Annotated in this window: 43 protein-coding genes and 1 tRNA gene; 20 read left to right on the top strand and 24 right to left on the bottom strand. The window is 61.8% G+C overall.

Annotated elements, in window-relative coordinates; all coding sequences use genetic code 11:
- The 5 genes from dnaN to gyrB form a co-directional block, all read left to right on the top strand.
- A partial coding sequence (dnaN, locus tag RID11_RS00905; RefSeq protein ID WP_350135086.1) for a DNA polymerase III subunit beta occupies positions 1-815 on the top strand: 815 nt, incomplete at its 5' end.
- A gap of 53 nt (positions 816-868) precedes the next feature.
- Complete coding sequence (gene recF, locus RID11_RS00910; protein ID WP_350135089.1) at positions 869-1,978, top strand: DNA replication/repair protein RecF; 1,110 nt, start codon at positions 869-871, stop codon at positions 1,976-1,978.
- Complete coding sequence (locus RID11_RS00915) at positions 1,975-2,406, top strand: VOC family protein (RefSeq protein ID WP_350135092.1); 432 nt, start codon at positions 1,975-1,977, stop codon at positions 2,404-2,406. The genes recF and RID11_RS00915 overlap by 4 nt, the downstream gene beginning before the upstream one ends.
- Positions 2,403-3,023, top strand: a complete 621-nt coding sequence (locus RID11_RS00920; RefSeq protein ID WP_350135095.1) for a LysE family translocator — start codon at positions 2,403-2,405, stop codon at positions 3,021-3,023. The genes RID11_RS00915 and RID11_RS00920 overlap by 4 nt, the downstream gene beginning before the upstream one ends.
- Before the next feature lie 89 nt (positions 3,024-3,112).
- Positions 3,113-5,530: a DNA topoisomerase (ATP-hydrolyzing) subunit B gene (gyrB, locus tag RID11_RS00925; RefSeq protein ID WP_350135098.1), complete on the top strand. Its 2,418-nt coding sequence runs from the start codon at positions 3,113-3,115 to the stop codon at positions 5,528-5,530.
- Between the two features lie 264 nt (positions 5,531-5,794).
- Here the strand turns inward: gyrB and hemN are convergent, their stop codons facing one another.
- Entirely contained in the window at positions 5,795-7,150 is a 1,356-nt protein-coding gene (gene hemN, locus RID11_RS00930) for an oxygen-independent coproporphyrinogen III oxidase (RefSeq protein WP_350135101.1), read from the bottom strand.
- Positions 7,151-7,429: 279 nt separating this feature from the next.
- Here hemN and napE point away from each other — a divergent pair, with 279 nt between their 5' ends.
- The 7 genes from napE (at position 7,430) to RID11_RS00965 (ending at position 13,970) form a co-directional block, all read left to right on the top strand.
- Complete coding sequence (gene napE / locus RID11_RS00935) at positions 7,430-7,621, top strand: periplasmic nitrate reductase, NapE protein (RefSeq protein WP_350135104.1); 192 nt, start codon at positions 7,430-7,432, stop codon at positions 7,619-7,621.
- 90 nt (positions 7,622-7,711) lie between these two features.
- Entirely contained in the window at positions 7,712-8,119 is a 408-nt protein-coding gene (locus RID11_RS00940; protein WP_350135107.1) for a ferredoxin-type protein NapF, read from the top strand.
- A complete protein-coding gene (locus tag RID11_RS00945) occupies positions 8,112-8,381 on the top strand; it encodes a chaperone NapD (protein ID WP_350135110.1) in 270 nt (89 codons plus the stop codon). The genes RID11_RS00940 and RID11_RS00945 overlap by 8 nt, the downstream gene beginning before the upstream one ends.
- Entirely contained in the window at positions 8,366-10,873 is a 2,508-nt protein-coding gene (gene napA / locus RID11_RS00950) for a periplasmic nitrate reductase subunit alpha (protein WP_350135113.1), read from the top strand. The genes RID11_RS00945 and napA overlap by 16 nt, the downstream gene beginning before the upstream one ends.
- Positions 10,873-11,331, top strand: a complete 459-nt coding sequence (locus tag RID11_RS00955) for a nitrate reductase cytochrome c-type subunit (protein ID WP_350135116.1) — start codon at positions 10,873-10,875, stop codon at positions 11,329-11,331. The genes napA and RID11_RS00955 overlap by 1 nt, the downstream gene beginning before the upstream one ends.
- 1 nt (position 11,332) lies before the next feature.
- Positions 11,333-12,025, top strand: a complete 693-nt coding sequence (locus tag RID11_RS00960) for a NapC/NirT family cytochrome c (RefSeq protein ID WP_350135119.1) — start codon at positions 11,333-11,335, stop codon at positions 12,023-12,025.
- Positions 12,026-12,287: 262 nt separating this feature from the next.
- Entirely contained in the window at positions 12,288-13,970 is a 1,683-nt protein-coding gene (locus tag RID11_RS00965; RefSeq protein ID WP_350135122.1) for a glycoside hydrolase family 26 protein, read from the top strand.
- Here the strand turns inward: RID11_RS00965 and RID11_RS00970 are convergent.
- From RID11_RS00970 to RID11_RS00985, 4 genes are read right to left on the bottom strand one after another with little or no spacing between them, the layout of a single operon-like run.
- The gene (locus RID11_RS00970) at positions 13,967-15,274 is read right to left on the bottom strand and encodes a hypothetical protein (protein WP_350135125.1); all 1,308 of its coding nucleotides are present in this window, start codon (positions 15,272-15,274) and stop codon (positions 13,967-13,969) included. The genes RID11_RS00965 and RID11_RS00970 overlap by 4 nt on opposite strands.
- Before the next feature lie 4 nt (positions 15,275-15,278).
- Positions 15,279-19,829, bottom strand: coding sequence for a hypothetical protein (locus RID11_RS00975; RefSeq protein WP_350135128.1), 4,551 nt, complete (start codon positions 19,827-19,829; stop codon positions 15,279-15,281).
- A complete protein-coding gene (locus tag RID11_RS00980; RefSeq protein WP_350135131.1) occupies positions 19,829-22,576 on the bottom strand; it encodes a hypothetical protein in 2,748 nt (915 codons plus the stop codon). Before RID11_RS00980 ends, RID11_RS00975 begins: the two co-directional genes overlap by 1 nt.
- 15 nt (positions 22,577-22,591) lie before the next feature.
- Positions 22,592-26,128 (bottom strand): DUF6603 domain-containing protein, encoded by a 3,537-nt coding sequence (locus RID11_RS00985; RefSeq protein ID WP_350135134.1) that lies wholly within the window; start codon positions 26,126-26,128, stop codon positions 22,592-22,594.
- Positions 26,129-26,529: 401 nt separating this feature from the next.
- Between RID11_RS00985 and RID11_RS00990 the strand changes: the two genes are divergently transcribed.
- Entirely contained in the window at positions 26,530-27,018 is a 489-nt protein-coding gene (locus RID11_RS00990; RefSeq protein ID WP_350135137.1) for a twin-arginine translocation pathway signal, read from the top strand.
- Positions 27,019-27,036: 18 nt separating this feature from the next.
- Positions 27,037-27,648 carry a ferric reductase-like transmembrane domain-containing protein gene (locus tag RID11_RS00995; protein WP_350135140.1) on the top strand — a complete coding sequence of 204 codons (612 nt, stop codon included), beginning with the start codon at positions 27,037-27,039 and terminating at the stop codon, positions 27,646-27,648.
- Positions 27,649-27,657: 9 nt separating this feature from the next.
- Here the strand turns inward: RID11_RS00995 and RID11_RS01000 are convergent, their stop codons facing one another.
- The 7 genes from RID11_RS01000 to RID11_RS01030 form a co-directional block, all read right to left on the bottom strand.
- On the bottom strand, positions 27,658-29,658 hold the full coding sequence (locus tag RID11_RS01000) for a hydantoinase/oxoprolinase N-terminal domain-containing protein (RefSeq protein WP_350135143.1): 2,001 nt from the start codon (positions 29,656-29,658) through the stop codon (positions 27,658-27,660).
- Between the two features lie 50 nt (positions 29,659-29,708).
- Positions 29,709-30,761, bottom strand: coding sequence for a tRNA epoxyqueuosine(34) reductase QueG (gene queG, locus RID11_RS01005; protein ID WP_350135146.1), 1,053 nt, complete (start codon positions 30,759-30,761; stop codon positions 29,709-29,711).
- 66 nt (positions 30,762-30,827) lie between these two features.
- Positions 30,828-31,493, bottom strand: coding sequence for an FtsZ-binding protein FzlA (gene fzlA, locus RID11_RS01010; RefSeq protein ID WP_074784998.1), 666 nt, complete (start codon positions 31,491-31,493; stop codon positions 30,828-30,830).
- 59 nt (positions 31,494-31,552) lie between these two features.
- Positions 31,553-32,272: a monofunctional biosynthetic peptidoglycan transglycosylase gene (gene mtgA, locus RID11_RS01015; RefSeq protein WP_350135150.1), complete on the bottom strand. Its 720-nt coding sequence runs from the start codon at positions 32,270-32,272 to the stop codon at positions 31,553-31,555.
- A gap of 160 nt (positions 32,273-32,432) precedes the next feature.
- The gene (locus RID11_RS01020; RefSeq protein WP_350135153.1) at positions 32,433-32,933 is read right to left on the bottom strand and encodes a DUF1269 domain-containing protein; all 501 of its coding nucleotides are present in this window, start codon (positions 32,931-32,933) and stop codon (positions 32,433-32,435) included.
- Positions 32,934-33,072: 139 nt separating this feature from the next.
- On the bottom strand, positions 33,073-37,605 hold the full coding sequence (gene gltB / locus RID11_RS01025) for a glutamate synthase large subunit (RefSeq protein WP_350135156.1): 4,533 nt from the start codon (positions 37,603-37,605) through the stop codon (positions 33,073-33,075).
- Positions 37,606-37,713: 108 nt separating this feature from the next.
- Complete coding sequence (locus tag RID11_RS01030; RefSeq protein ID WP_350135159.1) at positions 37,714-39,147, bottom strand: NAD(P)-dependent oxidoreductase; 1,434 nt, start codon at positions 39,145-39,147, stop codon at positions 37,714-37,716.
- A 217-nt stretch (positions 39,148-39,364) separates the two neighbouring features.
- Between RID11_RS01030 and RID11_RS01035 the strand changes: the two genes are divergently transcribed.
- Positions 39,365-40,168 (top strand): undecaprenyl-diphosphate phosphatase, encoded by an 804-nt coding sequence (locus RID11_RS01035; RefSeq protein ID WP_350135162.1) that lies wholly within the window; start codon positions 39,365-39,367, stop codon positions 40,166-40,168.
- 3 nt (positions 40,169-40,171) lie between these two features.
- Here RID11_RS01035 and RID11_RS01040 read toward each other — a convergent pair whose 3' ends face one another.
- Entirely contained in the window at positions 40,172-41,155 is a 984-nt protein-coding gene (locus tag RID11_RS01040) for a complex I NDUFA9 subunit family protein (protein WP_350135165.1), read from the bottom strand.
- Between the two features lie 147 nt (positions 41,156-41,302).
- Here RID11_RS01040 and RID11_RS01045 point away from each other — a divergent pair.
- From RID11_RS01045 to RID11_RS01060, 4 genes are all read left to right on the top strand, one after another.
- Positions 41,303-41,388, top strand: a tRNA-Leu gene (locus RID11_RS01045).
- A gap of 102 nt (positions 41,389-41,490) precedes the next feature.
- Positions 41,491-41,820, top strand: a complete 330-nt coding sequence (locus RID11_RS01050; RefSeq protein ID WP_350135167.1) for a DUF6538 domain-containing protein — start codon at positions 41,491-41,493, stop codon at positions 41,818-41,820.
- Positions 41,821-42,718: 898 nt separating this feature from the next.
- Positions 42,719-43,015 carry a helix-turn-helix domain-containing protein gene (locus tag RID11_RS01055; RefSeq protein ID WP_350135170.1) on the top strand — a complete coding sequence of 99 codons (297 nt, stop codon included), beginning with the start codon at positions 42,719-42,721 and terminating at the stop codon, positions 43,013-43,015.
- The gene (locus tag RID11_RS01060) at positions 43,015-44,340 is read left to right on the top strand and encodes a type II toxin-antitoxin system HipA family toxin (protein ID WP_350135173.1); all 1,326 of its coding nucleotides are present in this window, start codon (positions 43,015-43,017) and stop codon (positions 44,338-44,340) included. The genes RID11_RS01055 and RID11_RS01060 overlap by 1 nt, the downstream gene beginning before the upstream one ends.
- Before the next feature lie 338 nt (positions 44,341-44,678).
- On the opposite strand, the gene RID11_RS01065 is transcribed toward RID11_RS01060, so the two are convergent.
- From RID11_RS01065 to RID11_RS01095, 7 genes are all read right to left on the bottom strand, one after another.
- Positions 44,679-45,821 carry a M20/M25/M40 family metallo-hydrolase gene (locus RID11_RS01065; protein WP_350135176.1) on the bottom strand — a complete coding sequence of 381 codons (1,143 nt, stop codon included), beginning with the start codon at positions 45,819-45,821 and terminating at the stop codon, positions 44,679-44,681.
- Positions 45,822-46,022: 201 nt separating this feature from the next.
- Positions 46,023-47,153, bottom strand: a complete 1,131-nt coding sequence (locus RID11_RS01070; protein WP_350135179.1) for a M20 family metallopeptidase — start codon at positions 47,151-47,153, stop codon at positions 46,023-46,025.
- A gap of 24 nt (positions 47,154-47,177) precedes the next feature.
- Positions 47,178-48,266 carry an ABC transporter ATP-binding protein gene (locus RID11_RS01075; RefSeq protein ID WP_502949327.1) on the bottom strand — a complete coding sequence of 363 codons (1,089 nt, stop codon included), beginning with the start codon at positions 48,264-48,266 and terminating at the stop codon, positions 47,178-47,180.
- On the bottom strand, positions 48,152-49,204 hold the full coding sequence (locus RID11_RS01080) for an ABC transporter ATP-binding protein (protein WP_350135182.1): 1,053 nt from the start codon (positions 49,202-49,204) through the stop codon (positions 48,152-48,154). Before RID11_RS01080 ends, RID11_RS01075 begins: the two co-directional genes overlap by 115 nt.
- A gap of 4 nt (positions 49,205-49,208) precedes the next feature.
- A complete protein-coding gene (locus tag RID11_RS01085; protein WP_350135185.1) occupies positions 49,209-50,093 on the bottom strand; it encodes an ABC transporter permease in 885 nt (294 codons plus the stop codon).
- 31 nt (positions 50,094-50,124) lie between these two features.
- Entirely contained in the window at positions 50,125-51,066 is a 942-nt protein-coding gene (locus RID11_RS01090; protein ID WP_350135188.1) for an ABC transporter permease, read from the bottom strand.
- 65 nt (positions 51,067-51,131) lie between these two features.
- On the bottom strand, positions 51,132-52,745 hold the full coding sequence (locus RID11_RS01095; protein ID WP_350135191.1) for an ABC transporter substrate-binding protein: 1,614 nt from the start codon (positions 52,743-52,745) through the stop codon (positions 51,132-51,134).
- A gap of 254 nt (positions 52,746-52,999) precedes the next feature.
- On the opposite strand from RID11_RS01095, the gene RID11_RS01100 reads away from it, so the two are divergent.
- The gene (locus RID11_RS01100; RefSeq protein WP_350135194.1) at positions 53,000-53,551 is read left to right on the top strand and encodes a cupin domain-containing protein; all 552 of its coding nucleotides are present in this window, start codon (positions 53,000-53,002) and stop codon (positions 53,549-53,551) included.
- Positions 53,552-53,665: 114 nt separating this feature from the next.
- On the opposite strand, the gene RID11_RS01105 is transcribed toward RID11_RS01100, so the two are convergent.
- The 4 genes from RID11_RS01105 to RID11_RS01120 all read right to left on the bottom strand — a co-directional run bounded on the left by RID11_RS01105 (position 53,666) and on the right by RID11_RS01120 (position 57,482).
- Entirely contained in the window at positions 53,666-54,916 is a 1,251-nt protein-coding gene (locus RID11_RS01105; protein WP_350135197.1) for a Zn-dependent hydrolase, read from the bottom strand.
- A 323-nt stretch (positions 54,917-55,239) separates the two neighbouring features.
- Positions 55,240-56,076, bottom strand: coding sequence for an ExeA family protein (locus RID11_RS01110; protein WP_350135200.1), 837 nt, complete (start codon positions 56,074-56,076; stop codon positions 55,240-55,242).
- A gap of 61 nt (positions 56,077-56,137) precedes the next feature.
- Positions 56,138-56,668, bottom strand: a complete 531-nt coding sequence (locus RID11_RS01115; RefSeq protein WP_350135203.1) for a hypothetical protein — start codon at positions 56,666-56,668, stop codon at positions 56,138-56,140.
- Between the two features lies 1 nt (position 56,669).
- Positions 56,670-57,482, bottom strand: coding sequence for a response regulator transcription factor (locus tag RID11_RS01120; protein ID WP_350135205.1), 813 nt, complete (start codon positions 57,480-57,482; stop codon positions 56,670-56,672).
- Between the last annotated feature and the right edge of the window lie 189 nt (positions 57,483-57,671).

Raw genomic sequence — 57,671 nt, forward strand, 5'->3', positions numbered from 1 at the left:
CGGGCCGGTCGAATTTCAACCTCGCGACCTTGCCCAAGGAAGATTTCCCGGTGATGGCCTCGTCGGAATATGCCAGCAATTTCTCGGCCCCCGCGCCGGTGCTGCGGCGCCTCTTCGACAAGTCGAAATTCGCCATTTCGACCGAGGAAACCCGCTACTACCTCAACGGCGTCTACATGCATGTCTCCGAGGTCGATGGCGGCAAGGTGCTGCGCTGCGTGGCCACCGACGGTCACCGCCTCGCCCGGATCGACGCCGACCTGCCCGAGGGTGCGTCGGACATGCCCGGCGTGATCGTGCCGCGCAAGACCGTGGGCGAATTGCGCAAGCTGCTGGAAGACGACGAGATGAAAATCGCGGTCTCGGTCTCCGAAACCAAGATCCGCTTCGCCACCCCCGACATCACCCTGACCTCCAAGGTGATCGACGGCACCTTTCCCGATTACACCCGCGTCATCCCGCAGGGCAACACCCGCCGGATGGAGGTGGACGCCGCCGAATTCGCGCAGGCCGTGGACCGCGTGGCGACCGTCAGTTCCGAACGCTCGCGCGCGGTGAAACTGGCACTCGACGAGGATCGGCTGATCCTTTCGGTCAACGCCCCCGACAGCGGCGCCGCCGAGGAAGAGCTTGCCGTGGCCTATGGCGACGAGCGGCTGGAAATCGGCTTCAACGCCAAGTACCTGCTGGAAATCGCCAGCCAGGTCGACCGCGAGAACGCCGTGTTCCTGTTCAACTCCTCGGGCGATCCGACGCTGATGCGCGAAGGCAATGACACGACGGCGGTCTATGTCGTCATGCCGATGCGGGTGTGACATCTGTCGAAGCCTCCGGCGGGGATATTTCTGGCAAGATGAAAGGGTCGTGAATGCCCGGCCTCTACCTGTCGGAACTGACCCTTTCGCATTTCCGCTCGCATAAGTCGGCGCGGCTCACGCTCGATGCGCGGCCCGTGGCGATTCACGGCCCCAATGGCGCGGGCAAGACCAACCTGATCGAGGCGGTCTCGCTCCTGTCTCCGGGGCGCGGGCTGCGGCGCGCGGCAGCGCAGGACATGGCGCGCCGGCCTGAAGCCCTGGGCTGGAAGATCACCGGCCTCCTGCACTCGCTGCAACGCGTCCACGAGGTCGAAATCCTGTCGGAAGAAAGCGCGGCGCGGCAGGTACGCATCGACGAGAAATCCGCCACCCAACTGGCGCTGGGCCGGATCGCCCGGGTGCTCTGGCTGATCCCGTCGATGGACCGGCTCTGGATCGAAGGAACCGAGGGGCGCAGGCGGTTTCTCGACCGCCTGACCATGAGCTTCCTGCCCGATCACGGCGACGCGGCGCTGGCCTATGAAAAGGCGATGCGCGAACGCAATCGCCTGCTCAAGGATCAGGTGCGCGACGCGCATTGGTATCTGGCACTGGAGCGGCAGATGGCCGAGGCGGGCACGCAGATTCACACCAATCGCAAACACGCGCTCGCCCTCATCGCGGGCGCGCAGATGCAGGCCGAAACCGCCTTTCCCACCGCCGAACTGGAGCTGACCCAGACCGAGGGCGAGATGCCCGAGACCGCCGATGATCTGCGCGAGGCATTGGCCGAGAGCCGGTTTCGCGATCTGATCGCCGGGCGCACCCTTGTTGGCCCGCACCGCGCCGATCTCTACGGGGTCTATGCCGCCAAGGGCGTGCCCGCCGCCGACTGTTCCACCGGCGAGCAAAAGGCGCTGCTTGTCTCGCTCATCCTTGCCAATGCCCGCGCGCTCGCCCGCGATTTCGGCGCGCCGCCGATTTTGTTGCTGGATGAGGTCGCGGCCCATCTTGACGCCACCCGCCGTGCGGCGCTCTATGACGAAATCTGCGGCCTCGGCGCTCAGGCATGGATGACCGGCACCGGGCCGGAACTCTTCGCCGAACTGGGCCCGCGCGCGCAACACGTCCACGTCACCGACACCGACGGCACCAGCCGCATCACACCGGAGGCCCCATGACCCCGCAACGCGTCACCCTCATCACCCTTGGCGTCGAGGATCTCGACCGCGCACGCGACTTTTACGCCGCCCTTGGCTGGACCCCGGCAGAATCCCTGGACAAGGTCGCCTTCTACCAGATGAACGGGCTGGTTCTGGGGCTGTTCGGCACATCCGACCTCGCCGCCGATCAGGGCCGCCCCGGTGCCACGCTCGGCACCGGGGCAATGACGCTGGCGCAGAACTTCATGACCGAGGCCGAGGTGAATGCTGCCTATGCCACCGCCCTCGCCGCAGGGGCGACCGCGCTCAAGGCCCCGGAAAAGGTGTTCTGGGGCGGCTATTCCGGCTATTTCGCCGATCCCGACGGCCATGTCTGGGAACTGGCGATGAACCCGTTCTGGCCGCTCTCGCCCGATGGCAGCCTCACCTTGCCCCAGGCCCCATGACCGTCAGCCTTTTCGACCTGATGCTCTACGCCGCCGCAATGGCGGGCCTCTGGGCGGTGCCCGGCCCGGTCTGGGTGGCGCTGACCGCGCGGTCGCTCTCGGGGGGCATGGCCGGGGCCTGGCCGCTGGCGGTGGGCGTCGCACTGGGCGATCTGATCTGGCCGCTCTGCGCGATCCTCGGCCTTGCCTGGGTGCTGTCGGTCTATGGCGACGCGCTGGAGATGCTGCGCTGGATCGCGGCGGGGGTGTTCATCGTGATGGGGCTCTTGCTGATCCGTGCGCCCTCCCGCCCACCAAGCGCCGACAGCCGCATGACCCGTCCCGGCATCTGGGCCGGGTTCTCGGTCGGCATGGCGGCGGTGATCGGCAATCCCAAGGCGATCCTCTTCTACATGGGTTTCCTGCCGGGCTTCTTCGATCTTTCCACCGTCACCGTGCCCGACATCGCCGCGATCCTCGCGGTTTCGGCCATCGTGCCAATGCTGGGCAACCTTGCACTCGCCTTCTTTCTCGACCGCGCGCGCCGCCTTTTGCAGAGCCCCAAGGCGATTGCCCGGCTCAATTTCGGCTCTGGCGTGCTGCTGATTCTGGTGGGTCTGGTGATCCCCTTCACCTGACTTCACGAGATACGCAAAATATAGCGGTTGGGCGTGACATTCCCCCCAATAAAACGTATAAAATCACAAAAATACGAAGGAACACACGCATGTCCGAACCCGCCGTCGCGCCCGAAGAATACGGGGCCGATTCCATCAAGGTTCTCAAAGGGTTGGAGGCTGTCCGCAAACGCCCCGGCATGTATATCGGGGATACCGACGACGGCTCCGGTCTGCATCACATGGTCTACGAGGTCGTGGATAACGGCATCGACGAGGCGCTGGCCGGTCACGCCGACGCCGTCAACGTCACGATCCACGCCGATTCGAGCGTCTCGGTCAGCGACAATGGCCGTGGCATCCCCGTCGACATGCATGAGGGCGAAGGCGTCTCGGCCGCCGAGGTGATCATGACCCAGCTGCATGCGGGCGGCAAATTCGACAGCAATTCCTACAAGGTGTCGGGCGGCCTGCATGGCGTCGGCGTCTCGGTGGTCAACGCGCTGTCCGAATGGCTCGAACTGCGCATCTGGCGCAACGGCAAGGAACATATCGCCCGCTTTGAGGGCGGCTTTACCACCGAGCCGCTGCGCGTCGTGGGCGATGCCGAGGGGCGCAAGGGCACCGAGGTGCGCTTTCTCGCCTCGCTGGAGACATTCTCCAACCTTGAATACAGCTTCGAGACGCTGGAAAAGCGCCTGCGAGAACTGGCCTTCCTCAATTCCGGCGTGCGGATCATCCTGCGAGATGAGCGCCCCGCCGAACACCTTGAATCAGAGCTGTTCTACGAAGGCGGGGTCAAGGAATTCGTCAAGTATCTCGACCGTCACAAGACCCCCGCCATGCCCGAGCCGATCTTTATCACCGGCGAGCGTGACGAGATCGGCATCGAGGTGGCGATGTGGTGGAACGACAGCTATCACGAGACGGTGCTGCCCTTTACCAACAACATCCCGCAGCGTGACGGCGGCACCCATATGGCGGGCTTTCGCGGTGCGCTGACCCGCACCATCAACGCCTATGCCCAGACCACCGGCATCGCCAAAAAGGAAAAGGTCAGCTTTACCGGCGACGACGCCCGCGAGGGGCTCACCTGCGTGCTCTCGGTCAAGGTGCCCGATCCGAAATTCTCGTCCCAGACCAAGGACAAGCTCGTCAGCTCCGAGGTGCGCCCCGCGGTCGAGGGTCTGATGAACGAGAAACTCGCCGAATGGTTCGAGGAAAACCCGCAGGTGGCCAAGGTCATCGTCTCCAAGATCATCGAGGCCGCCCATGCCCGAGAGGCCGCGCGCAAGGCCCGCGAACTCACCCGGCGCAAGAACCCGATGGATGTCAATTTCCTCGCCGGCAAGCTCAAGGATTGCTCAAGCAAGGACCCCTCCAAGACCGAACTGTTCCTCGTCGAGGGTGATAGCGCCGGCGGCTCTGCCCAGACCGGGCGCGACCGGGGCACGCAGGCGGTTCTGCCCCTGCGCGGCAAGATCCTCAATGTCGAGCGCGCCCGCTTTGACAGGATGCTCGGGTCACAGGAAATCGGCAATCTCGTGATGGCGCTGGGCACCGGCATCGGCCGGGACGAGTTCAACATCTCGAAACTGCGCTACCACAAGATCGTCATCATGACCGATGCCGATGTCGATGGCGCGCATATCCGCACGCTGCTGCTCACGTTCTTCTATCGGCAGATGCCGGAACTGATCGAGGGCGGATATCTCTATATCGCGCAGCCGCCGCTCTACAAGGTGATGCGCGGCAAATCCGAGGTCTATCTCAAGGATCACCCCTCGCTCGAGGATTACCTGATCGACCAGGGCACCACCGATGCCGCCCTGCGGCTTGGCTCGGGCGAGGAGATTGCCGGGCCCGATCTGGTGCGCGTGGTCGAAGAGGCGCGGCAGGCCAAGCGCAGCCTCGAAGCCTTCCCGACGCACTATCCCCGCCACATCCTCGAACAGGCGGCCATCGCCGAGGCGTTCCTGCCCGGCCGCGTCGACAGTGACCTGCAAGGCGTGGCCGATACCGTGGCCGCCCGGCTCGACATGATCTCGAATGAATACGAGCGCGGCTGGCAGGGCCGGCCGACGCAGGATCAGGGCCTCCGCCTGACCCGCGTGGTGCGCGGGGTCGAGGAAATGCGCACGCTTGACGGCCCGGTGCTGCGCGGCGGCGACGCCCGTCGCCTCGCCCAGCAGACCGAACAGCTTCGCGCCATCTACCGGGAGCGCGCGACATTGCTTCGCAAGGACCGCTCTCAGCCGATTTTCGGCCCGCTCGACCTGCTCGACGCGATCCTGAAAGAGGGTGAAAAGGGCCTGACGCTGCAACGCTACAAGGGTCTCGGAGAGATGAACCCCGATCAGCTTTGGGAAACCACGCTCGACCCGGACGCCCGCACGCTCTTGCAGGTCAAGATCGACGACGTGGCCGAGGCCGATGATCTCTTTACCAAGCTGATGGGCGACGTGGTCGAACCGCGCCGCGAGTTCATCCAGGCCAACGCGCTCAACGTCGAAAATCTCGACGCCTGACGCCGTGTAGGCGCGCGCATGGTTCTTCGCACGCTCGCGCTCGGCGGCGTGCGGCTTTCTTGTGTTTGGCATCACGGCCTCAGCTGCGAACGGCGCGCGGTCTTGGATCACACTCCAGAGGCCTTGACCGCAGCCGTGCTAAGAACACCGCGATTGCGGGGGCATCTCGTTTCCTGCGTCGCAACCCATAGCCCTCGGCGCTCCGTCGGTCTGACGGCCAGCAGCCTCAGCCCGAAAGACATGGCTTGGCTCTACGCCAAGCAGTCAGGATGCGCGCGAGTAGCGCACGCCTTCCGGGACATGCTGGTCAAAAACCGACGCGATGATGCGTGTCAAGGATCGTCCCTCCGGCGCGATCTCGATGCGCTTTCCAGTCAGCTTTGCGAACGGTGCAAATCGTGTTGCCACCTCCATCAGGCACGGCAGGAGCGTCTGTGCGCGTGCCCCGAACTCCTGGCTCAGGTCATCAAGATCCAGCGCGAAGGTACACATCAGATGCTCGATCGCACGTGCGCGCAACTGGTCTTCGCTGGTCATCCGATAGCCACGAGAACCGGGAAACACACCTTTTGCGATCCGCTGCTTATAGGCTGCCGTCGCGGGCGCATTCTGGACGTATCCCTCCGGAAAGTGAGAAATCGACGATGCGCCAAGTCCGATGAGGGTTCGACAGGAATCGGCCGTGTATCCCTGGAAATTGCGGCGCAGGTGCCCCGTCTCCAGCGCCGTCGCCAGATCATCCCCGGGGCGTGCGAAATGGTCAATGCCGATGGGCGTCAGGCCTTCCGCAACGAACAGTTCCCCGGCGCGCGTGGCGAGATTGTAGCGCGCCAGATCGCCCGGAAGCGCGTCTTCGTCAATCAGCTTTTGCCGCTTGGAGACCCACGGAACATGCGCGTATCCAAAGAGCGCCACGCGGTCCGGCGCGAAGGTCAGGACCTTGTCGATGGTATCTTCGATCCGCGCAAGGCACTGATGCGGCAGGCCATATACGAGATCGGTGTTGAGCGAGGTGATCCCGGCCGCACGCAGATCTTCGACACAGGCCCGTGTAACATCGAACGATTGCAGGCGGCCAATCGCCTCTTGCACCTGAGGATCAAAGTCCTGAATGCCGATCGAGGCGCGGGTCATGCCTTCAGCGGCCAGCGCCTCGATTTTCGCGCGATCAACCATGGTCGGGTCGATTTCCACCGAGAACTCGAACACGTCAGCAGGGGGAAACACCCGACGTATCGCCTCGGCCAGGCGATGGATCAATGCCGGAGGCAGAATTGTCGGTGTTCCACCTCCCCAGTGCAGGTTGCCCATTTTCAAGCCGTCAGGCAGCTTGGCACGCACCATCTCGAGCTCGGCCTCGAGCGTCTCGATATAGCTTTCCACAGGCCCAAGGGTCTTCGTGCCTTGGGTGTGACAGGCGCAGAACCAGCACAGCCGCTCGCAAAACGGGATGTGGATATAGACCGATACCGGCTCTTTCGGGTTCAGCGTTTCAAGCGCGCGGCCCTGAAAGGACGCGCCGGTGTCGGGCGTAAAGGCCGCGGCGGTCGGGTACGATGTGTATCGCGGCACGCGTGCATCGAAGAGGCCAAGCGCCTTGAGTGATTCTGTATGTTCCATGCCGTCTTATGAAACGGACAGGGACACGCCTCTTTGCCGCAGATCAAACTTCTCGGCTTGATCCATGATCCGGAACCAGAATTCATGTGGTCTGTTCGTTGCGGACACGCGCACCGGGCGTGGCTGTTCGAGACATTCTCGTTTCCCCGACGATCCGACAGAAAGGCTGCACGCCCTCATTGCTGGACCCGAGATGTTGAATTTTTGGTCACAATGCTGTTACGATACCCAAGGGTTGTGTGATTGAAGTGAAAAACACCCTCAGCCGGGGAGGAAGCGATGTCTGAAGGACATGCCACCGAACCAGAGTCCGAGTGTCGCGACAAACGGCGACGCAAAGAATTAACTCATTTCCTGATCCTGGCGTTCGGTATCTGGCCCGTCGTGGCCGTCGGTACGGTTGGCGGCTACGGTTTTCTGGTCTGGATGTATCAGCTTGTCGCCGGGCCGCCGGGCCCGTCAGGGCACTGACCGCTCGTGTCGGCGCAGACCGGCATATCCCGTCGCGACCTGCTTCGCGGAAATCCTCGCCCAGGGCCTTACCGGGCAAGACCACCGGGTGTGTCGCTGCAGTCTCTGACGGCATGCACCGCCTGCGGCGCCTGCACCGAGGCCTGCCCCGAGGACATACTTGAAATTGCCGTAGATGGTGTGGCGATCAAACCCGGAGCCGGGGAATGCACATTCTGCGGTGAATGCGCGGCGGCTTGTCCGGAGGATGTCTTTGCCAGTGACCGCCGGATGGCCCATGTGATGCAGATTTCCGGCGATTGTCTCGCGCAGGCCGGAATCGCCTGCATGACCTGCCGCGACGTCTGCCCCGAGACCGCCATTTCCATGCGTCCCCGGGTTGGCGGGCCCTTCCTGCCCGAGCTTGATGCCGCAAGCTGCACCGGCTGCGCCGCCTGCTCGTCCGCCTGCCCGGCAGATGCCATCCATGCAATCGAAAGGGGCCCCGAGAATGTCTGAACCTCGCTGGCATGTCTCCTCGGCCGTCGTGACCATCGCCGAAGGCGCATCGCACGAGGTGCACCGGCGTGTCGAGACGCTCGACGGGGTGGAAGTGCATGGCGGCGACGACACGCGTCTCATCGTGACAATAGAAGGAACGAGTACCGGACAGCTTGGTGACAGGCTGACCGAGATCAACCTGATGGAGGGCGTTCTGGCGGCCAACATGGTCTTCGAGCACGCCGAGGAACCGGAGGAGACCACATGCCACTCGACCTGACACGACGCCAGCTTCTCAAGGCACACGCGGCTGCGCTCGCCGCCTCCGCCGCCGGGCTTTCCCAAGAGGCCCTCGCCCAGCCCGTTCCAGGCGGGGTCGAGGCGCTCAAGATCAACTGGTCCAAGGCGCCCTGCCGGTTCTGCGGGACAGGCTGCGGCGTGATGGTCGGGGTCAAGGAAGGCAAGGTCGTGGCCACCCATGGCGACATGCAACACGAGGTCAATCGGGGTCTGAACTGCGTCAAAGGTTACTTCCTGTCAAAGATCATGTACGGCGAAGACCGCCTGACCACGCCGCTGATGCGCAAGCGGAACGGCCAGTTCGACAAGGAGGGCGAGTTCGAGCCGGTCAGCTGGGACGAGGCGTTCGACGTCATGGCGGCGCGGGTCAAGAAACAGCTTGCCGAGAAGGGGCCGGAGAGCATCGGCATGTTCGGCTCAGGCCAGTGGACGGTGATGGAAGGCTATGCCGCCTCCAAGCTGATGCGCGCCGGTTTCCGGTCGAACAACCTCGACCCGAACGCACGGCACTGCATGGCTTCGGCAGCGGCGGCCTTCATGCGCAGCTTTGGCATCGACGAGCCGATGGGGTGTTACGACGACTTTGAGCATGCCGACGCCTTCGTGCTCTGGGGCTCCAACATGGCCGAGATGCACCCGATCCTCTGGACACGGCTGGCCGACCGCAGGCTGGGTACGCCGGGCGTGAAATGCGCGGTGCTCTCGACCTTCACGCACCGGTCGATGGATCTCGCGGACATTCCAATGGTGTTCAAGCCCGGCACCGATCTCGCGATCCTCAACTATATCGCCAATTACATCATCCAGACCGGCCGCGTGAACGAGGAGTTCGTCTCAAAGCACACGACCTTCATGAAGGGCGAGACGGATATCGGTTATGGTCTGCGCGACGATCATCCGCTGCAACTCGCGGCCGAGGGCGCAGGCAATGCCGGGCTGATGGAGCCGTCGGACTTTGAGGCGTTCAAGGCACATGTCGCCGAGTATACGCTTGAATATGTCAGCGAGTTGTCAGGGGTCGAGCCGGGCTTCCTCGAGGAACTGGCCGAGCTTTACGCCGATCCCGACACCAAGGTAATGTCGCTCTGGACAATGGGCTTCAACCAGCATGTGCGCGGTGTCTGGGCCAACCAGATGGTCTACAATATCCATCTGCTCACCGGCAAGATATCCGAGCCCGGCAATTCGCCCTTCTCGCTGACCGGACAGCCTTCGGCCTGCGGCACGGCACGCGAAGTGGGCACGTTTGCGCATCGGCTTCCGGCGGATATGGTCGTGACCAACCCCGACCATGTGGAACATACCGAAGAGATCTGGAAGCTGCCGCATGGCCTGTTGAATACCAAGCCGGGCTTCCACGCGGTTCAGCAGGATCGCATGCTCAAGGATGGGGTGCTCAATTTCTACTGGGTTCAGGTCAACAACAACCTTCAGGCCGCCCCCAATACGCAGAACGAGACCTATCAGGGCTATCGCAACCCCGACAACATGATCGTCGTGTCCGATGCCTATCCGACCGTGACGGCGATGGCGGCCGATATCATCCTTCCCGCCGCCATGTGGGTCGAGAAAGAAGGCGTCTACGGCAATGCCGAGCGGCGCACCCACGCCTGGCATCAACTGGTCGATGCGCCGGGCGAGGCGCGGTCGGATCTGTGGCAACTCGCCGAGTTTTCCAAACGCTTCACCACGGATGAAGTCTGGCCCGAAGATATCCTGAATGACAATCCGGATTATCGCGGCAAGACAATCTTCGACGTGGTCTTCGCAAACGGTCAGGTCGACGCCTATCCGCTCGACGACATGCCCGAGGACTACGCCAACCACGAAGCCCAGGATTTCGGCTTCTACATCCAAAAGGGCCTGTTCGAGGAATACGCCGCCTTCGGGCGAGGGCACGGCCACGATCTGGCCCCGTATGACACCTATCAGAGCGACGAGGTGCGCGGCCTGCGCTGGCCCGTCGTCGACGGCGAGGAAACGAAATGGCGTTTCCGCGAGGGCTATGATCCTTACGTCAGCGAAGGGGCGGGCGTGGAATTCTACGGCAGGCCCGACGGCCGCGCGGTGATCCTGGCGGTGCCCTACGAGCCCCCCGCCGAAAGCCCGGATGACGAGTTCGACATGTGGCTGGTCACCGGTCGGGTGCTGGAGCACTGGCATTCGGGCTCGATGACCATGCGGGTGCCGGAGCTCTACAAGGCCTTTCCCGGCGCCAAGGTATTCATGAACGCCATCGACGCACGCGAACGCGGCCTCAATCAGGGCATGGAGGTGCGGGTGATCTCAAGACGCGGTGAAATCCGAAGTCGCGTCGAAACCCGGGGCCGCAACCGCATGCCCTCGGGCGTGATCTTCGTGCCGTGGTTCGACGCCAGCCAGCTCATCAACAAGGTGACACTGGATGCGACGGACCCGATTTCAAAACAGACTGATTTCAAGAAATGCGCCGTGCGCGTGGAGCCGGTATAATGACGCAGTTTCGCCTGATCGCCGTTTTCACCGCCTGCCTCGCCGGCAGTTTCGTCTTCGCACAAAGCGTGCCGGAACTGTCAGGGCCATCCCCCGATCCGATGGAATCGATCCCCGCCGGGCCGCTCGAACGCTTTGTCACCGACGATGTCCGCCAGATGCGCGCCTATCCCGAACAGCCGCCGGTGATCCCCCATTCGATCGAAGGATATCAGCTTTCGGTCAATGCCAACCGCTGCATGTCATGCCACAGGCGCGAACATACCGAAGGCTCCGGAGCGCCAATGATCTCGATCACCCACTACATGACCCGCGAGGGGCAGATGCTCGCCGATGTATCGCCCCGCCGGTACTTCTGTACCCAGTGCCACGTGTCGCAGGCTGACACCGCGCCTCTGATCGAAAACAGCTTTACCGACATGTCCGAGTTGGGCGCCACCGGCGCCGGGAGTGACTGACATGCGGTGGATCATGCAGCCTCTCCGCTGGTTCTGGCGGGTTTTGTGGACCCCGGCAGGAACGCTTGGTCTTGGCTTTCTGACCTTGGGTGGTTTCGTCGGCGGGGTGGTCTTCTGGGGTGCCTTCAACACGGCACTCGAACACACCAATACCGAGGAATTCTGCATCTCCTGCCATGAGATGGAGGCCAACGTCTACGAAGAGCTGTCGCGAACCGTGCATTTCTCCAATCGATCGGGCGTGCGTGCCGGATGCCCCGACTGCCACGTCCCGCATGATTGGACCGACAAGATCGCCCGCAAGATGCAGGCCTCGAAAGAGGTCTGGGGGCATATCTTCGGCGTGATCAGCACGCGCGAGAAGTTCCTCGACCACCGGCTCGTGATGGCAAAGCGGGAATGGTCCCGGCTGCAGGCCAATAACAGTCTCGAATGCCGCAATTGTCATAACGAAATGGCCATGGATCTCAGCCGCCAGTCCCCCCGAGCGTCAAGGATACACACGGAGTACCTGCTCTCCGGCGAGCGGACCTGCATCGACTGTCACAAGGGCATCGCCCATGAACTGCCCGACATGACCGGGATCGAGCCTGGCTGGACGGTCCCGGAGGAGCTTCAGGGCGAAACCCAGCCCGGCCTTGACGATGGTGAGGACATCCAGAGCTACCTCAAGGAGACACGACCCAAGGGGTGAGAATCGCAATCCGACGCGCTCGACATGAACTCAAACGGTCGATGTCGGCCGTGCCGAGACCGGAGCGCAGCGCCCAAAAGAATGAACAAGCAACGGGACCACCCTCTGCCGTGGCAATTCCGCCAGAGAATGCAAACGATGCGCGGATTGATGCCCGAAGTCGCAGCAACGGCGGCTCGACCTGCGATTTTCTTGATTTCCGACCCGCCGGGTGGCACCCTTTTGAAAATTCTCTGCAAGCGTATTTTTAAACGAGGTCGTCATGAAGCCCTGGCTCGGTGCGCAGGAAGTCTTGTATGAAAGCCTGCTCTGGCATCTGAAAGTTCCAAAGGGCTACGCGTCGCAGGTCGCCGCAAACAAACTGGTCTTTCCCGGCGAAAGCATGGTGAACATCACCAACCCGCCCAGCACCCACAGCGCCGTCAACCTCGAGGGCTATGTCGATGCCTGGATCACCGACATCGAATGCGCCACCAGCCTGCGGCCCAAGCTCTACGGGTTCGATTACGGGCGTGTTGCGGATATTTTCTATCAGGACGACACCAAGGTTCTGCTGACGACCAAACCCCAGAACCAGCGCAGCGGCACCGGCAGCATCCCGTCCGAAAAGGCGATGATGAAGGATCTGATGCTGTCATGCTACGCCAAGGGCGGCGAAATCTGCCTCAGCTATCATATGCTCAACCCCTTCATCTTCATCACGCCCGCCGATAGCGGGCTCGATCCACTGAAATACCACACTGGCCAATCCGACACACATCTGGGTTCCGCGAACTTCCAATCCGAATTTGCCGCTCAAAGCGACACTCCCACCCCAAGCGACACCGTCACCCGCGGCGGGCACGAAATGGGTGCCTTCCTCGACGATCTGCTGTCCCACAGTATGGCCGACGGCAAGGACATCTATGTCCGCCTCTTTCACGAACCCAATATCAGCCATTTCTGGTGGGGTGAGGCACGCGGAAACAATACCCACCCCTACATGGACAACTTCATTGCCCTGTGGAAACTCATGGTCGATGCCATCCGCGCCGAGGTCGACCCAAGCCGACACGCGCAGATCAAGTTCGTGTTCTGCATCAACGGCAAGGACACCCTGGCCGAGCTTGCCAGCGACCTCGACCGTTACTTTCCCACCGGCGGCGGGTTCACGGCCACACAAGCGTTTTCCGATTTCCTGAACAGCATCTCGGTCCTCGGGCTCGACTATTACGAGGATTGGAAAAAAGACCCGACACAGTCAAACCTGATCGCCGAATATCAGCTTGTCATCGACAAGGTGACCGCGGTGAATACCCAACTGGGCCAGAACTGGGACCACGCCCTGACCGAGGTGAGCATCAGAACCGCCAACACGGGCAAGCTCTACGGCGCCTACAATGCCGATGCAGCCTGGCCCGAGAGCAACCGCACATTCTTCAAGGATGCCGTTTTCGAGCTGGCCCGCACGAAATCACCGAAATGGGTGATGTTCTGGGTCAACCGGCTGGGAAATTCGGCGATTTCCAAGTTCACGCCACCCACGTCGAACGGTATCAGCCTGCATTACGGGCAGACCAATGTCTTTACCGACCAGTACGCCGAAATGTATTACCCGATGCTGCCCGCCGAACCGTTCTACGTCGAGACCTTCAAACACGGCCATGTCGATGGCAATGGCGTGCAGCAAAAGACCTTCATGAAAATCGCCGCCACCAATCCCGACCTTCTGAACCAGATACCCGGTGCCACGACGGACGGCGACAGAAACGACCACGGCAAGGCCTATCACAGCGCGGTCGAGGATTTCTTCACAATGGTGCCGGACCATATCAAGACGTGGAACGCCACAGGAATTCTCGCCGTCGAGGCGTTTCAGGCAGGCACCCTGTCGCGCCCGGATTTCGGGCAGGCACCCATGCCGTCAAACCCCAACGCCGCCGATATCATCTTCGAAACGCTTTAATCGTCGCCCTCTACATAATCAAAGCGCAATCCCGGCCCAGCATGGCCGCGCCCGGCATCCTTGTGGCGCCCCACCCAGAAATGATTGCTGTCCTCACCGGCACCGCTGGCAAACTTGGCGATACGCCGCACGCGCAACCCGGTGCGCGGCACCTCCTCTTCCATCAGGCGCACCGCCTCGGCAACCACGGTTGACCGGTATTGCGGAGTGTCGCGGCTCGCCTCGGGGTCGGTCCGCCCCCGGCGCAGGAAAACCTCGCCATCGGTCGGGGTCAGGTCGATCTGCACCGGCAGATACGGAATCCAGTTCCGGGGCACATCCGACATCAGGCGAAACCCGGCAGGCTCAGGCGCGTCGCCACTGCCCTGCGCCTCGGCCTCGCGCGCATCGCCGTTCATCACGGTCTCACCGGTCTCAGTCGTATAGACATGCTCCCACGCCCAGACCAGATTGGCCTGCTCGTCCCGCACAAAGCGGACATCCTCCAGAACGTCATTGTAAAGGACGTCGATCGCTATATTGGGGGCATAGAGTTGCCGGCCCGAAATGCCACGCTCTGCATCGGGCAGCGGATCGACGGCAAACACCCTCCAGCCCTCCTCCTCCACCGGCTCCAGCTCGGTCATCACGCCGAAACTGTCGGTCACGCGCAGCGACAGGATGTCCCGAACCGCGCCCGTAGGCATCGGCGCGGGGATCATGTACCAGTTGTTGATATCGGTATAAAAGAACTCCGGCAGCAGGGTGGACAGGATATTGGGCTCCGCCTCGCGCGGGGCATCGAAATAGGCCCCCGCCTCCTCCAGCCGCCACCAGCGTGGATCAGGCGCCCCGGGCAAGCTGATCTGCGTCGGCACATAGCTGCGCGGCGCGTCCTCCTCCGCGCCGTCGCCGCCGAATGACTTTTCAAGGTCGAACTGATACCAATCGAGCTGAAACCCGGTGTAATCGCTGGCTCGCAACCGGTGCCCTGAGGTCTCCAACCCGAACGCGTATTCCAGCGCCTCACTGCGCCAGGCGGCGGCCTCGTCACGGCCCGCGCTCTCGGCTTCGATGAACGGCTCCAGCGGCTCCTTGGGGTCAAGCGCCAGCATCTCTGCCCCGCGCTGCAACCGCGCCACCGGAAAATGGCGGCTCTCCAGATCGACGCTTGCCAGCGCGCCGCCGTTTTCCGCCTCGAACTCACCGGTCTGCCATTGCCGAGCCAGAAACCACAACGGGTCCTTGACGCGCGCCGATAGCGCCTCGGCGATATTGACCGAGCGGTTCGAGCCATGCAGCTGCTGCTTCTTGTCTCCTGCCATCGCTCTACTCCTTCACCACGCCAAAGCCGCGCCGCTCGGCCACCGCCAGCGCATTGGCCGAGGTGCCGAGGCGCTGCAGATCGTCAAGGCCGTCTACCAGCCGGAACGCCAGCCCCCCGGTGCCCAGCGCCAGCCCGGTATTGCGCAGCCGGAATTGCGGAATACGGGCGCGCTCCTGATCTCCGTCGGTCTTGTGGGCGATCACGTTGGCCCCCGGCAATGCCGCGCCCGGCAACGCCCGCTCATGGCTCGAAAGCGCACGGATTTTCATCCAGTTGATGGTCTCGAACACCAGCCGCGCGGCGCGCAGGCCGGTCCAGTTGCGCACACCGTCATGCGGGGCCACCCCCAGAAGGATCGCATGCGGTGCCTCGCTTTGCGGACTGTCATAGTTGATGGCGATCCCCGCAGGCTGGGTCTGGCTCGGGCGTTGCAGGCTCCATTCATCGCAGACAATGCCACAGACCGGCGTCTTTTTCTCCATCAGCCTGTCACCGCTCAGGAAAATGCCGTGGTGGCGCACTTGGGGGGCCTCCTCGACCGGGCGCGGATCGGCCTGCAGGTCATCCGGATCAATCGTCGCCTCACGGCGTGATCTGAACCCGCTGCGTCCGGCAAGGGACGCCAATTGTGCCGCCCGACCGCTATTCGGACGATGCGCGCCCCAGGGATCAAGCGCCTCGGAAACCCCGGCCGCCGCATCCACAACCGGCTGCAACGCAGGCAGATTGCGCGGCACCGGCGGCAGGATGATCATCGCCTCCCCATCCAGCGCCTGCTGCAAGGCCGCCACACAGCCCTGCAGATCACCCTTGGCTGCGGCCAGCGACGCGTGCCCCGTCGGCGCATGATCGCGCAAGGCCGCCGCCAGCCGCGCCTTCTGCGCCTCCATCCGCGCGATCATGTCGCGCTGCCGCCCGATCACGGCGTCCGGGTCCTCGACCGCCTCGGCACTGGTGAAATGGCGCAGGGCCCCGGGCATGCCGTAATCCGCCAGCGGTTCCAGAAACCGGCCCAGCAAGACCGCGCGATGCTGCTCGACGCGCTCCATCGCCCGGTCGATCTCGGGCTGACCGGCGCCGCTGTCGATCACCCGAAGGGCCTCCAGCACCTCGGTTTCAAACACCGAAATGGCGTTATTGGCGGCATCGAGCGCCGCCTGCATCCTCGCATGTAAAAGCTTGATACGCTCTCGCAGCGCCGAAATCCCGTACCCCACCGCCACGATCGCATCCGCCTCAGGCAATTCCCCGTTGCGGATGTCGGCACTGGCATTCAGGTCCGAATGATCCAGACTGCGGCCGTTCTTGGCCGTCTTGCGGATCAGGTCGGCCCGCTGCAGCAATTCTTCGAGGGACGGGTGCCCGGCACTCAGGTTCACGTCAAAGGCCAGCCCGTCGCCGGGTTGCACATCACCCAATTGGGCCAGCAGTGCCGGCTGTTGCATCAACTGCCGTGCAAGGGCCGCCTTGGCCCTGACCTGCACTTCGCTGGCACCGCCGATGACCAGATCGATCGGCGCCATCCCCAGATCCTCGGCCAGGTGCAGCGAGACCGTGGAGATGGGCCCCGGCCCGCCCGCCGCAGACGCGGACGCGCTCAACGACATCTCGAGCCGCGCCTCACCAAACCCGTCGAACACCTGCGCGGCAAAACCCGCCAGCCCCGGTTCGGCAATCTCGCGCGGGCGGGCCTTGGGTTTGGGCGCAACCTCGTCCAGCATCAGGCTCACCCGGTAGGACGACCCCTGCCCCAGCCGCTGCGTCTTCAGGAACAACGGCTGCCCCGGCGGCGGATGGCCTGACAAGACCTGCAACCAGGCATTGGCGGCATCCCCTTGCCCGAGGGCGCGGCGATGCACCGCCTCGGCCATCACGATATCCGCAAGCGCATCGAGATCATCCGCCAGCACCGCCTGCAACGCCCTGAGCGGGCCCTGATTTTGCGGATCGTCGACAAAGGCAAGCCCGTTGAACACGCGGCGCGCGGTGATCCCGTCCTCACGCTCCCCCTCCAGCGGATAGCGTGCGCGCAACTGCAGGATCAGCGCATCATGCTTCATGTCATGCAGCCAGCGTTCCCCACGCAGGCCCAGCCCTTCCTGCAGGTCGTGGCCCTTGCCGATCAGGTCCATCAGTCGCAGCGCCCGTCGGGTGCGCCCCGAACTCAGGTCGATGCTGAACGCCCCGCCGCCCCGGTGCCGCAGATAGGCCGAGCGCAACAGCGCCGCCGTTTGTGCCTGCGGCACCGACGGGGCCTGAATATATCCGTCGCTCCCACCGGTCACACTTTCGGGGCGCAGCTTGCCGATAAACCCGTAATACCCCCCGGCCAGCCCGGTCTGCCCGGCCTGCCGGTCGGCCTTCAACCGCGCATAGGCAAGCCCGGTGGCATAGGCATCCACCCGATGCTGGAACAGGTCGATCACCTCGCATAACAGCACCTCCAGATGCGCGCGCCCCTGCGGACGCCGGGCAATCGTCTCAAGCTGGCGCAGGGCCGCCGCGTAATCCTGATTGAGCCGCGACACCTTCTCGATCACACGATTTCCGATGGCCTCAACGCCGATGCTTCCCGGTCTCAGCCGCCCCGCCGACCCGGCACTGAACCCTGACATCGTCTTATCGATCGCCTGCAACTGCCGCCGCAGCCTGAGATCCGGGACGGTGTCCAGCTTCAGATCAAGGATATGCGGGCGTCCGCCACCCGGCTTTGCGCCGCTGTCGGACGTCTCGAGAACATCCTTCAGAACCCATGACTTGATATTGCGCTCCAGCGTCAGCCGGGCCAGCCGATAGAGCAGCGGCCAGCGACGGTTGCGCAGGTCCGGGTCCGGCAAATCCGCCAACGGCGTCTCACGCAGCGCCACCAGATAGCTGGACGCCCGGTATTTCGTCTGCCCGCCATCCACATAAGGGCAGCCAAGACCCTTGATGTCATCCGCGCTCGCGCCCACGCCCGACACGTCGATGCGCTTGGACACCCGTGTCGTTGACAGGATATCGAACAGCTTGTCGGCGCTTTCCGGGTCGCCAGGCTGGATCACCGGCACGCTGGCATCGGCCTGCGGTGGCAGAAAGGCCCGGTTGAATTGCGAATAGCGCGTCAGGAAGTCATGCACCTTTTTCGTCGCGTCATCCTGACCCGGCGCATCGGGCTTGAATGTGCCGATCTCGGTCATCGGCAGCACGCCCATGGCATTGCGCCCGACCCGGACGGCAGGCAGCGCCCCACGCGCGGCAATCGACGCCGCCATGATCTCGATAAACGCGTCCTCGGTGACACCGGGCACCTGACTGACCCCATCCAGCGCACTGTCCAGCAAGGCCGGGCCGATCACCCGCAACATCGCCCTCGCATCCTCGAATCCGGTATCGTCCCCGTCGACCGCCTTGCGCAACTCCGCCTGCGGCAGGTCGAACGCCTCGGCCAACAGGTCTGCGGCATGGGTCTTGCCACTGCCATAGCCGCCGCGCTCCAGCGCCGTTGCGCGCGGGGTGAACCCGGTCAGATCCGCCTCGGGCCGGTTCAGATAGGACAGGCCATCGGGCGAATTGTTGGTCGCGCTGTCCTGCGGCATGAACCCGAACGCGCCGGTTGCCACATGGCTGCGCAGCAACGCCTCGATGTCATCACGCGCGCCGCTGCCCGCAAGCCCGACGGCGATGATCCAGTCCGCTGACCGCGCCCGCCTGATCGTCTCGGGATCGTCTATCTTGACGCCCATGCCATGGCCAACGGCGGTTTCGAAATCCACCAGCCACCCACCGGGATCGGCCGCCTCGGGCGTATAAGAGACCACGCTTGCGGCAGCCTTGGTATTGGCCGGAATCTTGCCGCCCTCCGCCAGATACTCGACCGCGCCGTCGATCACCCCGTAAAGCGCCACCTTGCCCGGCAGCGCGGCGATGCGCCCGATCCGCGTCTGATGATCCGCGTCCCCCGCCGCATCACCCGCGCGCATGAGATGCACCGCGCGGCAAGCCCCCACACCGCTGACGAAATGCTGCCACTGCGCGCTGACCTCGGCATCGGACATGTCCCACCACGGCCTGCCGCCAATCGCCTCCTCGAAGGCGCGTTTCGCGGCGACCTCGTCCGCGCTCATCGGGGCGACACCCTCCTCGGCAAAGCTTTCATCGGGATACCACCGCACCCAAAGCTGCTCGGTCTGCGCGAATTTGCGCGTCTCGAATGTCGCGGACCGCTTTGAAAACCGGTCCAGCGTCGCGGCCTTTTTCGCCGCCGCCTCCTGCCGCTTGGCAAGCGATTTCAGGCCACGCGCCCTCTCGAACGGCTTTATCGCCTCGCGGATATCCCCCGTGTCCTTGATCTTGACCGGCACGTTGACCTTCATGAACCGGTATTCCAGCGCCAACGGCAACAGCGCCAGCGGCACCGCGCGCTGCTTCAGAAAATCGGCGAGCCGGTCCTGCAACTCCGGCGTCAGACCGATATCAGGCACCTCGATCCGGTCGGGCGCGCCTCTGATCCCGATACGCCGCCGGGTCGCGGCTCTGCGCCCGACACGGGGTGGCTTTGGCCGGCGACCCATTACAACACCCTCCTGAGCGGCAGCACGCCCGCAACCGGCTTTTGCCAGAACGCCCGCGCCAGCGACGCCGATGTGCGCGACCCGCCAAGGTGATTGGGCGAAAGCGGCACGCTCCGGCTCGCCGAGACGTCAATATAACCCGAGGGGCCGGGCGTCAGATGCGCCCATGACAGCTGATCCCAGCCGGTGATCTGCGACAGCGGCGGCGCATCGGCCTGCGCCAGCCGTGCCCGTCCTTCAAATGGCAGTTGCGGCCGGTACGGGCGCGCGGTCAGGCTCTCCATCTTGAAACCATAGGTCATGATCGTCTCATCCCGCCGCGCCTGCCGCACTGCGAGCGACCCCACATCGAGCCCGAAGCGCAATCGACCGGCGGGCTCGTAGATCACAAAGAAGACCCGGTCGCGCAACGCCGGGTCCAGCACCTCCTCGCGCGATATCTCGAACCCGTAATAACTGGTATCGCCGCCGATCTTACCGATGAACGCAGGCGCAAGATCGCGCCCCGCGCCCGCCGTAAACCCGGCATCATCCCCGGCGATGTTGATCGCAAGAATAGGATCGCCCAGCTTGCGCACGATATCGCCACGGATCACCACGATCAGGTTTTCCTTCGCATTGCTGGCCGCGTCCGGCACGTTGCGGCCCAGCCGCGCGTCCCATTCGTGGATCGGGCCGATATCGTCGCCTGCCGACTCGCCCTTGGGGTGGCCCCTGTCCCAGAACCGCCGAAAGATCGTGCCGCGCATATCCGTGGGAAACTCGCGCCAGCGCAGTTCACGGTTCATCTCGTGGTTCATGCCCAGCAGGAACGCCTCGACGAAGGGCCGGTTTTCCTCGACCACCGCGACGGTGTTGTCGGGCAGCTTTTCGGCCCCGGCGAACAGAGCGGTTTCGCTGACCTGCTTCAACATCGCGCTCATCGGATAGGCGATCTCGGGCGCACGCCAGACCGGCCTGACCCGGGCACGCTCGGTCTCTTTCAGGCCGCGCACGCTGACCAGCGATTTATAGACAGGCAGCCGCGCAAGGGTGCGCGCGAGCGGCGCAACCAGATCAACGCTGGAATAGGTGCGCACCGTGACCGTCGGCACCTTGGCCGGTCTGATCCCGTCGATCCGCTCAAGGTCAAAGATCGGGGCCAGACCCTTGACCATCTCCGGCGACACCTGCAAGGACGCGCGCCGATCCGTGATCCTCCGCTCCGCCGCACGCGAGGTGTCGCCCAGTGCCGCGGGCATCGGCACCACATCCCGCGCGATTTCGGCACGCCGTGACACCGGCACGCTGCGCTTGGCCGCGACATGGCGCAGGCTGCGCGCTGCGGTGCTCAGCGGGACACCGTTTTCCGACAGTTGCTGCGCCACGGTCATGCCTTTCGACACTTCGACCGCACCATGCAGCCCCTGCGACAGCGCCAGCGAAACATCGCTCGGCAAGGTCTCGAAATGCCGCGCCGTCAGTCTTTCGGCCATGCGCTTGGCCGCCTGCAACCGCGCCAGCCGTTCATTGGCCTCGACGATCTCTTCATACTGGGTCCAGGCCAGATGCGCGAACATCTCCTGATTGCGCTGCACCACCCGCGCGCCCAGCCCCGCCACCTGCCGGAACTTCAGATCAAGGTTGATCTGGTCGAACCACGCCCCCTGCCTGGCGCGCTGCTCGGAAATCTCCGTTTCCGGCTTGTAGCGAAAGCCATAGGGCGGGAACGCCACAAGCGGGTCCTCGTCCTCATCGCCCACATCGGTCGCGCCGGTCATCACCTCGGTCAGCGTGCCGGTCATCGGTCCGATCAGATCCGCCGGGGTATCGAGGTCAGGGTGACCGCTGCGCGGCACCTGCATCGCCGATTGCCGGGCAAAACCCGCCCCAGGAAACGTCTTGTCATAATATCCCGGTGTCTCGGCAGAGACGCCCACATCTCCGATCAGATCCTCCAGATCGTCCAGATCCAGCGCCCTGAGCCGCCGCAGCAGCAGTTCCACATCTTCCTGCGCATCGGTGGTAAAGCGCCAGTCGAAATAGACCGGCAGATCGACCGGCCCGGCACTCTGCGACCAAGCGAAGGCGTCATGCGGCGTGGCCGCGCCGCCTTGGCCCAGCCCGGCCAGCCGCCCGGCCTCATAGACAGGCACGAGAAACCCGTAATAGCTCGTCACCGGCTTGAGCTTTCGCAGACACATCAGCCGGGAAAAATTGGCGTCGGCATCGCTCTGCAAGACGGCTTCGGCGTTTTGCGCCGCCGTTCCCGTGGCGTCATCCGGGATATTGGCCTGCACATGGGCACTCGCCCATAGCTGCGCGGGGTCCGGCAGCGATTGCGCCGCATCACCCACCTGAATCCGCCGCAGCGTCGAACGCCCGCCCTGCACAAAGGAAAACTCGCCCGCCTCCAGCACGATCAGCGCCAGCCACGGCATCTTGCGCGCGCCACCCCCGGTATCGAGCGAGAACCGCCACGGAAAATCCGCATCGGCAAACTCCAGCAACGGAAAGTAATTCGGCTCGAACCCGCGCAGGCCGGGGCGCGGCTCGATCCGCGAAATGGCGGCGCGGTCGATCGACTTGATATCCCCCGGCCCCCGCAGCGCGGATCTGACCGGCACGCGCGCACCCTGTGTCGTACCATCCTTCTCGATCGCGAACTCATAGCTCAGCGACAGCCGCGCCTCGCCCGCAGCAGGGGGTCGGGCCAGCGCCGACATCCCCGATTGCGCATGCGGCAGAAGGGTGAATTTCTCTGGCATCGCGTCCTCCCCTCCTTACAGCCGCCCGACGGCAAAGATGTAATCGGTCATCACCGGGTTGACCTCGTGCAGCATATCCACCGGCGGTTGGCCCAGCGGCTGCACCTGATGCGCGGCCTGCGCGAATGAGCCATTGGCCAGCCCCGCCGTCAGCAACTCGTCACGAATGCCGGCCCCGGCCAGATCCGGCGCAGGCGGCAGCGTGTCAAAGAACCGGCCCGCCTCGTCGAACGCCCCTTCAGAGACAAAGATATCAGGCACCGGCGCAGGGGCCGGGGTATCGGGCTGCACCAGACGGTCCATGCGGGTCACCTGCGCCCGCAATTCCAGTTCCCGGGCGTTGAACCGGCGCAGCACATCGCCCAGAACATCGGGCCGCTGCGGTGTGACCCGCGCGGCCAGCGGCGGCGCATCCGTCTGCACGGGTATTTCCACATATTCATAGGCGTAATCACTCTCGATCGCCGCGTCCGTGGCCCCGCTCAGCCCCGGCCCGGCGATCTCGACACCGGCCTTGTGATCCTCGAACACCGTCGCGCGCAGCCGTTCGGCATCGGACAGGTTGAAGAAATGACCATGCACGAAACTCTGCTCGGCCGCCTGCGCCTGCACCGCTTGGCCGTTGGCGTCGAACACCGCCAGATCCATCTTGGCCGAACCGCCAGCGATCTGGCCCTCGCCAACCTTCTCTATGGTGATATCCAGCGGCACCGCCGTCTGCACCAGCCGCGCCCCGCCCAACGCGTCGATCAGGCTCTCGCCCTCGTCAGCCTGCACGAAACTGACCCCGCCGGTGCGGTTGACCGGCGCCACCGGCTCGAACCCGCGCGCCTTTTCCAGCGCCTGCCGCAACAGCGCCACCGGGTCCGCCGTCGGCACCGGCAGGCTCTGCTGCGATCCCCAGCGATGCGTAATGCCGAACTTGATATCCTTGCGCAGGATCGTCGCCCAGACATTGCCGGAGATGTAAAAGGTATTCGGCCCCTTCAGCCGCAAGTCGAACCCGAGGCTCAGCGCCACATTGCCATTGCGCAACAGGCTCAGCCCACCGCCCAGCGCCACATCGAACTGGAACGGATCGAAATAGACCAGCGCATCAAGATAGACATACCCCTCCGCCGCCAATTGCCCGATGATCCACAGGTCAGGGCCTCTGGCATAGAGATCAGCACGCGCCCCGAACTGCAGCGAATTCGAGGTGATCGCGGTATATCCCGAAATCGTCACGCGCGGGTTGTCGCTGCCAAAGGCGAGCGTGATCGCCCGCAGGTCCGGCAGGTTCGACGGTTTCGGGAAAGACGGGTGCAGCCCCCCGAAAGACGCCACATGCTCCAGCCGCGGCGCCCAGCCGGTGCGCACCGCCGCATCCCCCGAGATCGTAAAGGTCAGGATCCGCGAATTCAGCAGCGTCGCGTCAAAGCTGATCGTCCGCGCGCTGAAATCAATCTCGCCAAAGAAGGTGATGCTGATCTCGACAATCGCCGCCTCCTTGGTCGGCAGCGCCATGCCCAGCCCGCCAAGGATTATGATGCGCACCTCCGCGCCGACCTCCAGGATCAACCCCAGCTTGACCTCGACCAGCACCGGCTGCCCCCAGCCGATCCTGACCACCGGCCCGATAATGTGCTGCCCGCTTTGCGGCGGCATCACATTGGCCATGTCCTCCAGAATACGGGCCGCGTTCTCGATCGGGTCGGACGGAAAGATCAGGCTATCCAGCCGCCCTTCATACAGCACACTGCGCAGCTCATCGCTGTTGATGGTGCGGTTGACCCCGATGAATCCACCAACCCCGGTCAGGAAGAAGCCAAAGGCCAGCGGCACGTTGAATTCACCAAAGATCGACGCGGCAAAGCTGAACTTGCCCGGCTCGTCGGGCAACTCGGTGTTGAGGATCGCAAAGGCCGAAAACCCAAAGGTCTGAAACTTCAGCGCCAACGCGCCGCGATATTCGCTCTCATCGATCGACAGAAACCCGCCGCCGCTCACCACGTCGCTCTGCAGGGCGAGGGCATAGCCCGACGGCGGCACAAACCCGAACTCCAGATCGTGACGGCCAAAGATCCCGTCAGCCTCCGGTGCCTCGACCAGCGCCGCAGACACCCCGATATCCTCGGCATAGGCAAACAGCGGTCCGATGGTCAGATCGCCCGTGGTGGTCAGCTTCAGCGTCATCGGCTCGTCAAAGTCGAGTTCGACGCCAAACTCATAGATGTTCACCGGCCCAAGACTGAGCTGAACCGGGATCACGATCCCGAGGTTCGAGCCGCCTTCGAAATACACCCCCTTGCCCGGTCGCCAGCCCAGCGCCAGATCACCGGCATTGATCTCCAGCGGCCCGCTCAAAACCGCGTTGAGCAGCCCGTCATCGCCGGGGTCGATCACCATGGTCAACTGCGTGACCCCACCCGCGACATAGCCATCGAACGCCTGTGCCGATGACACCGAACCGCCCGCTTTCACGCTCACCCCGTCGATCTGCACCCGGGTGCCGTCGGCCTCCCCGATCAGCACGATCTTTTGCGCGCCCTGCGGCGGCGATAGCGTCATCTCGGCCCCGAACTCGCCGTTGAATGCCGCAGCACCAACCCCCAGATCGGCCCGCAGCCCCGAAGGCCGCATCGACAGCACCGCACCGCCCAGCGCACCGACATTGCCGTCAATCGACAACTCACCCTGTCCCCCGAACAGGCTTGTGGTCTGGTTCAAGCTGCCTTTTGAATAGGGCCCGAGCGCCATGCCCCGATCCGTCGGCGGATGCCCTGCGCCCGCGCCCGAAACCGGGAACAGCGCCGCGCCGAACTCGGCCACCGCGCCATTGTCAGCCGCCGCCGCAATCGGGGCCACGATCATGGTCCGGCCATCGCCGTCATCTGCCGCACTGGGCAGAAACTGCTGCACCTGAACGTCGCTCATCCGCTCCATCCGGGTCAGCGAGGTGATCGTCTCCAGCACCGCCGCCAGCCGGAGCAGCGCGGCATCGCTGTCGAAATCATCTCCCCAGCCATAGACCTCCCGGCCCCAACCTTGCGGATCACGAAACAACTGCCCCAGCCGGGCCCAATTCAGCAGGTAATAGTCATACGCCACACCACGCCAGCGCGGGTCGCTGTCCTCGCGCACGGAAACGGTCTGATGAATGCCCAGAAACTGCAGGATGCGCAGCGCCGTATCCGCCCGGCCGCGCAGATATTGCGTCAGCAGATCGGCCAGCACATCCCCCGGCAACCGGCCAAGGTTCTCGGTCTTGTTGGGCAAGCCCGCCAGATCCTGCAAATTTGAGAACGCATTGCCGAACTCATCCAGCCCGGTAAAGCTGTCGCGCGCCAGTGCAATCACTGCGTCGACGTCGATATTCTCGACACCGCCCTGAGCGATATCGCCATCGACCTGCGCAATCAGATCAGCGGTCGATCCGGCCAGCGGGGCGAGGCTCTGCACCGATCCGCTCAACGCCGAGACATCGACGTCATAGCCGAATTTCAGCAGATACTGCGCAAGCGCCTCTTCGTTCTCTACAGCAGCATTGAGCGGCGCAATGAAACGCGCCATTTCCGACAAGACTGATTTCACAAAATCAGACACGGGTTCCAACCAGTCAGCGGCAAAGCGGCTGTTTTCAAAGGGCTTCAAAATAGCTTTGAAGATCAGCCTAAGCGGCAGGCGCAAGACCTGTCCAGAGAAATCCCGACAGCCCATAGGTTGAGCAGATTTCCGGCGAAATGACGCCCATGCGCCAACCGCTGCGACACCCGGAACTCAATCGCCCGGCCCCGCGTTGCACCGCGTGCCGCAGGGCCGCACCAGCCTGACAGCACGCAAAAGCGGCGCATCACAAAATCATAAGCGCCACCTTGCCGGTTTTGCGCGGCGAACTCTCGGAATCAGTGCATGATGCACTATATTCAAAGCAGACATGCCACGTGAATCTCAAACCGAAGAAAGGACGCGACATGCCGACCAGTTTCTTCACCCGCCGCGCCTTTGTCGCCGCCGGATGTGCCATTGCCGGGGCCGGGGCGTCCGGCCTGATCGTGCCCGCCCGCGCGGCGGGGCTCGACCCCACCCGCACCATGCGCGGCGGTGCCAACAATTACCTCCCCGATGCGCCCATCGTCGACCGGATCGGCGGCGGCGGCTTCTGGATGCCCGCCCCGGTGCGCCGCGCCGGTGACGGCGCGCCGCTCTCCGGTCAGCGCATCCAGATCTGGGCCCATACCACCGAAGGCCACGAACGCGACCCGCACAGCCACGGCGCGACGCTCACCGATGAAAACGGCCAATTCCGGCTCGAAATGCCGCAGATCGTGCCCGCGTTCGGCCAGCCACATGGCCACCTCGCCTATGATAGCGGCGACTTCGAGACGGTGTTCCTCCGCCCCGTCATGCCAAGCGCGAACGACACCAGCCTCGAGGCGCATTTCGTCCTGCAGCCCGCCTGATCCGGCGGGTTGAAAGGCATGCCGCATATCCGGACCCTCCTGATCTGGGGCGCACTTCTGCTGGCCGCCGCAATTCCGCTCGTCGCCGCCGGTCAAAGCCCGCTTCTGGCCTGGCGCAGCCCGGTCTATATCGCGGCCGGGTTCGCCGGGGTGATCGGCCTTGTCCTCATCCTGCTGCAGCCGCTGCTGATCGGCGGCTACCTGCCCGGTCTCTCTCAAACCCGGCGACGCCGCCTGCACCGGCGGACCGGCACGCTTCTGGTGGTGATGGTGATCACCCATGTCGCGGGCCTCTGGATCACCAGCCCGCCCGATGTCGTCGATGCCCTGACCTTCACCTCGCCCACCCCGTTCTCGGCCTGGGGCGTAATCGCGATGTGGATGGTGTTTCTCGCCGCCCTCCTCGGCCTCGTCCGCCGCCGCTGGCCCTGGCGTCTGCACAGTTGGCGTCTCGCCCATACCGGCACCGTGCTGGTGATCGTGACCGGCACCGTCGTGCATGCGCTGCTGATCCAGGGCACGATGGGGACGCTCTCCAAGACCATGCTTTGCCTGCTCGCCCTGATCGCACTCGCCAAGGTCATCTTTGACCGGCGCGTCTGGCGCTCCGGCCTGCGCCGCAACGGCTAGGCCGTGCGCTCAGCTTGCAATACGCGGTCGCCCGCTCGCCTCCACCACGATCTCGGCCTCCAAAAACACCCACCGCGCCTCGGCCTGCGCCTCCTTTATCTCGCGCCGCGCGGTGACGTGGATATCCACCGCCCCCGCCGCCTCGGCCTCGGTCCGCGCCTCGGCGCTCAGCGCCGCCTCAAGCGCGTCCATCGCCGTATCAGAGCCTGTGTAATCCTCTGGCCCACTTTCCAGATGCACCCGGTATTTGCCCTCCGACGGTGACGTGACCGTGCCGCCCCGCCGGATCGTCACCCGCCCCACGACAGCCCCGATGGCATTGGCCACCCCGCCATGTTCCGGAAGGATCATCTGACAGCCCAGCCGCGCGCCCACCGCCGGGTAATAACATCCGGCAGACGCCCCCAGCCCGACCACCGGCACACCCAGCCCGCTGTCGAGACGCACCAGCCCGTGATGCCGATCAAGGCCCTTCTGCATCAGGACATGCGCGGCCAAGGCCTCGGGCGACAGGCCGAATTCTACGCCATCTTCCGCAAAAGCAGTCTCTAACAAGGCCAAACTCGTCTGATATGTCAATCGATCCACGATCATGCGCGCCAGTTGCTCCGCCCCCTGCGCCAGCCGGTTCCCCGATCCGGTCCGCTTGCGCGCCACGACCTCCAACGCCATTCGGGCAGCCTCGCTGTCCCAGCCTGCCTGCCGCCCCAGAACATGGCTTGCATCCGAGGGCGTGACCCCGGCCACCTGCACCAGCCCGCGCCGCACCAACCGCGCCAGCGCCGCATGATCCATCCGGGATCGCAGCACCTTGCCCACCGGCATGATATCGTCTCTAATTCGGCCCAAAAGCGCCATTTCCCGCTCGCCCAGCCCCCCGGCCTCGATCCCCGGCACCGCCCGCACAAACCGCGCGTCATGCTCTCCCGGCGCGCTCGCGCGCAGCTGATCCTCCAGCGCGGCATGCACCGCCGCCCCCGCCTCCATCGCCATCAGGCTCACCGGCACCACCCGGCGCGGGCCAAGGGTCACGCCGCCCTGCAGCCCGGCATCCTGCACATGCACCTCGCTGTCACCCCCAAGGCCGAAGGTGCGCATCGCCACCGCCTCGACCATGGTGCGCCACGGCCCCACCCGCGCGCCTTGCGGGTCAATCGCGGGCCGCCCGCCGGTCAGCACCGCCACATCAGTCGTCGTGCCGCCGATATCCGACACCAGCGCATGATCCGCCCCGGTCATCCAGCGCGCGCCCACGATGCTCGCCGCAGGCCCGCTCAGAATCGTCTCGATGGGCCGTTCCCGCGCCTGATCGGCACTGATCAGGGCCCCGTCGCCGCGCACCACCATCAACGGCGCAGCCACCCCCAGATCGCGCAGCTTGCCCTCCGCCCGGTCGATCAGCCGCGCGATCATCGCGATCAGCCGCGCATTGAGTAGCGCCGTCAGCGCCCGCTTCGGCCCATTGAGCTTGGCCGACAGGTGATGCGAAAGGCTCACCGGCTTGCCTGTAATCTCGCGGATCATCTCCGCCGCCGCCAGCTCATGCGCAGGGTTGCGCGTGGCAAAGAGCGACGCCACCGCATAGGCCGACGCGCCTGTATCAGTCTCTAACCATGCCAAAAGCGCGTCTCGATCCAGCGGCGCGGCCTCGCTCCCCGCATGGCTGTGCCCGCCCGCGATCACCAGCGCCGGATCACCGCCCAGCGCCTCGGCCAGCCCATGCGCCTGCAAATCCGCCGCGCGAAATCCGATATAGACCAGCCCCGCGCGCCCGCCCTGCCCTTCGACCAGCGCATTCGTCGCCAGCGTCGTCGACAGCGACGCCAGCCCGATCTCGGCCACATCCACGCCACTCGCAGCCAGCACCGCCTCCACCGCGGCACCAATCCCCACCGCCAGATCATGCCGCGTGGTCAGCGCCTTGGCGCTCGCCACCACCTCGCGCTCATCCCGAATGAGCACGGCATCCGTGTAGGTGCCGCCCGTATCCACGCCCAGAGCCAATGCCATGCGTCCGCACTCCCGTTCCGCCTTGCCAGCGGTGTACCGGGTTTCCCGCGCTATTCCAGCCCGTTTGCGTCACGATCCAGTCGCTTGACCGCCCAACGCGCCGCATCCGCCACCGTCGCGTCGGTATCCTCGCAATGCCCCTGCGCCACCGCCCGCAGCGACATATCTCCCGAATTGCCGATCGCATAAAGCACATTGCGCAGGAACCGGTCGCGCCCGATCCGCTTGATCGGACTGCCCGAAAACCGCGCCCGAAAACCGGCATCGTCCAGCGCCGCCAGTTCCGCCAGCGGCGGTGCCACCAGATCCTCGCGCGCGTGATACTTCACCTCTCGCGCCTCGACCGCGAACTTGTTCCACGGACAGACCGCCAGACAATCGTCACAGCCATAGATCCGATTGCCCAACAAGGGCCGCAACGCCTCGTCGACGGGCCCTTTATGCTCGATCGTCAGGTAGGAAATGCAACGCCGCGCATCCAACTGGTAGGGGGCCGGAAAGGCATCGGTCGGACAGATATCCAGACAGGCCCGGCACGACCCGCAATGATCGACTTCCGCCGGATCAGTCTCGATATCCAGCGTCGTGAACACCGACCCGATAAAGAACCAACTGCCCAGATCACGACTCACCAGGTTGGTATGTTTGCCCTGCCAGCCAAGCCCCGCCGCCTCGCCCAGCGGCTTCTCGGGCACGGGGGCGGTATCGACAAACACCTTCACCTCGCCGCCCGCCTCAGTGATCAGCCACCGCGCCAGCCGCTTCAGCCGCTTCTTGACCGTGTCGTGATAGTCTCTGTTGCGGGCATAAACCGAGACATTGCCCCGATCCCGCCGCGCCAGCCCCGCCAGCGGGTCCTCCTCCGGCGTATAGCTTTCGCCCAGCACGATCACCGTGCGCGCCTCGGGCCAGAGCACCTCCGGCGCACCCCGCCAATGGGCACGCTCCTCCAGCCAGCCCATCTGCCCGTGATAGCCCTGCTCCAGAAACGCCGCCAGCCGCTCCGGCACATGGCCCACATCCCACGGACGACACAGCCGACAGGCATCAAACCCCTCGGCCCGCGCCTGCTCGATCAGTCTCTGTTTCAGCCCGTTCTTCATCTTGCCAAGAAATATCCCGGGGTGAATTGGCCGAAGGCCAAGAGGGGCAGCGCCCCTGAACCTGAACTAGAAATCCAGATCGGCATAATGCGCCGGTGGCGGAAATCCCGAAACCTGATCCGCCAATATCCCCCGAAACGCCGGGCGCGACTTGATCTTGGCATACCAATCCTTGACCGCTTCAGAGCGGTGCCAATCCACATCCGAGATATAATCCAGCGCCGACAGATGCGCGGCCGCCGCGAAATCCGCCAGCGTCATCACATCGCCCGCCAGCCAGCGCCGGTGATCCAGCAGCCAGGCCATGTAGTCGAGGTGATACTTGATCGCCCGCGCGCCGTCCTTGACGTTGCGACTGTCGGGAAAGCCCTGTTTCATCACCTTCTTGTTGACCCGCTCATAGAGCAGCTTCGAGGTCACCTCGTGATGAAACTTGTCATCGAACCACGCCACCAGCCGTCGCACCTCGTAGCGCGATTCGGCGCTTTTCGGCATCAGCGCGGGTTCGGGGTATTTCTCTTCCAGATATTCGCAGATCGCCGCGCTTTCGGCCATTGTCTTGCCGTCGATCTTCAGCACCGGCACCTTGCCCGCCGGGTTGCGGCGCAGGAAATCCGGGTCCTGTTCCCAATAGCGTTCCTCGGCCAGTTCGCATTCGATCTTCTTCTCCGCAAGGCTAAGCCGCACCTTGCGGCAGAACGGGGAAAGCGGGACGTGATAGAGCTTGGCCATCGTCAGACTACCTTAGGGAAACGGGAACCGCCCCTCCATGCCCCCTTTGGGGGTGATTTTCAATCCTCGAAACAGGCCGCACGCCCATCCCGGTCAATCGTTGCCGCCCCGTCCATGATGCCAGCCGCCCGCTTGCGCAGCGCCACACTCGGCGATTTGGCCGAGCGACCCTTGGGGTCGGGCAACACGGCGGCCAGGCGTGCCGCCTGCACCGCGCTCAGATCGGCGGCGCTGACGCCGAAATAATGCCGCGCCGCGGCTTCCACGCCAAACACGCCCGCGTCGAACTCGGCCACGTTCAGATAGACCTCGACGATCCGCCGCTTCGGCCACAGCGTCTCGACCACCGGGGTCATCACCGCCTCCAGCGCCTTGCGCGCCCAGTTGCGCCCGTGCCAGAGATAGACATTCTTCACCACCTGCTGGCTCAGCGTCGAGGCCCCGCGCCCCGACCCTTCGGCAATCGCGGTGCGAATGGCCCCCATGTCAAAGCCCCAGTGCTGGCAGAAATTGGCATCCTCCGCCGCCACCAGCGAGCGCGCCATCACCGGCGCGATCCGCGCCATCGGCACCCACTCGTGACTGATCTGCCCCAGCCGCCGCTCTTCCTGGCCCATGAAATAGGTGCGCGGCGGCTCCAGTACCCGATGCGCCGCGATCACCCCTGTCACGATCAGCGCCGAGAGCAACACGTAATAGACCGCCCACCGCCGCAACCAGCGCAGCGGTCGGATGCGATCCTTTCGCGTTGATCGGGATGATGTGCGCGCCCGTGCCATGGCCTAGCTATACCCGCCCGATGCGCGCGGCAAAACAGCTTTGGCACGCTCAGGCCCGTTTTCTTGAAAAGAAAACGAACCGGATCCTTTGAAAGGATCCGGCCCTAATCAGACCCTATTCCGCCGGAACAGCCTCCGGCGCGCGCCCATTTGATCTTCATCACTCTGTTTTACCAGTCTGGATCAAGCCCCGAAGCCGGTCCTCCTCTTCCCCGTCAAGCGGTGACTGGATCAAATGGCCGTTCTCGGGAAAGGCGGCAATCTCCTCTAGCAGAGCATCGGTATCCATGTCGCGCACCAGCAGGCAAAGCGCCGAACCGCCCTTGGGCAATGACTCGGCAATCTCTTTCAGGAATGTGCTGTCCACGCCGGGATCACGGAACTGCCCCACAACCGCGCCCGTTGCGGCCCCGGCCACAGCGCCCGCGACCGGCACCAGAAAGGCCGCCCCCAGAACCAGACCCCAGATCGTGCCACCGACCACCTGCATCGTCGGCACATCGGCAGGCCCATGAAGCTCTACCGCGCCGGTCTCGTCACGGGTCGCCAACTTGATGTCCTGCGTTTCCAGCTTTTGCAGGCGGCGTATTCCACGCAGATGCGCGTCAAGCTCAAAGGCCCCGTCAGATGTCTCGAAGGTAATGATCAGAAGGTCAGACACGGGATCGTTCTCCTCTCGGCTGTGCGCGGCACGCAAAGACGGGGCGGCTCAGCCCCAACACGTGCCCGCCTCGCCAAGAGTAACGCGGCAGGCAAGGACGGAAAACCGGTCCTTGCCTGTCAGGCGCAACGCGTCCGCCTCATTCCGCCGGAACGGCCTCCGGGCGCGTGCCCAGCGGATGCTCCAGCTTGTCGAGCATTTCCTTGGGGCAGAACTGCACGAAGCGGTCCTTTTCGAGATCCCAGTATTGCAGGATATCCTGCCCGCGCTGCGATCCGGTCTCGGCCACGTGCCGTTCGATCAGACCCTTGAGCTCGGACTCCCAATGCGGCTCTGATACGGGGCAACTCACCAATGTTTCACCGTTGACCAGCGTTTCCGCGCGGTCGTCGGGATCATAGACATAGGCCATGCCGCCGGTCATGCCGGCGCCGAAATTGGCCCCGATCTCACCGAGGATCACCGCAGCACCCCCGGTCATGTATTCACACCCGTTGGAGCCGCAGCCCTCGATCACCACATGCGCGCCCGAGTTGCGCACCGCGAACCGCTCACCGGCACGGCCTGCGGCGAAGAGGTAGCCACCGGTCGCGCCATAAAGCACAGTATTGCCGATGATCGTGTTCTCGGCCGCCACCAGCGGGCTCGCCATCGGCGGGCGGACCACGATTGTGCCACCAGACAGGCCCTTGCCGACATAGTCATTGGCGTCGCCACTGACCTCGATCTTCAGCCCCGGTGCCGCGAATGCCCCAAGCGACTGCCCGGCACTGCCGGTCAGTTTCACCGTCAGGTGATCGGGTTGCAGCGAATTGCGCATCCCGAACTTGCGCACGATATGGCTCGAGACCCGCGTGCCCACCGTCCGGTCGGTGTTCTGCACCGCGTAATGCAGCTGCATCTTCTCACCGTCATTGAGGAACCGCTGCGCATCGCGCACGATTTCCGCATCCAGCGTGTCGGGCACCTCGTTGCGCGGGCGGTTGCGGTCATAGCGGATGTCCTTGGCCCCATCGATGGTAATCAGCATCGGGTTGAGGTCGAGATCATCGAGATGCGCCGAGCCACGGCTGACCTGCGTCAGCAGATCCGCCCGCCCGATCACCTCGTCAAGGCTGCGCGCCCCGATGCTGGCCAGCAGTTCCCGCACCTCCTGCGCGTAGAAGGTGATGAGGTTCACCACCTTCTCGGCATTGCCGGTGAACTTGGCGCGCAAATCCTCGTCCTGCGTGCAGACACCAACGGGGCAGGTATTTGACTGGCACTGCCGCACCATGATGCACCCCATGGAAATCAGCGCGGCGGTGCCGATGCCGTATTCCTCGGCGCCCATCATCGCCGCCATGACGATATCGCGCCCGGTGCGAAGCCCGCCATCGGTGCGCAGCGTGATCCGCTCGCGCAGATTGTTCATGCTCAGCACCTGATGCGCCTCGGTCAGGCCCATCTCCCACGGCAGTCCGGCATATTTGATCGAGGTGGCGGGCGATGCCCCGGTGCCGCCATTATGCCCCGAGATCAGGATCACATCCGCCTTGGCCTTGGCCACACCGGCGGCAATCGTGCCGACCCCCGACTGCGCCACCAGCTTGACGGTGACCTTGACGGTGGGGTTGATCTGCTTGAGGTCATAGATCAGCTGCGCCAGATCCTCGATACTGTAGATATCGTGATGCGGCGGCGGTGAAATCAGCGTGACGCCCTCCGTCGAATGCCGCAGCCGCGCGATCAGCTTGGTCACCTTCATCCCCGGCAACTGCCCGCCCTCACCGGGCTTGGCACCTTGCGCGACCTTGATCTCCAACTCCTCGCAATGGTTCAGATATTCCGCTGTCACGCCAAAGCGGCCAGAAGCCACTTGCTTGATCTTGGCACTCGGATTGTCGCCATTCGCCTCGGGCGTGAAATGCGCCGGGTCCTCGCCACCCTCACCACTATCACTGCGCGCGCCGATCCGGTTCATCGCCACGTTCAGCGTCTTGTGCGCCTCAGGCGAAAGCGCCCCGAGGCTCATGCCCGGCGTCACGAACCGCTTGCGGATCGCGGTCACGCTTTCCACCTCTTCCAGCGGTACCGCTTCGCCCATCGGCTTGATCGCCATCAGGTCGCGCAGATGCGTCGGCGGGTTGTTCTGCATCGCCGCAGAATAGCGCTTCCACAGCTCATAACTCGCCTTGTTGCAGGCCATCTGCATCATGTGCATGGTCTGCGCGCCCCAGGCATGGGTCTCACCCGATTTGCGCGCCTTGTAGAACCCGCCGATCGGCAGGATATCCTGTCCGCCCTTGAAGGCACGGCCATGCACCTCTTCCAGCTTGGCCTGAATGCCCGACACACCGATGCCCGAAATCCGGCTCGTCAGCCCCGGGAAATACTCGGCACACATCGCGCGAGACAGCCCCACCGCCTCGAAATTGAGACCGCCGCGATACGAGGAAACGACTGAGATCCCCATCTTCGACATGATCTTGAGCAATCCCTGATCAATCGCCGAGCGATAACGCGCCACGGCCTCGGTCAGGCTGCCGTCGATCAGGCCCCGGTCGATCCGGTCACTGATGCTGTCCTCGGCCAGATAGGCGTTGACCACGGTCGCCCCGGCACCGATCAGCACCGCGAAATAATGCGGGTCGATGCATTCAGCCGAGCGCACGTTCAGGCTACAGAACGTCCGCAGCCCCTTTTGCGTCAGATGACTGTGCACCGCCGATGTGGCCAGGATCATCGGCATGCCGACGCGGCTCTCGCCAAGGTTCTGATCGGTCAGGATCAGATGCCCGGTGCCCGAGCGCACGGCATCCTCCGCCTCGGCCCGGATCCGCTCCAGCCCCTTTTGCAGCGCGTTCTTGCCTGCACTAAACGTGCAGTCGATCACCGCCACATCGGCGTTGAACTGCCGGATCATCTCGTCCCATTGCGCATTGCCGACAAACGGGCTTTCCAGCACCAGGATCTCGGTCTGCGCGCTCGACTCATCCAGCACGTTCTTGAGGTTGCCGAACCGCGTCTTGAGGCTCATCACCCGGTATTCGCGCAGGGAATCAATCGGCGGGTTCGTCACCTGGCTGAAATTCTGCCGGAAATAATGGCTCAGCGGGCGGTACTGCTTGGAGAGCACGGCACTCGGCGTGTCGTCGCCCATGCTGGCAATCGCCTCCTTGCCGTCCTCAGCCATGGGTGCCAGGATCTGCTCCAGCTCCTCGATGGTATATCCGGCGGCGATCTGCCGCTTGCGCAACTCACCCGCCTTGTAGATCGGCACCTCGGTCACGGCGGCCAGCTTTTCATCCAGTTCGTTGATCTTGCCGACCCACTCGCCAAAGGGCTGCGCGTTGGCCAGTTTGTCCTTCATTTCAGCGTCGTGATAGAGCTTGCCTTCGACCATATCCACGGCCAGCAACTGACCGGGGCCAAGCGCGCCCTTTTCCTTCACCTTGGTCTCGTCAATCGGCACCATTCCGGCCTCTGACCCGGCAATCAGCAGCCCGTCGCCCGTTACCACGTAACGCATCGGGCGCAGTCCATTGCGGTCCAGCCCGGCGCAAACCCAGCGGCCATCGGTCATGGCAAGTGCTGCGGGGCCGTCCCACGGTTCCATCACAGAGTTGCAGTAGGAATACATGTCGCGCCACGCGACGGGCAGTTCCTCGCGCTGCTTCGACCACGATTCGGGCACCAGCATGGTTTTCGCCATCGGCGCATTGCGCCCGGCGCGCACCAGCACCTCGAACACCGCGTCGAGCGCGGCACTGTCCGAGGAGCCTTGCGGGATGATCGGCTTGATATCCTCGGCCCGCTCACCAAAGGCCGAAGACGCCATGCGGATCTCGTGGCTCTTCATCCAGTTGGTGTTGCCCTTCAGCGTGTTGATCTCGCCGTTATGCGCCAGCATCCGGAACGGCTGCGCCAGCCACCATTGCGGGAATGTGTTGGTCGAATAGCGCTGGTGATAGATTGCGAATGCGCTCTTGAACCGCTCGTCCATCAGGTCGGGATAGAACACCGCCACCTGCTCGGCCAGCATCATGCCCTTGTAGATGATGCTCCGGCAGGACAGGCTCGCGATATAGAGACCGTTGATCCCGGCGGCCATCACCGCCTTTTCGATACGGCGGCGGATCACGTAAAGCTCGCGCTCGAACTCTTCTTCCTCCAGCCCCTTGGCATCGGAAATCAGGATCTGCTCGATCTCGGGCCGGGTCGCATTGGCCTTTTCGCCCAGGCAGGTGATATCGACCGGCACGTGCCGCCAGCCATAGATCGTGTGCCCCATGCGCAGCACTTCGGTTTCCACGATGGTCCGGCACTGCTCCTGCGCGCCAAAATTGGTGCGCGGCAAGAACACCTGACCGACCGCGACAAGACGGCTTTCGTCCGGCTCGTGCCCGGTGCGGCGGATCTGATCATAGATGAACGACACCGGAATCTGCACATGGATGCCCGCACCATCGCCGGTCTTGCCGTCGGCATCGACCGCACCCCGGTGCCAGATCGCCTTGAGCGCATTGATCCCCGCCTCGACCACCTCGCGCGACGGCTTGCCATCAATCGACACCACAAGCCCGACACCGCAAGAGGAATGCTCCTCCTCGTGGGCATACATGCCATTCTCGGCCATCCAGTTGCGCTTGGCCTCTTCCTTGGCCATCCAGTCCTGATCGAATTTGGTCATCGGTCTTCACCCTTCCTTTACCCGGTGGGTCAGATTGTCTGTCTTATTGTCTCGTCACGCTCTGCCGGGGCACCGCCGCAATACCGACGTGATACCGACGCTATACCGCTATTCCGCCGCAACGGCCTGCGCATCACCGAGATAGTCGAGAATCGCTGCCGCCGAATCGCGCCCGTCACGGATCGCCCACACCACGAGGGACGCCCCCCGCACGATGTCGCCGACGGCGTAAACGCCCTCCATCGCGGTCTGCCCGGTGGTGAACTGCGCCTTCACGGTGCCCCAGCGGGTGACCTCCAATTCCTTTTGATCCCAAAGGGTTGGCAGGTCTTCGGCCTCAAAGCCGAGCGCCTTGATCACCAGATCGGCAGGCTCGTCATGCTCGGCACCCTCGATGGGTTCCGGGCTCTGACGACCCGTCGCATCCGGCGCGCCAAGGCGCATCTTCTGCACCTTCACGCTCGTCACCGGATCACCGGTAAAGCCAATCGGCGCGCTAAGCCATTCAAACTTAACGCCTTCTTCCTCGGCATTGGCCACCTCACGCTGGCTGCCCGGCATGTTCTCACGGTCGCGACGATAAAGGCAGGTCACCGATTTTGCGCCCTGCCTTACGGCGGTGCGCACACAATCCATTGCGGTATCGCCGCCACCAACCACAACAATTCGCTTGCCCGAGGCATTCAACTCGCCGCTGTCATATTCCGGCACAGTATCGCCAAAGCCGACGCGGTTGCTCGCCGTCAGGTAGTCAATCGCCCGCACGATGCCGCCCGCGCCCGATCCGGGCCCTTGCAGATCGCGGCTCTTGTAGACCCCGGTGGCGATCATTACCGCGTTGTGTTTGTTACGAATTTCCTCGAACGAGAGGTCCGTGCCGACATTGCAATTCAGCACGAATTCGACGCCGCCTTGCTCCAGCTGATCGACCCGGCGCATCACCACGTCCTTCTCCAGCTTGAAGCCGGGAATGCCATAGGTCATCAGCCCGCCGCCCCGGTCATAGCGGTCATAGACCGTCACCTGAACGCCCGCGCGCCGCAGCACGTCAGCAGCAGCAAGGCCCCCGGGGCCGGCACCGATTACACCAACGGATTCAACACGTTCCACCGCAGGCCTGATCGGCTCGACCCAGCCTTCTTCCCAGGCGGTATCGGTGATGTATTTCTCCACCGCGCCAATCGTGACCGTGCCATGCCCCGATTGCTCGATCACGCAATTGCCCTCGCACAGCCGGTCCTGCGGGCAGATACGCCCGCAAATCTCGGGGAAGGTATTGGTCAACTGACTGATTTCATAGGCTTCCTTCAACCGCCCTTCGGCAGTGAGGCGCAGCCAGTCGGGGATGTTATTGTGCAGCGGGCAATGCGTCTGACAATAGGGCACGCCACACTGACTACAGCGCCCGGCCTGTTCCTTGGCCTTGGCATCGGCATATTCGGCGTAGATTTCATGGAAATCCTGCCGACGCGCCTCTGCCGTCCGTTTCTCAGGCATGTCCCGCCCGACCGTCACGAATTTCAGCATGGGTTGCTTAGCCACTACGTGCCCTCCCAAAGTCTTTGCACCGCATGTCTCTACTCCAACACTTATTGGATTAAAAGTCAGAATATATGACCTATATGCAAAAATATGGCCTGGCAGTTTCGGTAAAAGTGAAAATTTCATGAATACTAGGTCCGATCCGGACCTGTATTGCCGATTGCGCCGCAAACACAAAGGTTTATAGCTGCACTGGTAGTGAACAGGGCCTTCAAGAATGACGTTATTTCATATCTTCCTCGTCGCCGTCATTCAGGGAATCACCGAGTTTCTGCCGATCTCCTCCTCCGGTCATCTCATCCTTTTGCCGAAACTCACCGGCATGGCCGATCAGGGTCTGGTCATCGACGTGGCCGTCCATGTCGGCACGCTCTTCGCCGTGATCCTCTATTTCTGGTCCGATGTACGCGGCGCTTTGCTCGGTCTGCCGCGGGCGCTTTCAGGTCGCGCCGACACCCCCGGCGCGCGTTTGGCTCTCCTCCTGCTGATCGCGACGATCCCGGTCGTGGTCTGCGGTTTATTGCTCAAGCTCTCGGGCTATGACGAGAACATGCGCTCCATCACGGTAATCGGCTGGACAACAATCATCTTCGGCCTGCTTCTTTATTGGTCCGACCAGATCGGCAGACGTCAGAAAACCACGCAGGAGTGGAATATCACCGATGCGATCATCATCGGCCTCTGGCAGGCCATCGCGCTCATCCCGGGCACATCGCGCTCTGGTATCACCATCACCGGCGCGCGCTTTCTGGGCTATCGACGGCAAGAGGCGGCGCGCATATCGATGCTGATGTCGATTCCCACTATTGCCGCAAGCGGTATTCTGCTTGGTGCCGAAGCAGCACTGGAGGCCGAGTCCACCGTCCTTATCAGTGCTGCGACTGCCGCGGCTTTCGCCTTTTTGGCGGCCCTCGCCGCACTCAGCCTGATGATGCGCCTGTTGCAAAGCGTCAGCTTCACACCCTATGTGATCTACCGGCTGGTGCTTGGCGTGATCCTGCTGGGAATCGCCTATAGCTGATGATCAGAGAACGCGCAGGTTCCGCGCAGATTCCTTGATCGCCTCGTATTGCCCCGCAGGCCGGAAACGCCAGAGATAATCGGGCAGCACCGCCTCGATCGCGGCAGGGCTGATGCCCAGATCAGCGAAACCCTTGGCCCCCTCGCTCACCACGTTATCCACCCGCAGGCTGCGCACCTGATCACGCGTGATCTGTGGCGGAACCAGGCCAAAGGTGACCGTCTGCACGAGCTCCATCGCCCAAGCCATCGCGGCGGCGACTCCAAAAGGAATATTCAGGATCAGGCGGCGCCGACGTATGATCTTGAGCATCACCTTCATCAGATCGCGGAACGTCGCCACCTCCGGCCCGCCAAGCTCGTAGATACCCGGCACGGCACGGCCTTCGGCGCCCAATGCCGCGGCATGGGCCACGTCATCGGCATAGACCGGCTGAAACTTGGTGTCGCCACCCACCACAGGTAACACAGGACCAAATCGTGTCATCCCGGCGAAGCGGTTGAAGAACTGATCCTCGGGGCCAAAGACGACCGACGGGCGCAGGATCACGGCCTGCGGGAAATGCTCGAGAATCCCGGCCTCCCCGGCGGCCTTGCTGCGCGCATATTCACTGTCCGACTGCGCGTCTGCCCCGATGGCCGACAGATGCACGAGGTGGCTCACCCCCTCTTCGGCGGCAAGACGCGCGATACGCGTGGCCCCCTCGGCCTGCACAGCCTGGAAATTGTTGCGCCCCTTGCGGTCAAAGGTGCCCACGCAGTTCACCACCGCATCGGCCCCGCGCATCACCGCGCGCACGCTATCATCATCACGGATGTTGCAGAACACGGGTTCGACCTGGCCGACATTGCCATAGGGCTTCACGTGCATCGCTTCATTCGGCCGACGCACCGCGACCCGCACCCGCCATCCCGCCTGCGCCATGCGGCGGGCAATGTAACGGCCGGCGAAACCTGATCCGCCATAGATGGTGACGAGCTTGGACATTTGGAGCCTCCGGAATGCGCGCGTTCACTCCCTTTCCTATCCCTCAACACCGCGCTGGACAAGATGATAAGGCAGTTGCGACAGATCGCCCAAAATCGCCGTTGACACCGGATCAGTCGGCGTCTAAACGCCTGCCTCACGACACCTGCCCAGGTGGCGGAATGGTAGACGCGCTGGCTTCAGGTGCCAGTGGCCGCAAGGCCGTGGAGGTTCGAGTCCTCTCCTGGGCACCAAATTCCCGAAGTAAATCAATGATTTCTGGGAGTTGCGCTTGAAATCACTACACAAACGCCACACAAATGCGGAGTGAAGTGATCGTGCAACTTGTCGTCCACATGGAATACTCGGCAAAAGGCTCGAAGTCAGGACGGTATCGCTACAGACGCCGTGTACCCGGTGAACTCACTAAGCTTATCGGTAAGCGAGAGTTCTCTGTCTCGCTGAAGACAAAAGACCAGCGTGTGGCTATGGATCGGTACAAAACCGTACACCGTGAGGTCGAAGCAGAGATCGAAGCGGCTAGATCAACTGATCTGGCAGATGTAGATCACAAAACTGCGCTTCAGGCTTTAAGGAGATATGGTCTGGTTTCGCCGGTTGAAAATTCTCTTGCTCCTGTGAGCTTCCATGATCGTTGGATTGATGAAGAAGCACATATGATTTGAAAAGGCAGAGCGATGGGATTGTTTGCCAAGTTGAAAGAGAAATCCTGCGAGAAAGAACTGTCTCAAAGGGTGTACGAACTTAACTCAATATTGCAGTCCGTTTCGGACATGAAGCATAGTGCTCGGCTCTTACTTGGAGACCGATTGGATAGAGCAGAACTAGAAATCTCGAAATCTCGAGGCGTTCCTGCAGTCGACGTGTACTCGGTGACCGGCCCATGCTGGACCCAAAGGGGTGGTATCATCGGTGACGCTCGTGCCACCTCAAAAAGAATGATGGATCGGCTTTCGTCACGCGATGAGGTAACAGCCCTTGATGCCTACCAAACGGTTATAGCGTGCGACCTTCTTATGATTCTATATCGCCTTGCGATACTGGAACACGGATCACAACAGAATAGAACATACTGCGAAAATGTTCGTGGGTTTGTCACGGAACTCATCACAGCCCTGCGATATTGCACAATACATGAAATGAGCGAGCAGTATGTTGAAGCCGTTGTGCAGGACTTTGTTTGGCGACTGAAAGGACTACCTTGGAACCTTAGGCCAGCTTCTCATCCCAAAATGGTTGTGGATTGAAAAACTGGCGGCGATTTGTGATGGCATATTCCCCCACGAGCTGAATCATATGCCCCCGTAGCCCCCCGTCAAACTTCCCCCTACGGCAAATCGCGGTTTACGAGGAACTTCTTCGCTGTCACCCCGCGCTTGGCACCGGCATCCCCCATACTCTGGAACGGCGGATACGAGCCGGGCGTTTTAAAAGGTCTTTTTATCCTGAAGGATAAATTTCACACATAATAGACGCAGGAGCAGCGTTTTTATCCTGCGCGATAAAATGTTCTTGATATCGCCCGAATGGCCTCCTATTTATCCCGCATGATAAGGAGGCGACATGAAGCAGTCGACTGAAACCCTGGCATGGGCAAAAAAAATCGGGGCACGTATCAGGTCACGGCGAAGAAGCCTCGGCCTGAGCCTGGAGGATTTGTCGCGCCTCTCTGGCTCCACCGTGCCAACGCTTTCGCACATCGAGCGCGGCACACGAGACCTTAAACTATCTACTCTGGTGTCTCTTTCGCTTGCGCTCAGGACCGAGCTTCCAACTCTCTTCCAAGCCGACACGCTCTCGCCCGCCAAGACCACTTCGCCTGATCCGGGGCAGGACGGCTATGACTTGGAGGATGACTGATGGCGGGGAGCGAAACGATCATCGTCTTCTACGAGAAATTTGCCATCGGGAGCATTAATCTCTCTGCAAGCGGAGAGCTCTCCTTCGAATATGATTCTCGATGGCTCGGAACTCGCGGCAACTTCCCACTGTCGTTAGCGCTTCCGCTTCAACCTGGCCTTTTTGCCCACAAGATCATCACCCCCTGGTTGGCGAACTTGCTGCCCGAGGAAGAGCAACTGGTCTCATTGTCACGTGTCTTAGGGCTTGCGACATCAGATGCGCTCGCCATCCTGCGCGAGATCGGCGGCGATACCGCAGGCGCAATCTCGATTGGTGAGCCGAGTATCCGGAAGGACTGGAGCTACGCGAGCTTGCAGGATCACTACGGTAGGACCACGGAAAGCGAAGCTCTGGCACGCCACTTCGAGGATCTCGAAAAGCGACCATTTTTGGCTGGTGAAGATGGGGTGCGCCTGTCACTCGCTGGCGGTCAGAAGAAAACCGCACTGGCCGCACTCGACGAGGAGGGGACGCCAAGGCTCGGCCTGCCGCAACCGAGAGATCTTCTCGCGATCCCGAAAAATGGAGCGCCCTCAACCATCATCATAAAGCCCGACAATCCCCGCTTGCCCGGCATCGTGGAAAACGAAGCATATTGCTTGACGCTGGCTGGCCTGATCGGCCTGCCAGTTGCTGAGTGCACCATAGTTGAAGCTGATGGCCGGACCGCGCTGGCCGTCGCCCGCTATGATCGCACCCTGCGCTCTGATGGCACCCTTCGCCGCCTGCACCAAGAGGACTTCGCTCAGGCTAACGGCATCTATCCGGGGCAAAAATACGAGCAGGGCACCGTTCCGGGCCTCGATATGGCGGGCCTCCTGCTGACAGGTAACCACCTGTCACCGACCGACGCTCTCGCGCTCCATGACCAGGTGATCTTCAACATCCTCATCGCCAATACCGACGCGCACGCCAAGAACTACTCCATTCTCAGTGGCAATGAGACCTCCATGGCTCCGCTTTATGACGTCTCCTCGGTACTCCACTGGGATCACGTTAATCAGTATCACGCCCAGAAGATCGCTGGTAAACGGCGCAAGCCAGCCGATGTCGCTCCGCGCCATTGGGACGAGATTGCCCGAAGCGCCGGACTGAACGCTTCCGCCCTTCGCCGTAGGGTAAGCGAGATCATCGATGGTATGGTGGCAAATCGCGTCGAAGCAACCAAACGCATCTCGTCTCTTCCCGGAGCGACGCCCGAGATGGTCGAGCATGTGGCAAATCTCGTGGAAGGCAACGCGTTGCGTGTCGGCGGACGCCTCAAATACAACTATTCCCTGTAGTTGAGATTCCTCAAATCAAGAGAGATCATTTGCGGTAAATAGGGTCATTCACAGTATGAAACTCATCTCGGGCCAGGATACTCACCTATCCGTCCTGAGCGGGTCATGGGACCGATAGATGCGTCGGACGGGTCGCACTGCGACGGATACTCCACATCGTGGCTGGAGATTGACGGCCAGCACATGCAATCTGTCACTGGGACGACGGTGTGGGCATCAGCGCCAATAATCACGCACGCTTCCGCCTGTTCATCAGCCAAAACGGTAGATGGGAAGGCCTGCAGATGCTGCTTAAAGAATAAGTCTCCTCCAAAACGCATCGCCGTTACCAGTATCTTTCACCCACCTAGACGACAAAAAAGCCCGGCGGCAAGTTTGGCCCGCTCCTCTAGACTTGCAATCTCGATGTGTTCGGACAGCGTGTGCAGCCCCTTGCCACGGACGCCGATTGAATCCAGCGTCGCAAGGCCAAGTGCACCTGTAAAGTTCCCGTCAGAGCCGCCACCGGCGGAACAGGCCGGCAAATCAAAGCCGATATCCGACGCGATCTCGCGTGCGACATCGAGCATGGCCATGGTGCCCGGCTGACCCTCCTGCCAAAGAGGGCGGGTCACACCACGCCGGACCTCAAGGCGAACGGCGTCGTCGCCACCGTTCAGGTCAAGCATCTTCTGCACACCTTCATCTAGCAACTCTTGTGTCTTGGCCATGCTCAGAACCTCGGCATCGCAGGTGGATGAGACACAATTCACCCATTGCCCGCCATGGATGACCCCCACAGAAAAAGAGCAGTCATCTGTAGTGAAGCCTTCGATCTTGGCGACTTTCCGTGCCATCTCGGCAATCGCCGAACGCCCCTCGGACAAAGCCCAACTGGCATGGCTGGGCGTGCCTCTGGCTGTAAGAGTGAAGCGCGCGATGGCATAGCGCCCGATCACCGCGCTGCCATCCGGGCAGGCAGGCTCCGGCACCAGAATATACTTGTGCCGCCTGGCCTCAGCCTCGATCAGGTCGCGGGTCGATGGGGTGCCTATTTCCTCGTCCGGTGTGAACAGAACCGTCACCGGCAACGGCGTTTCGATACCAGCCTGCAGTATCTTGCGCAGGGCATCCAGGTAGACGTAACTGCCGCCTTTCATGTCCATGGTCCCCGGCCCGTAGCAGATATCGACCTCGCGCCGGAACGGCAGGGTATCGAGCGTGCCGATGGGGTGGACGGTGTCCATGTGCCCCAGCAGAAGAATGCCCCCCTCACCCGCCCTCGGATGCGGCATAGTGGCCCTGACGCTGTCACCCAGTCCCATGCGGCCCGGAATCCGCTCGACCCGGGCGCCAAGCATCGCCATGTCGTGCTGGACGAGATCCATCATGCGATTGACTGCGGCGGCGTCGAAAGTCGGGCTTTCGGTCTCGATCCAGGGGCGCAGGCCGCGCAGCATCTCTTCGGCGTCAAAGGGCAGAGTAAGGGGATCTTGTGTCATCATCTCTTCCAATCCGGTGCTGGGGGTCAGTTTCGCAGTATCGCGACCAATGTCACGACGAGAAGGCCGCCCAACAATAGAACAAGCCCGACCAAGCCACCGATGGGTCGTGTTGGCTGGGCCACACGGCAATTCGGGCAATGGGTCGATTTTCGATCCAGTGCGAACCCGCAATTCAGGCAATGGGTCTTGTCGGCCATCTCACGCTACATGCTTTTGTCCGACGCGCGTGAATACGTCGATGCAAGGTGCCATGAGCGCAGTTTCACAGTATTCATCGGTTTGATGTGCCATGGCCATCGCGCCCGGCCCCATGATCAACGTCGCCGGATCGCCCATGGCGGGTTTGAGCACCGAGGCATCCGTAAAGTAGGTGGCCGTACCGACAGTGGGCTCAATACCGGTCACATCCTCGACCACGGAAAACACCTCCTGCATCCAGGGCGTCTGCGGATCGGTATAGACATGATCCATGTCGGTCAGAGTGTCGATCTCGACGTCTGCGGCCAGAAGCGCGGCAAGCTGTGCCCTGATCTGCGCATTGCTTTGCCCGACGGTCGAGCGGATATCGACGCCCACGCGGGCGAGGTCGGGCACCGAGTTGACATTCATGCCGGCATTCATGTTGCCGATGTTCAGCGACGGTCCGCCCATGACCGGATGCGCCGCCACTCCGAAGTCGAACCCGCGCAGCGCGTCGATCGAGCGGCAGGCGGCGAAGATCGCGTTCACCCCCTTCTCGGGCATCGAGCCATGCGCCGTCACGCCCTTGTGCACCAGAGACAGCCAGAGCGCGCCCTTATGCCCGACAAAGGGGCGGTTGTCGGTAGGCTCCGCGACGATCAAGGCCTCGCATGTTCCCAGAATATCGGGGCGCTCCGCAAGCGCCAGAACGCCCTCGCATCCGGTTTCCTCGCCTGCGCTGAAAATGAGCTTTACCTCTGCGCGCCGGACCGGCTCACGCGAGAGCCTCAGACCGGCTATGATCGCCGCCGCGACCCCGCTTTTCATATCTGACGTCCCACGCCCATATAGCCGTCCATTCCTGATTTCACCCGCGAAGGGATCGACACTCCACTCCGCCTGCCCCAGAGGCACGGTGTCCAGATGGCCGGAATAGACAATGGCCCCCCGCGAAACCGTTTCGGTCGCAGGCAGTGTCGCAATCAGGTTGGGACGTTGAGATTGCCAGTCATGCCAGGTGATCTCGAAACCGGCAGGCTCCAGCAGCGTGGCGATGAACTTGGCACAATCGGCCTCGTTGCCCGGTGGGCTGATGGTATTGAATGCGATCAGCTTGCGGGTCAGGTCCAGCCCTGTCATTTCAGTCATTACGGCCTCCGAATAGATAACGGGTCAGCGAAGATGGCACGCGGCCATATGCCCTGGTGCGACCTCTTTGAGTTCAGGTTCTTCATGAAAGCAGCGATCCACCGCAAACGGGCAACGGGTGTTGAAGTTGCAGCCCTTTGGTGGGTTCAGCGGGCTTGGCACGTCGCCCTTGAGGACGGTGCGGCTCTTGCGCTTGCGCGGATCGGGGACCGGCACCGACTCCAGCAGGGCCTCGGTATAGGGATGCTGTGGCGTGCGGAACAGGCTTTGCTTGTCCGTGATCTCGACCAGCTTGCCGAGATACATCACGCCAATGCGGTGACTGATATGCTGAACAATCGCAAGGTCATGGGCAATAAAGAGGTAGGACAGCCCAAGGTCCTCCTGCAGGTCCATCATCAGGTTGATCACCTGCGCCTGAACGGAAACATCAAGCGCCGATACCGGTTCATCCGCGATGATGATCTCGGGGTTGAGCGCGAGGGCGCGTGCGATCCCCAGCCTTTGGCGCTGACCGCCCGAGAACTCGTAGGGAAAGCGATGCATCGCATCCTGCCGCAAGCCGACACGCGCAAAAAGATCGGCCACCTTCTCACGCCGCTCGGTGGCCGAGAGGTTGCCATAGTTGCCTAATGGCTCGCCGACGATGTCCCCGGCGCGCAGTCTCTGGTTCAGCGAGGCATAGGGATCCTGGAAGATCACCTGCATCTGCTGCCGATAAGGATGCATCTCGCGGCGCGATACGGTGGTGATGTCGGTGCCTTTGAGAAGTATCTGGCCGCTGGTCGGGTCCTCCAGACGCAGAATGACCTTGCCGGTCGTTGACTTGCCGCAACCGGATTCGCCCACGATACCCAGAGTTTCACCCGCATTAACCTTGAAGGATACGCCGTCCACGGCATAGACCCGCGCGGTTTCGCGATTCCTAATCCCGCCATGGATTGGGAAATGCTTTGTCAGGTTCCTGACTTCGAGAAGAGGAGGGTCGGATTTCACGGTCATAAGGTCCAGTCCGGCAGGTTCTTGCTTTCCCAACAAGCGGCAACATGGTTGGGCTTTTTGGTCTCGAGCGGCGGGTATTCGGCGCGACAGTGATCCGTCGCAAAGCTGCATCGTTCCGCGAAGGTGCAGCCCTCCGGAAGGTTGGTCAGCGCAGGCACGATGCCCGGAATTTCCGACAGGCGCTCGGTTCGCGCCGCCGAGAAATCGCTGGTCAAACGCGGCACCGACCGCATCAACCCTCGCGTATAGGGATGCTGCGGGTTCTCGAATATCTCGGTCACATCCGCCTCTTCGACCTTGCGCCCGGCATACATCACCAGCACCCGGTCAGCCATTTCCGCGACGACGCCCAGATCATGGGTGATCAGGATGATCGCAGTTTTCATCTTGTCGCGGATTTCTTCCATCAGCCCGAGGATTTGCGCCTGAATGGTAACGTCGAGCGCCGTTGTCGGCTCATCCGCGATCAGCACCGACGGGTTGCATGACAAGGCCATGGCGATCATCACACGCTGCCGCATGCCCCCCGACAACTGGTGTGGATATTCACCAAGCCGCCGACGCGGTTCGGGAATATGCACGAGATCGAGCATCTCGACCGCATGGTCCATCGCCTGTCTCTGTGACAGTCCCTGATGCAGCATGATCGCCTCGGTCAATTGATCGCCGATGCTGAGTACAGGATTTAGGGACGACATCGGATCCTGAAAGATCATCGAGATTTCATTGCCCCTGATCTTGCGCATCTCGTCATCGCTGGTCTTGAGCAGGTCACGACCCTTGAACAGAATCTTGCCACTGGCGAACCGCGCCGGTGGTCGCGGCAAAAGCTGCATCACGGAGAGTGACGTGATCGACTTGCCGCAGCCGGATTCACCCACCACGCCAAGAATCTCGCCCGGCTTTACCGTGAAACTCAAACCGTCCACCGCCTTCACGACGCCGTCGCGCGTGTCGAAATAGGTCCGCAGGTCATCAACCTCCAGCATGGGTTCTGTCTGATCCTGAACAGACATTTCGCGCTCTTCGAGAGCAGTTTCTTCGGTCATGATCTCAGACCCTTCTCTGCATGCGGGGATCGAGGGAATCGCGCAGACCGTCGCCGAAGGTGTTTATCGCGAACACCGTCAGCGCGAGAAACGCACCCGGGTAGAGGATGATGCCGACAGTCTGGAAAAAGAACATGCGTCCCTCGGCCATGATGTTGCCCCAACTGGGAATTTCCGGCGGTGTACCCGCCCCGACAAAGCTCAGATACGCCTCAAAGATCACCGCCTGCGCGCAGATATAAGTGGCCTGCACGATCAGCGGCGGAATGGTGTTGGGCAGGATGTGACGGATCAGGATGCGTGGCGTAGACGTCCCGCAGGCAATCGCCGCTTGCACATAAAGCTGGTCACGCAGCATCAGAACCACGGATCTCACGAGGCGCACGACGCGCGGAATTTCCGGGATCGTCAGCGCAAGTATGACATTCGGAACGCTGCTCCCCCAAAGCGCGACAAGCGCTATCGCCAGAAGGATCGACGGGATCGACATGAGCGCGTCCATCAGGCGCATGATCACCGCATCGACCGACCGGATGAACCCGGAAACCAGCCCGATCGCCAGACCGAAGGACGTCGCCAAGGTCGCCACCGACAATCCGACGACCAAGGAAACCTGACCGCCGTGAAGCACCCGGCTGAACAGGTCGCGGCCATACATGTCGGTGCCGAAAAAGGCCCCGGAGGACGGCGGCTGCAGGCGGTTGCGCGGGGCCTGCTGCATCGGATCGGGCAGCCCCAGCCAGGGCGCGAAAAACGCGAGCCCTGCCATCAGCAACAGGACCGCCATGCCGAAGAGCATCGTGGGATTGCGCCGAAACGCCTCCGCAACAACTCCGATACGGTGCTTCAGGCGCGCGCCGAACGACAATTCCTGGACTTCCAAGCTCATGGGAACACCCTCTGGTTTCTGAAAAACCGGCTCAGTACCGGATGCGCGGATCGAACAGCACGTAGGTCAGGTCGATCAGCAGATTGAGCACCACGTAAGTGAATGAAAACACCAGAATGACCCCCTGAATGACCGGGTAGTCGGTGCGCAGGACCGCATCGACCGTAAGGCGGCCAAGGCCGGGAATGGCAAACACGCTTTCGGTCACCACCACTCCGCCGATCAACAGCGCGACGCCAAGGCCGATGGTCGTGCTGATGGGAACCATGGCATTCTTCAGCGCATGCTTGACCAACACCTTTCGGGTGGCCAGCCCCTTTGCATAGGCGGTGCGCACGTAATCCTCATTGAGAACTTCGAGCATGGTGGCGCGCGTCATCCGTGCGATCAGCGCCATGTAGACCGCCCCAAGGGTCAGCGCTGGCAGCGTGATATGCGACAGAAAACCGGGGACGCTCTCAAAGATGCTGGTGTAACCCTGAACCGGAAACCAACCGAGCGTGCGTGATCCGCCAAGGATCAGAAGATAACCGATTACGAAAACCGGCACGGAAAACCCGAAGACAGCAAGGGTCATGACCGCACGGTCGATCCATGTGCCGACCTTCCACGCCGCAATCACGCCAAGCGGGATTGCAAGGCTGATGGCGATGATCATCGTGCAGAGCGTCAGCATCAGCGTCGGCTCGACCCGTTGGCCGATCAACTTGGTGACCGGCAACCCGGAATAGATCGACTGGCCCATGTCGCCTTGCAGCAGATTGATCAACCAGCCTCCGAACTGGATATACAGTGGGTCGTTGAGACCAAGTTGCTCGCGGATCTTGTCGACCTGATCCTCGGTCGCGAAATCACCTGCGATGATGACCGCCGGGTCACCCGGGCTCAGGTGCAGCAACATGAACACGAACACCGCCACGATGGCCATGATCGGGATTGTCGCGAACAGTCTGCGAAGGATGTAGGCATACATTTGGAACCGGCCCTATTCATGAAAAGGCGGCGCGACTGTTTGCGCGCCGCCCCCAGTGGCTTTCATCACTCGACGGAGATGTTCCAGAAGAACGGAACCGGTGCCTCGAGCACGCCTTTGACGTTGTCGCGGAATGCCGTCGGCTGATAGTACTGGCCGGTCGGGATATAGGGCACAAAGTCGTAGAGTTCGGCCTGCAATTCCTCGACAATCGCCTTCTGCTTTGCCGGGTCGGTTTCTCTGGCAAATGCGTTGCGAAGGTCTTCGATCTTCTGATTCTCCGGCCAACCGAACCACGCCGTGTCACCCGATGCCGCGACCGAGATGTTGGTGATCGGGTTCAACTGATCCGCGGCCAGCCACCATGTCGGAAAGATGTTCCAGCCACCGTCTTCGGGGGCTTCGCGCACCGCGCGGCGCGACGTCATCGTGGCCCAGTCCATGGCGACCAGCCTCACGTTCATCCCGATCTCGCGCAGCGCCTGCGCCGTCACCAGCGATTGCCCATGCGCGACCGGAATATCCGTAGGATCAAGAATCAGGACCTCGCGACCGTCATAGCCCGACTCGGCCAGAAGCGCCTTGGCCTTCTCGATATCCTTGCCGCGCAAAGCCTCGCTGCCGACATCCGTCTCGTAGGGGCCGCCACACATGAAGTAAGCACCACAGAATTCTTCGAAATACTTCGGATCGCCCATGATCGAGTACATGTAGTCGGCCTGTTCAACCGCCCAGAGGGCCGCCTGCCGGGCCCGTTTGTCATCGAAGGGCGGATACTTGAAGTTGAAGCGGATAACGCCTTGTGTCCCAAGCGGATCGACCGTCTCGACATTGATCGATGGATCGGACTGGATCATCGGCAACAGGTCAACTGCGGGCTGTTCATAGTAGTCGACCTCACCGGCCAAGAGCGCCTGGCTCGCCGTTGCGGCGTCGGGAATATAGCGCCATTCCACCCGGTCCACATTGGCCACCTTGCCGCCAGCCGCATAGCTGGCGGGCTCATCGCGGGGAACGTAATCCTCGAATTTCTCGTAGACGACCTGATTGCCCGGCTGCCATTCGTCGGCCACGAAGCGGAACGGACCGGAGCCGATGATTTCCTCGACCTGCGCATTGGGATCGGTATCCGCCAGACGCTTGGGCATGATGAAGGGCACGTTCGAGGAAATCTTGCCAAGCGACTGAAGTACCAAGCCGTAAGGCTCAGACAATGTCAGAACGACGGTTTTCTCGTCCGCAGCTTCGAGGCTTTCGGTCACGCGCATCAGCTTCTGGCCCATGCCATCGCGGGCCCCCCAACGCGTGATGGATGCGACGACATCCTCTGCCGTCACCGGTGCGCCGTCGTGGAACTGCAGCCCGTCACGCAGCGTGATCGTGTAGGTCAGTCCATCTTCGCTCACCTCATGGCCAGCGGCCATCTGCGGTTGAACTTCGAGATTCTCGTCGAGTGCGAAAAGCGTGTCGAAGACGAGGTATCCATGGTTCCGGGTGATATAGGCCGTCGTCCAGATCGGATCGACATTGCGCAAGTCGGCATGCGGCACGATCTTGAGCACCGACTCGGCGTTCACGGGAACGGCGGCGGCCATCAGTCCGGCAACGGCGATCGGCGTTGATAGCGCCGCCGTTCGTGCGGATTTCTTGATTGCGTCTGCAAGTGCAGTCATGGGCATTTGTATCTCCCTGAATTTGCGTTGTCCGATGCCGGCCTCACCGTCACCGTCGTCAGCAGCTTTGTTGGCACGTCGACTTTCTTTGCGCCGACATGCCTTAGCGTAAGCTCAGAGAGGGACTTGATGCAAGTATCTTGCATTCAGCAGCTTCGCAGGCCTGCAAAAATGGGTATGTTTCAATGTAACTGATGCCTTATTCGGCAACGCGAGTCATAAACTGACCGCCAAATCGCAAAACAGGGAGACGGTGCCGCATGATTGGAGACAGGATCAAATCGCTTCGCAGAGTACGCAAGTTGACACTAAAGCAACTCGCGGATCAGGTCGGAATCTCGGAAGGTCACATGTCCAAGATCGAGAACGACAAGACCCAGCCCTCTGTCGGCGTCTTGCACAAGATCACCCAATCTCTGGATGTCACGATCGGTCTTTTGTTCAATGAAAAGAACGGCCACGAGCAACCCGTCTCACGCGCCGGAGAGCGACCCGTGATCGACCTAGACCCGGTCCGTCGCGGCACGGGCATCAGGCTGGAACGGATCATTCCCCATTCCCAGGATCACATTCTGCAATGCAACATCCATATCATCGAACCGGGCGGTTCAAGCGAGGATCACATCCAGCATGTCGGCGAGGAAGTGGGATATGTCCTCGATGGGGAACTCGATCTGTTTCTGGACGATGACGTCTACCATCTGAGCAAGAATGATTCGTTTCATTTTAATTCCAGCCGCAAGCATGCCTATCGGAACCCTGGCAAGGCGCAGACCCGCATTCTCTGGGCCAACACGCCGCCCACCTTCTAAAGACGGGTCATGTCCGCCGCCTGTTCTGACGCCTTGATGGACCATGGCCTGCCTTCGAAGCAGCAAGTCCAACGCAGGTTTTGAAACGCCCGGGCCGTGCCCCGAATCAACCCCCTAGCTCCGGACAAGCTCCGCCGTCTCGACCACCGCATGCATCAGGACATCGGTTGCCGCCTTGGCCCAGTCAGGCGTGATCTCTTCCGCTTCATTATGCGACAACCCATCCTTGCACGGGCACATGATCATGGCCGTCGGGTAGATACTATTGATACGGCATGCATCATGACCTGCCCCCGAGATGACATCCATATGTGCATGCCCGAGGCGGTCTGCGGCATCGCGAATGCGTTCTAATAGCTTTGTATCAAAGGCAGGGGGATCAAAGGCCCCGACAATCTCGGCGCTGAACTTGACGCCGATGTCGGCGCAAAGGCCCGGCGCAGTATCGTTCAACTCCATGACCATCGCCTCCAGCGTCTCGAGTACATGGCTTCGGAAATCGACGGTGAAGACCACCTTCTCGGGAATGATGTTGCGGCTGTTGGGATAGACATCGATATGGCCGATCGCACCGACCGCGTTCGGTTGATATTGAAGGGCTATTTCATGAACCAACTCGGTGATCCGCGCCAGAGCGCGCCCCGCATTTCGGCGCATATACATCGGCGTTGATCCGGTATGCTGTCCCTTGCCTGTGACAGTACATTCGATCCAGCGCAGCCCCTGCCCGTGCGTGACCACTCCGATCGGCTTGCCTTCTTCCTCAAGGATCGGGCCCTGCTCGATGTGCAATTCGAAAAACGCATGCATCTCGCGGGGACCTACGGGTTCGGACCCTTTCCAGCCAATCCTCTGCAACTCATCGCCAAACCGCTTGCCCGCAGCATCTGTGCGGTCATAGGCCCAATCCTTGTCGAGCACCCCGGCGAAAACACCGGAGGCCATCATCGCCGGCGCAAAACGCGATCCCTCCTCGTTGGTCCAATTGGTCACGACGATCGGATGCTTGGTTTGGATGTCCAGATCATTCAGGGTGCGGATGATTTCCAGCCCGGCCAGTACCCCCAGAACACCGTCATACTTGCCGCCTGTCGGCTGCGTATCGAGATGGGACCCGACATAGACCGGGCGCGCATCCGGATCACCGCCTGCCCGGTGCGCAAACATGTTGCCCATATCATCGACCCCGACGGTACAGCCCGCCTCTTCGCACCATTTTTGAAAAACAGCGCGGGCCTGGCCGTCCTCGTCGGTCAATGCCTGCCGGTTATTGCCCCCCGCGACACCAGGACCGATTTCGGCCATTTCCATCAGGCTTCGCCAAAGCCGTTCGCCATTGCTCGTCAGGTTTTCACCGTTTGCCATAGTCGCACTATCTCTTTCGGATTTTTGCATTTCCCGGTTAGCATGCGTAAAAAGGTAAGAAGAACAATGTCAAAATAACCTTGAGGATCCTGTCGGCTCACCGCTGCTGAAGGCGCATCGCGCCACCGTAAGCCGACCTATCGAATCCGTCATGTCATTCGGCAGCCAGACCACGGCCTTAGCGCCACTTCTCGTGCTGTGACTCCAGGGGCGCAGATCAGGCCAGACGTGCTATCTCACGCACCATTTCTGGCAAAGACAATTTGTTCCGATCCTTGGGCCCGTTCCAATTCATATGGCAGCACTGTATGCGACTAGGCCGCTCACTCCTTTGCCACTTGGCCCGCCACAAACGTGCTGGCCCGAATTCCTTCTTTCGCGCAGCAACGCTTGATCTGATCCGAGTCTATCATCGGCTGTCTCTCTCGTCGCGCCTCGTCGAGCGCGACCATACAGGCAACGTTAAGTATGAGTGGGTTGCCTTGGCTGACGAGATAAAGCTCTTTCAAGGCTTTTGGAGTAAACGGCATCGTTTTGAATCCAGCCACTGCGCAGCGATGATGCACGTAGTCCGATGTATCCTCTTCCGACATCGGCCCGAGCTTCACAACAGGACTGTAAAGTGACCTTATTTCCGGATTCAGTTTATGGTCAAAATCTTCCCGACCAACCAACACAAGCTTGACGAGCAACCCCTCTTGCGTTGTTGCGCAGATATCAAACAGGCGCTTTAGGGTAGATGCTTGAACGTTGTCCGCGTCGTCAACCACAAGGGCAGGGAGGCCATGTTGCATGTTGGCGCGTGTCATGGTCGCGTCAAAAGTCGTCTTGTCCAAATCCGCGTTGCTTCGGGGGGCAGAAGCGCCGAGGACTCGGAAAATGGCGGCGCGTGGCGTCGCTTCAAGAACGGAGTAGTGCGAAAGAGTCCCTATAAGACGCTTTGAATTCGTCTCGCTTGCAACTTTGCGTATCACCGTCGTTTTGCCAGAACCTTCAGGCCCAATGAACAGCGTCAAAGGCGCATCGCTATTAAGCGCAAAATCCAACTGCTCGGCGGCAAGGCAATGCGCGTCACTCCAGAAATCGTACTTTTGCTCAGACGAGAAAAATGGATTGTCCGCATCCCTTGTCTGGCCTTCGTCAAATCCACCCAAAGCCATCACCTATTACGCTAGTCGTGAGAATTCCGCGCCAATTGAAAAGAAAACAGGTGATTGATTTTCATGTAGGATAACCGAACTCGACTATTCGCGCCCAATATTCAGCGTTGAGATCCGCAATTTCCTCCAGCGATGTCTCGATCGCCTTGTTGGTGTCGGAATCTAGCGCGGACATCTGCCCGACTTTGACAGCGTTCTTCCGATCCGCAATGCGCATCTGGATCGTCGCCAGATCTCCGCTGTCGTTGTCAAAAGAATAGATGCAGTGGCTATAGCGATTGCGCAGTCCTGCGAGACGCTGGGTCTTGCCCGTTAACGTCAGAAGCGCATCTCGCTCATTTTTGTCCACGTCATCGAGCTTCGCAAGCCGTTCCACCAGGTCAATCCGCGCTCGTGTCGTGTTCAAGGTCAGGTAAATTATCACCGCCTTTTGCTTTGACGTCCCGGACAGCCCTGCAATCAGGTGAATCAACAGGCTTTCGGTATTCGTCCAGCTATATGTAAGTCGACCCAGATTACCGAGGAAACGTTCAAATTCTCGATGCGCAGACTGCGGCATCCCATCGTCCTCAATTGATGCTGTATCGACCATTCTACTCGATCTCCAACTGAGCATTCTTCGATAGGTACCATCGCGCCGCACTCGTTCTGTTGTCCACGCCGATCTTTCCAAAAATATTATGAACGTGGAGTTTGATGGTATGCTCGCTCAATCCGAGCAATCTCGCTATAGTCTTGTTTCTTTCTCCTTTCGCTATGAAATCCATGATTTGGAATTCACGCGCGGTGAGTTTCGCAATAACAGCCGCGTTATGTGCTTTTAGTTTACTTGGTTTGGACTGACATGCGTTCGCTATGTCGTTGGCCTCGGATGGCTCCGGGTCGGGCTGTATATGCTGCTCTTGCGCGGTTGCCAGTATTTCACAAGGGACGAAATGTTGCCCAAGCAGCATTAAGTGCAAAGCCGCGAGCCATGCGTCAATCGGAGCCTGCATGGGAAGACATCGCATCCCAACGATGGGGCCCGCCGGACCTGCAAGAATTTGCTTCGCGCTTTCTGCAGAAATATATGCAAGACCAATGGTTGTGCTCGAAAAGGTTTTGGCTGTCACAGTCAATTCTTCATTTGCGTTCTGGGCAATCGCTTCATCAACAACGATCAATCGCACCATGGCATGCCGTTCTTCAGGCAGCCCGTTAAGTTGGCGCAACCCGTCAAGTCGCAACACACTTACGCCCAGAAACTCGGCGTCCACCAATTGCATCAAGCGGTCAGTGAATATTACACAATTCCCTATGAACACTATGACCGGGTTTATCGCTGGAGATGCTAGGCCCTGACTGCCGTCACGTGAGGCCGGATCAAATCGCGGATGAATAGCGTCGGAAAAATCACGCAAAGTCATAAAAATCCCCCCAGAAATATGACTACTTGAACACAGCCTCGAGACGACTGCTTTAGTGATAGGCCCGCTCGATGCCTCTCTAAGTTCAAATGAAAAATACTATAGCCCGCTTAATCGCCTGTGCTGGCTCGCCGTCTTACACAAAACATTAGCACTAAGATAACAAAATTACAAATTACTGTCAAATTT

Origin of the sequence: Roseovarius sp., assembly GCF_040219995.1 — a bacterium.
Classification (GTDB): domain Bacteria; phylum Pseudomonadota; class Alphaproteobacteria; order Rhodobacterales; family Rhodobacteraceae; genus Roseovarius.

Bases quoted from the DNA above. Each gene is read 5' to 3' on its own strand.
- recF (WP_350135089.1), top strand. From the start codon at position 869: ATGCCCGGCCTCTACCTGTCGGAACTGACCCTTTCGCATTTCCGCTCG.
- RID11_RS00915 (WP_350135092.1), top strand. From the start codon at position 1,975: ATGACCCCGCAACGCGTCACCCTCATCACCCTTGGCGTCGAGGATCTC.
- RID11_RS00920 (WP_350135095.1), top strand. From the start codon at position 2,403: ATGACCGTCAGCCTTTTCGACCTGATGCTCTACGCCGCCGCAATGGCG.
- gyrB (WP_350135098.1), top strand. From the start codon at position 3,113: ATGTCCGAACCCGCCGTCGCGCCCGAAGAATACGGGGCCGATTCCATC.
- hemN (WP_350135101.1), bottom strand. From the start codon at position 7,150: ATGGAACATACAGAATCACTCAAGGCGCTTGGCCTCTTCGATGCACGC.
- napE (WP_350135104.1), top strand. From the start codon at position 7,430: ATGTCTGAAGGACATGCCACCGAACCAGAGTCCGAGTGTCGCGACAAA.
- RID11_RS00945 (WP_350135110.1), top strand. From the start codon at position 8,112: ATGTCTGAACCTCGCTGGCATGTCTCCTCGGCCGTCGTGACCATCGCC.
- napA (WP_350135113.1), top strand. From the start codon at position 8,366: ATGCCACTCGACCTGACACGACGCCAGCTTCTCAAGGCACACGCGGCT.
- RID11_RS00955 (WP_350135116.1), top strand. From the start codon at position 10,873: ATGACGCAGTTTCGCCTGATCGCCGTTTTCACCGCCTGCCTCGCCGGC.
- RID11_RS00960 (WP_350135119.1), top strand. From the start codon at position 11,333: ATGCGGTGGATCATGCAGCCTCTCCGCTGGTTCTGGCGGGTTTTGTGG.
- RID11_RS00965 (WP_350135122.1), top strand. From the start codon at position 12,288: ATGAAGCCCTGGCTCGGTGCGCAGGAAGTCTTGTATGAAAGCCTGCTC.
- RID11_RS00970 (WP_350135125.1), bottom strand. From the start codon at position 15,274: ATGGCAGGAGACAAGAAGCAGCAGCTGCATGGCTCGAACCGCTCGGTC.
- RID11_RS00975 (WP_350135128.1), bottom strand. From the start codon at position 19,829: ATGGGTCGCCGGCCAAAGCCACCCCGTGTCGGGCGCAGAGCCGCGACC.
- RID11_RS00980 (WP_350135131.1), bottom strand. From the start codon at position 22,576: ATGCCAGAGAAATTCACCCTTCTGCCGCATGCGCAATCGGGGATGTCG.
- RID11_RS00985 (WP_350135134.1), bottom strand. From the start codon at position 26,128: ATGGCGCGTTTCATTGCGCCGCTCAATGCTGCTGTAGAGAACGAAGAG.
- RID11_RS00990 (WP_350135137.1), top strand. From the start codon at position 26,530: ATGCCGACCAGTTTCTTCACCCGCCGCGCCTTTGTCGCCGCCGGATGT.
- RID11_RS00995 (WP_350135140.1), top strand. From the start codon at position 27,037: ATGCCGCATATCCGGACCCTCCTGATCTGGGGCGCACTTCTGCTGGCC.
- RID11_RS01000 (WP_350135143.1), bottom strand. From the start codon at position 29,658: ATGGCATTGGCTCTGGGCGTGGATACGGGCGGCACCTACACGGATGCC.
- queG (WP_350135146.1), bottom strand. From the start codon at position 30,761: ATGAAGAACGGGCTGAAACAGAGACTGATCGAGCAGGCGCGGGCCGAG.
- fzlA (WP_074784998.1), bottom strand. From the start codon at position 31,493: ATGGCCAAGCTCTATCACGTCCCGCTTTCCCCGTTCTGCCGCAAGGTG.
- mtgA (WP_350135150.1), bottom strand. From the start codon at position 32,272: ATGGCACGGGCGCGCACATCATCCCGATCAACGCGAAAGGATCGCATC.
- gltB (WP_350135156.1), bottom strand. From the start codon at position 37,605: ATGACCAAATTCGATCAGGACTGGATGGCCAAGGAAGAGGCCAAGCGC.
- RID11_RS01035 (WP_350135162.1), top strand. From the start codon at position 39,365: ATGACGTTATTTCATATCTTCCTCGTCGCCGTCATTCAGGGAATCACC.
- RID11_RS01040 (WP_350135165.1), bottom strand. From the start codon at position 41,155: ATGTCCAAGCTCGTCACCATCTATGGCGGATCAGGTTTCGCCGGCCGT.
- RID11_RS01050 (WP_350135167.1), top strand. From the start codon at position 41,491: ATGGAATACTCGGCAAAAGGCTCGAAGTCAGGACGGTATCGCTACAGA.
- RID11_RS01055 (WP_350135170.1), top strand. From the start codon at position 42,719: ATGAAGCAGTCGACTGAAACCCTGGCATGGGCAAAAAAAATCGGGGCA.
- RID11_RS01060 (WP_350135173.1), top strand. From the start codon at position 43,015: ATGGCGGGGAGCGAAACGATCATCGTCTTCTACGAGAAATTTGCCATC.
- RID11_RS01065 (WP_350135176.1), bottom strand. From the start codon at position 45,821: ATGACACAAGATCCCCTTACTCTGCCCTTTGACGCCGAAGAGATGCTG.
- RID11_RS01070 (WP_350135179.1), bottom strand. From the start codon at position 47,153: ATGACTGAAATGACAGGGCTGGACCTGACCCGCAAGCTGATCGCATTC.
- RID11_RS01075 (WP_502949327.1), bottom strand. From the start codon at position 48,266: ATGCAGCTTTGCGACGGATCACTGTCGCGCCGAATACCCGCCGCTCGA.
- RID11_RS01080 (WP_350135182.1), bottom strand. From the start codon at position 49,204: ATGACCGAAGAAACTGCTCTCGAAGAGCGCGAAATGTCTGTTCAGGAT.
- RID11_RS01085 (WP_350135185.1), bottom strand. From the start codon at position 50,093: ATGAGCTTGGAAGTCCAGGAATTGTCGTTCGGCGCGCGCCTGAAGCAC.
- RID11_RS01090 (WP_350135188.1), bottom strand. From the start codon at position 51,066: ATGTATGCCTACATCCTTCGCAGACTGTTCGCGACAATCCCGATCATG.
- RID11_RS01095 (WP_350135191.1), bottom strand. From the start codon at position 52,745: ATGCCCATGACTGCACTTGCAGACGCAATCAAGAAATCCGCACGAACG.
- RID11_RS01100 (WP_350135194.1), top strand. From the start codon at position 53,000: ATGATTGGAGACAGGATCAAATCGCTTCGCAGAGTACGCAAGTTGACA.
- RID11_RS01105 (WP_350135197.1), bottom strand. From the start codon at position 54,916: ATGGCAAACGGTGAAAACCTGACGAGCAATGGCGAACGGCTTTGGCGA.
- RID11_RS01110 (WP_350135200.1), bottom strand. From the start codon at position 56,076: ATGGCTTTGGGTGGATTTGACGAAGGCCAGACAAGGGATGCGGACAAT.
- RID11_RS01115 (WP_350135203.1), bottom strand. From the start codon at position 56,668: ATGGTCGATACAGCATCAATTGAGGACGATGGGATGCCGCAGTCTGCG.
- RID11_RS01120 (WP_350135205.1), bottom strand. From the start codon at position 57,482: ATGACTTTGCGTGATTTTTCCGACGCTATTCATCCGCGATTTGATCCG.